Source organism: Nocardioides malaquae, from assembly GCF_015070385.1.
In the GTDB taxonomy this organism is placed as follows: Bacteria; Actinomycetota; Actinomycetes; order Propionibacteriales; family Nocardioidaceae; genus Nocardioides; species Nocardioides malaquae.
Map to the genome: position 1 here is coordinate 1 of NZ_JADCSA010000004.1, position 54,377 is coordinate 54,377.

59 protein-coding genes, 4 tRNA genes and 1 other RNA gene are annotated in these 54,377 nt (G+C 71.8%); 24 read left to right on the forward strand and 40 right to left on the reverse strand.

Going from position 1 to position 54,377, the window contains the following annotated elements:
- Positions 1-183 precede the first annotated feature (183 nt).
- The 3 genes from IEQ44_RS04990 to IEQ44_RS05000 all read right to left on the reverse strand — a co-directional run bounded on the left by IEQ44_RS04990 (position 184) and on the right by IEQ44_RS05000 (position 1,263).
- A complete protein-coding gene (locus IEQ44_RS04990; RefSeq protein WP_193637348.1) occupies positions 184-396 on the reverse strand; it encodes a PspC domain-containing protein in 213 nt (70 codons plus the stop codon).
- A gap of 136 nt (positions 397-532) precedes the next feature.
- Positions 533-901, reverse strand: coding sequence for a hypothetical protein (locus IEQ44_RS04995; RefSeq protein ID WP_193637349.1), 369 nt, complete (start codon positions 899-901; stop codon positions 533-535).
- Positions 898-1,263: a hypothetical protein gene (locus IEQ44_RS05000; RefSeq protein WP_193637350.1), complete on the reverse strand. Its 366-nt coding sequence runs from the start codon at positions 1,261-1,263 to the stop codon at positions 898-900. The genes IEQ44_RS04995 and IEQ44_RS05000 overlap by 4 nt, the downstream gene beginning before the upstream one ends.
- A gap of 115 nt (positions 1,264-1,378) precedes the next feature.
- Between IEQ44_RS05000 and IEQ44_RS05005 the strand changes: the two genes are divergently transcribed.
- Positions 1,379-1,897: a gamma carbonic anhydrase family protein gene (locus tag IEQ44_RS05005; RefSeq protein ID WP_193637351.1), complete on the forward strand. Its 519-nt coding sequence runs from the start codon at positions 1,379-1,381 to the stop codon at positions 1,895-1,897.
- A gap of 57 nt (positions 1,898-1,954) precedes the next feature.
- On the opposite strand, the gene IEQ44_RS17845 is transcribed toward IEQ44_RS05005, so the two are convergent.
- Together IEQ44_RS17845 and nhaA are read right to left on the reverse strand one after the other, a co-directional pair.
- Positions 1,955-3,052, reverse strand: coding sequence for a PP2C family protein-serine/threonine phosphatase (locus IEQ44_RS17845; protein WP_193637352.1), 1,098 nt, complete (start codon positions 3,050-3,052; stop codon positions 1,955-1,957).
- A gap of 106 nt (positions 3,053-3,158) precedes the next feature.
- Positions 3,159-4,550 (reverse strand): Na+/H+ antiporter NhaA, encoded by a 1,392-nt coding sequence (gene nhaA, locus IEQ44_RS05015; RefSeq protein WP_319804504.1) that lies wholly within the window; start codon positions 4,548-4,550, stop codon positions 3,159-3,161.
- Positions 4,551-4,693: 143 nt separating this feature from the next.
- On the opposite strand from nhaA, the gene IEQ44_RS05020 reads away from it, so the two are divergent.
- On the forward strand, positions 4,694-5,116 hold the full coding sequence (locus IEQ44_RS05020) for a phage holin family protein (protein WP_193637354.1): 423 nt from the start codon (positions 4,694-4,696) through the stop codon (positions 5,114-5,116).
- 16 nt (positions 5,117-5,132) lie between these two features.
- Here IEQ44_RS05020 and IEQ44_RS05025 read toward each other — a convergent pair whose 3' ends face one another.
- Genes IEQ44_RS05025 through nth form a run of 4 tightly spaced genes read right to left on the reverse strand, consistent with a single transcriptional unit; the run spans position 5,133 to position 8,336 of the window.
- Positions 5,133-6,311 carry a MarP family serine protease gene (locus tag IEQ44_RS05025; protein WP_193637355.1) on the reverse strand — a complete coding sequence of 393 codons (1,179 nt, stop codon included), beginning with the start codon at positions 6,309-6,311 and terminating at the stop codon, positions 5,133-5,135.
- Positions 6,308-7,054, reverse strand: coding sequence for an NUDIX hydrolase (locus tag IEQ44_RS05030; RefSeq protein WP_319804505.1), 747 nt, complete (start codon positions 7,052-7,054; stop codon positions 6,308-6,310). The genes IEQ44_RS05025 and IEQ44_RS05030 overlap by 4 nt, the downstream gene beginning before the upstream one ends.
- Positions 7,051-7,623 (reverse strand): TlpA family protein disulfide reductase, encoded by a 573-nt coding sequence (locus IEQ44_RS05035; RefSeq protein ID WP_193637356.1) that lies wholly within the window; start codon positions 7,621-7,623, stop codon positions 7,051-7,053. The genes IEQ44_RS05030 and IEQ44_RS05035 overlap by 4 nt, the downstream gene beginning before the upstream one ends.
- The gene (gene nth, locus IEQ44_RS05040) at positions 7,620-8,336 is read right to left on the reverse strand and encodes an endonuclease III (protein WP_193637357.1); all 717 of its coding nucleotides are present in this window, start codon (positions 8,334-8,336) and stop codon (positions 7,620-7,622) included. Before nth ends, IEQ44_RS05035 begins: the two co-directional genes overlap by 4 nt.
- A gap of 146 nt (positions 8,337-8,482) precedes the next feature.
- Between nth and IEQ44_RS05045 the strand changes: the two genes are divergently transcribed.
- The 4 genes from IEQ44_RS05045 to IEQ44_RS05060 all read left to right on the forward strand — a co-directional run bounded on the left by IEQ44_RS05045 (position 8,483) and on the right by IEQ44_RS05060 (position 13,522).
- Positions 8,483-9,160: a Crp/Fnr family transcriptional regulator gene (locus tag IEQ44_RS05045; RefSeq protein ID WP_319804506.1), complete on the forward strand. Its 678-nt coding sequence runs from the start codon at positions 8,483-8,485 to the stop codon at positions 9,158-9,160.
- 135 nt (positions 9,161-9,295) lie between these two features.
- Entirely contained in the window at positions 9,296-9,793 is a 498-nt protein-coding gene (locus IEQ44_RS05050) for a SigE family RNA polymerase sigma factor (RefSeq protein ID WP_193637359.1), read from the forward strand.
- Complete coding sequence (locus tag IEQ44_RS05055; RefSeq protein ID WP_193637360.1) at positions 9,790-12,597, forward strand: hypothetical protein; 2,808 nt, start codon at positions 9,790-9,792, stop codon at positions 12,595-12,597. Before IEQ44_RS05050 ends, IEQ44_RS05055 begins: the two co-directional genes overlap by 4 nt.
- A gap of 52 nt (positions 12,598-12,649) precedes the next feature.
- The gene (locus IEQ44_RS05060; protein ID WP_193637361.1) at positions 12,650-13,522 is read left to right on the forward strand and encodes a DUF3592 domain-containing protein; all 873 of its coding nucleotides are present in this window, start codon (positions 12,650-12,652) and stop codon (positions 13,520-13,522) included.
- Between the two features lie 60 nt (positions 13,523-13,582).
- Here IEQ44_RS05060 and scpC read toward each other — a convergent pair whose 3' ends face one another.
- Genes scpC through sp36 form a run of 5 tightly spaced genes read right to left on the reverse strand, consistent with a single transcriptional unit; the run spans position 13,583 to position 17,510 of the window.
- Positions 13,583-15,091, reverse strand: coding sequence for a succinyl-CoA:acetate CoA-transferase ScpC (gene scpC / locus IEQ44_RS05065; protein WP_319804522.1), 1,509 nt, complete (start codon positions 15,089-15,091; stop codon positions 13,583-13,585).
- A 46-nt stretch (positions 15,092-15,137) separates the two neighbouring features.
- Positions 15,138-15,989, reverse strand: a complete 852-nt coding sequence (locus IEQ44_RS05070) for an MBL fold metallo-hydrolase (protein WP_193637362.1) — start codon at positions 15,987-15,989, stop codon at positions 15,138-15,140.
- A 25-nt stretch (positions 15,990-16,014) separates the two neighbouring features.
- Positions 16,015-16,887: an NUDIX hydrolase gene (locus IEQ44_RS05075; RefSeq protein ID WP_193637363.1), complete on the reverse strand. Its 873-nt coding sequence runs from the start codon at positions 16,885-16,887 to the stop codon at positions 16,015-16,017.
- Complete coding sequence (locus IEQ44_RS05080; RefSeq protein WP_193637559.1) at positions 16,888-17,346, reverse strand: RidA family protein; 459 nt, start codon at positions 17,344-17,346, stop codon at positions 16,888-16,890. It abuts the gene before it with no gap.
- Positions 17,343-17,510, reverse strand: a complete 168-nt coding sequence (gene sp36, locus IEQ44_RS05085) for a Sp36 family protein (protein ID WP_193637364.1) — start codon at positions 17,508-17,510, stop codon at positions 17,343-17,345. Before sp36 ends, IEQ44_RS05080 begins: the two co-directional genes overlap by 4 nt.
- Positions 17,511-17,565: 55 nt before the next feature.
- Here sp36 and ybaK point away from each other — a divergent pair, with 55 nt between their 5' ends.
- The 3 genes from ybaK to IEQ44_RS05100 are packed head-to-tail and all read left to right on the forward strand — an operon-like array spanning position 17,566 to position 20,437.
- Positions 17,566-18,075, forward strand: coding sequence for a Cys-tRNA(Pro) deacylase (ybaK, locus tag IEQ44_RS05090; RefSeq protein WP_193637365.1), 510 nt, complete (start codon positions 17,566-17,568; stop codon positions 18,073-18,075).
- Positions 18,072-19,424 carry an MFS transporter gene (locus IEQ44_RS05095; protein ID WP_193637366.1) on the forward strand — a complete coding sequence of 451 codons (1,353 nt, stop codon included), beginning with the start codon at positions 18,072-18,074 and terminating at the stop codon, positions 19,422-19,424. Before ybaK ends, IEQ44_RS05095 begins: the two co-directional genes overlap by 4 nt.
- A gap of 26 nt (positions 19,425-19,450) precedes the next feature.
- Positions 19,451-20,437, forward strand: a complete 987-nt coding sequence (locus IEQ44_RS05100) for a hypothetical protein (protein ID WP_193637367.1) — start codon at positions 19,451-19,453, stop codon at positions 20,435-20,437.
- Positions 20,438-20,480: 43 nt separating this feature from the next.
- On the opposite strand, the gene IEQ44_RS05105 is transcribed toward IEQ44_RS05100, so the two are convergent.
- Entirely contained in the window at positions 20,481-21,539 is a 1,059-nt protein-coding gene (locus tag IEQ44_RS05105; RefSeq protein ID WP_319804507.1) for an LLM class flavin-dependent oxidoreductase, read from the reverse strand.
- A 112-nt stretch (positions 21,540-21,651) separates the two neighbouring features.
- Here IEQ44_RS05105 and IEQ44_RS05110 point away from each other — a divergent pair, with 112 nt between their 5' ends.
- Positions 21,652-22,218 (forward strand): GrpB family protein, encoded by a 567-nt coding sequence (locus IEQ44_RS05110; RefSeq protein WP_319804508.1) that lies wholly within the window; start codon positions 21,652-21,654, stop codon positions 22,216-22,218.
- A gap of 6 nt (positions 22,219-22,224) precedes the next feature.
- On the opposite strand, the gene IEQ44_RS05115 is transcribed toward IEQ44_RS05110, so the two are convergent.
- Genes IEQ44_RS05115 through IEQ44_RS05130 form a run of 4 tightly spaced genes read right to left on the reverse strand, consistent with a single transcriptional unit; the run spans position 22,225 to position 24,364 of the window.
- Positions 22,225-22,641: a type II toxin-antitoxin system VapC family toxin gene (locus IEQ44_RS05115; protein ID WP_193637369.1), complete on the reverse strand. Its 417-nt coding sequence runs from the start codon at positions 22,639-22,641 to the stop codon at positions 22,225-22,227.
- Positions 22,638-22,910 (reverse strand): ribbon-helix-helix protein, CopG family, encoded by a 273-nt coding sequence (locus IEQ44_RS05120; protein ID WP_193637370.1) that lies wholly within the window; start codon positions 22,908-22,910, stop codon positions 22,638-22,640. Before IEQ44_RS05120 ends, IEQ44_RS05115 begins: the two co-directional genes overlap by 4 nt.
- A gap of 40 nt (positions 22,911-22,950) precedes the next feature.
- Positions 22,951-23,586, reverse strand: a complete 636-nt coding sequence (locus IEQ44_RS05125) for a 3-oxoacid CoA-transferase subunit B (RefSeq protein ID WP_193637371.1) — start codon at positions 23,584-23,586, stop codon at positions 22,951-22,953.
- Between the two features lies 1 nt (position 23,587).
- Positions 23,588-24,364, reverse strand: a complete 777-nt coding sequence (locus tag IEQ44_RS05130) for a CoA transferase subunit A (RefSeq protein WP_193637372.1) — start codon at positions 24,362-24,364, stop codon at positions 23,588-23,590.
- A gap of 140 nt (positions 24,365-24,504) precedes the next feature.
- Here IEQ44_RS05130 and IEQ44_RS05135 point away from each other — a divergent pair, with 140 nt between their 5' ends.
- From IEQ44_RS05135 to bagB, 3 genes are read left to right on the forward strand one after another with little or no spacing between them, the layout of a single operon-like run.
- Positions 24,505-25,353, forward strand: a complete 849-nt coding sequence (locus IEQ44_RS05135) for an IclR family transcriptional regulator (protein ID WP_193637373.1) — start codon at positions 24,505-24,507, stop codon at positions 25,351-25,353.
- 9 nt (positions 25,354-25,362) lie between these two features.
- Positions 25,363-26,370 carry an ATPase BagA gene (bagA, locus tag IEQ44_RS05140; protein ID WP_438861840.1) on the forward strand — a complete coding sequence of 336 codons (1,008 nt, stop codon included), beginning with the start codon at positions 25,363-25,365 and terminating at the stop codon, positions 26,368-26,370.
- The gene (bagB, locus tag IEQ44_RS05145; protein WP_193637374.1) at positions 26,367-27,533 is read left to right on the forward strand and encodes an ArsA family ATPase; all 1,167 of its coding nucleotides are present in this window, start codon (positions 26,367-26,369) and stop codon (positions 27,531-27,533) included. The genes bagA and bagB overlap by 4 nt, the downstream gene beginning before the upstream one ends.
- A gap of 139 nt (positions 27,534-27,672) precedes the next feature.
- Here the strand turns inward: bagB and IEQ44_RS05150 are convergent, their stop codons facing one another.
- Complete coding sequence (locus tag IEQ44_RS05150; RefSeq protein ID WP_193637375.1) at positions 27,673-27,963, reverse strand: WhiB family transcriptional regulator; 291 nt, start codon at positions 27,961-27,963, stop codon at positions 27,673-27,675.
- A 293-nt stretch (positions 27,964-28,256) separates the two neighbouring features.
- Here IEQ44_RS05150 and IEQ44_RS05155 point away from each other — a divergent pair, with 293 nt between their 5' ends.
- Positions 28,257-30,638 (forward strand): transglycosylase domain-containing protein, encoded by a 2,382-nt coding sequence (locus tag IEQ44_RS05155; RefSeq protein ID WP_193637376.1) that lies wholly within the window; start codon positions 28,257-28,259, stop codon positions 30,636-30,638.
- Between the two features lie 29 nt (positions 30,639-30,667).
- Here IEQ44_RS05155 and IEQ44_RS05160 read toward each other — a convergent pair whose 3' ends face one another.
- Entirely contained in the window at positions 30,668-31,126 is a 459-nt protein-coding gene (locus IEQ44_RS05160) for a GatB/YqeY domain-containing protein (protein ID WP_193637377.1), read from the reverse strand.
- Positions 31,127-31,157: 31 nt separating this feature from the next.
- Here IEQ44_RS05160 and IEQ44_RS05165 point away from each other — a divergent pair, with 31 nt between their 5' ends.
- The gene (locus tag IEQ44_RS05165) at positions 31,158-32,087 is read left to right on the forward strand and encodes a metallophosphoesterase (protein WP_193637378.1); all 930 of its coding nucleotides are present in this window, start codon (positions 31,158-31,160) and stop codon (positions 32,085-32,087) included.
- Between the two features lie 123 nt (positions 32,088-32,210).
- Positions 32,211-32,284 (forward strand) — tRNA-Pro (locus IEQ44_RS05170).
- Positions 32,285-32,489: 205 nt separating this feature from the next.
- Here the strand turns inward: IEQ44_RS05170 and IEQ44_RS05175 are convergent.
- The 7 genes from IEQ44_RS05175 to ffs form a co-directional block, all read right to left on the reverse strand.
- Positions 32,490-33,524 (reverse strand): aspartate-semialdehyde dehydrogenase, encoded by a 1,035-nt coding sequence (locus IEQ44_RS05175; RefSeq protein WP_193637379.1) that lies wholly within the window; start codon positions 33,522-33,524, stop codon positions 32,490-32,492.
- A complete protein-coding gene (locus IEQ44_RS05180; RefSeq protein ID WP_193637380.1) occupies positions 33,521-34,795 on the reverse strand; it encodes an aspartate kinase in 1,275 nt (424 codons plus the stop codon). The genes IEQ44_RS05175 and IEQ44_RS05180 overlap by 4 nt, the downstream gene beginning before the upstream one ends.
- Before the next feature lie 59 nt (positions 34,796-34,854).
- Positions 34,855-35,484, reverse strand: a complete 630-nt coding sequence (locus IEQ44_RS05185) for a DUF5063 domain-containing protein (protein ID WP_193637381.1) — start codon at positions 35,482-35,484, stop codon at positions 34,855-34,857.
- Positions 35,468-36,076: a recombination mediator RecR gene (recR, locus tag IEQ44_RS05190; RefSeq protein ID WP_193637382.1), complete on the reverse strand. Its 609-nt coding sequence runs from the start codon at positions 36,074-36,076 to the stop codon at positions 35,468-35,470. The genes IEQ44_RS05185 and recR overlap by 17 nt, the downstream gene beginning before the upstream one ends.
- 6 nt (positions 36,077-36,082) lie before the next feature.
- A complete protein-coding gene (locus IEQ44_RS05195) occupies positions 36,083-36,445 on the reverse strand; it encodes a YbaB/EbfC family nucleoid-associated protein (RefSeq protein WP_193637383.1) in 363 nt (120 codons plus the stop codon).
- Between the two features lie 67 nt (positions 36,446-36,512).
- A complete protein-coding gene (locus tag IEQ44_RS05200) occupies positions 36,513-38,726 on the reverse strand; it encodes a DNA polymerase III subunit gamma and tau (protein ID WP_193637384.1) in 2,214 nt (737 codons plus the stop codon).
- Between the two features lie 96 nt (positions 38,727-38,822).
- An RNA gene (gene ffs / locus IEQ44_RS05205) (signal recognition particle sRNA small type) lies at positions 38,823-38,912 on the reverse strand.
- Positions 38,913-39,041: 129 nt separating this feature from the next.
- On the opposite strand from ffs, the gene IEQ44_RS05210 reads away from it, so the two are divergent.
- Positions 39,042-39,129, forward strand: a tRNA-Ser gene (locus tag IEQ44_RS05210).
- Between the two features lie 31 nt (positions 39,130-39,160).
- Here the strand turns inward: IEQ44_RS05210 and IEQ44_RS05215 are convergent.
- The 5 genes from IEQ44_RS05215 to IEQ44_RS17850 form a co-directional block, all read right to left on the reverse strand.
- Entirely contained in the window at positions 39,161-39,445 is a 285-nt protein-coding gene (locus IEQ44_RS05215) for a hypothetical protein (RefSeq protein ID WP_193637385.1), read from the reverse strand.
- The gene (locus IEQ44_RS05220; protein ID WP_193637386.1) at positions 39,409-40,710 is read right to left on the reverse strand and encodes an EsaB/YukD family protein; all 1,302 of its coding nucleotides are present in this window, start codon (positions 40,708-40,710) and stop codon (positions 39,409-39,411) included. Before IEQ44_RS05220 ends, IEQ44_RS05215 begins: the two co-directional genes overlap by 37 nt.
- Positions 40,707-40,997 carry a WXG100 family type VII secretion target gene (locus IEQ44_RS05225; protein ID WP_193637387.1) on the reverse strand — a complete coding sequence of 97 codons (291 nt, stop codon included), beginning with the start codon at positions 40,995-40,997 and terminating at the stop codon, positions 40,707-40,709. The genes IEQ44_RS05220 and IEQ44_RS05225 overlap by 4 nt, the downstream gene beginning before the upstream one ends.
- A 9-nt stretch (positions 40,998-41,006) precedes the next feature.
- Positions 41,007-41,333 (reverse strand): WXG100 family type VII secretion target, encoded by a 327-nt coding sequence (locus IEQ44_RS05230; RefSeq protein WP_193637388.1) that lies wholly within the window; start codon positions 41,331-41,333, stop codon positions 41,007-41,009.
- A 103-nt stretch (positions 41,334-41,436) separates the two neighbouring features.
- On the reverse strand, positions 41,437-41,565 hold the full coding sequence (locus IEQ44_RS17850) for a hypothetical protein (protein WP_319804509.1): 129 nt from the start codon (positions 41,563-41,565) through the stop codon (positions 41,437-41,439).
- Positions 41,566-41,592: 27 nt separating this feature from the next.
- On the opposite strand from IEQ44_RS17850, the gene eccCa reads away from it, so the two are divergent.
- Positions 41,593-45,480, forward strand: a complete 3,888-nt coding sequence (gene eccCa / locus IEQ44_RS05235) for a type VII secretion protein EccCa (RefSeq protein ID WP_193637389.1) — start codon at positions 41,593-41,595, stop codon at positions 45,478-45,480.
- Here the strand turns inward: eccCa and IEQ44_RS05240 are convergent.
- Positions 45,466-47,058, reverse strand: coding sequence for a helicase HerA-like domain-containing protein (locus tag IEQ44_RS05240; RefSeq protein WP_193637390.1), 1,593 nt, complete (start codon positions 47,056-47,058; stop codon positions 45,466-45,468). The two genes, eccCa and IEQ44_RS05240, sit on opposite strands and share 15 nt — an antisense overlap.
- A 66-nt stretch (positions 47,059-47,124) precedes the next feature.
- On the opposite strand from IEQ44_RS05240, the gene IEQ44_RS05245 reads away from it, so the two are divergent.
- A complete protein-coding gene (locus IEQ44_RS05245) occupies positions 47,125-47,436 on the forward strand; it encodes a type II toxin-antitoxin system VapB family antitoxin (RefSeq protein ID WP_193637391.1) in 312 nt (103 codons plus the stop codon).
- Entirely contained in the window at positions 47,436-47,960 is a 525-nt protein-coding gene (locus IEQ44_RS05250) for a LytR C-terminal domain-containing protein (protein ID WP_193637392.1), read from the forward strand. Before IEQ44_RS05245 ends, IEQ44_RS05250 begins: the two co-directional genes overlap by 1 nt.
- 37 nt (positions 47,961-47,997) lie before the next feature.
- Here the strand turns inward: IEQ44_RS05250 and IEQ44_RS05255 are convergent, their stop codons facing one another.
- From IEQ44_RS05255 to IEQ44_RS05265, 3 genes are read right to left on the reverse strand one after another with little or no spacing between them, the layout of a single operon-like run.
- Complete coding sequence (locus tag IEQ44_RS05255) at positions 47,998-49,362, reverse strand: vWA domain-containing protein (RefSeq protein ID WP_193637393.1); 1,365 nt, start codon at positions 49,360-49,362, stop codon at positions 47,998-48,000.
- 18 nt (positions 49,363-49,380) lie between these two features.
- A complete protein-coding gene (locus IEQ44_RS05260; RefSeq protein ID WP_193637394.1) occupies positions 49,381-50,241 on the reverse strand; it encodes a universal stress protein in 861 nt (286 codons plus the stop codon).
- A complete protein-coding gene (locus tag IEQ44_RS05265; protein WP_193637395.1) occupies positions 50,241-51,116 on the reverse strand; it encodes an AAA family ATPase in 876 nt (291 codons plus the stop codon). The genes IEQ44_RS05260 and IEQ44_RS05265 overlap by 1 nt, the downstream gene beginning before the upstream one ends.
- Before the next feature lie 102 nt (positions 51,117-51,218).
- Here IEQ44_RS05265 and IEQ44_RS05270 point away from each other — a divergent pair, with 102 nt between their 5' ends.
- Positions 51,219-51,536, forward strand: a complete 318-nt coding sequence (locus tag IEQ44_RS05270) for a hypothetical protein (protein WP_193637396.1) — start codon at positions 51,219-51,221, stop codon at positions 51,534-51,536.
- Between the two features lie 72 nt (positions 51,537-51,608).
- Here the strand turns inward: IEQ44_RS05270 and IEQ44_RS05275 are convergent.
- Both IEQ44_RS05275 and IEQ44_RS05280 read right to left on the reverse strand, forming a co-directional pair.
- Positions 51,609-51,696 (reverse strand) — tRNA-Ser (locus IEQ44_RS05275).
- Between the two features lie 91 nt (positions 51,697-51,787).
- On the reverse strand, positions 51,788-52,201 hold the full coding sequence (locus IEQ44_RS05280; protein WP_193637397.1) for a hypothetical protein: 414 nt from the start codon (positions 52,199-52,201) through the stop codon (positions 51,788-51,790).
- Positions 52,202-52,338: 137 nt separating this feature from the next.
- On the opposite strand from IEQ44_RS05280, the gene IEQ44_RS05285 reads away from it, so the two are divergent.
- From IEQ44_RS05285 to IEQ44_RS17600, 3 genes are all read left to right on the forward strand, one after another.
- Positions 52,339-52,788, forward strand: coding sequence for a hypothetical protein (locus IEQ44_RS05285; RefSeq protein ID WP_193637398.1), 450 nt, complete (start codon positions 52,339-52,341; stop codon positions 52,786-52,788).
- 44 nt (positions 52,789-52,832) lie between these two features.
- Positions 52,833-52,924: transfer RNA gene (locus IEQ44_RS05290), tRNA-Ser, on the forward strand.
- Between the two features lie 214 nt (positions 52,925-53,138).
- Complete coding sequence (locus IEQ44_RS17600; protein ID WP_264674436.1) at positions 53,139-53,261, forward strand: hypothetical protein; 123 nt, start codon at positions 53,139-53,141, stop codon at positions 53,259-53,261.
- Positions 53,262-53,309: 48 nt separating this feature from the next.
- Here the strand turns inward: IEQ44_RS17600 and IEQ44_RS05295 are convergent, their stop codons facing one another.
- Complete coding sequence (locus IEQ44_RS05295; protein ID WP_193637399.1) at positions 53,310-54,308, reverse strand: LuxR family transcriptional regulator; 999 nt, start codon at positions 54,306-54,308, stop codon at positions 53,310-53,312.
- Positions 54,309-54,377: the final 69 nt, after the last annotated feature.

A 54,377-nucleotide genomic window follows, 5' to 3' on the forward strand; every position in this document is an offset into this window, starting at 1 on the left:
CGCGAGGCCTTCATTAGGTCAGGTTGCTTGGTCGCTCCTGATCCTTGAAGGCCTCGTGCTCTATCCAGCCCTCGCCACGCCGTCGGTGACCGACGCCTCAACCACGCTCAACTGGGAAGAGCCTGAATCACCCCACCTGGCGACCATTTCGGTTGGTGCGTGACGGCCCCCGAGAGTCGAGCCTCAGTCGTCGTTGGGCATCAGGATCCAGAGCACGGGGTAGACGAGCAGCTGGCTGCCCGGCAGCACCATGAGCAGCAGCACGAAGAGCAGCCGGGCCATCCACGGACCGAGGCCGAAGCGGCGGCCGAGGCCGGCGCAGACGCCGGCGACGACGCGGTCCTGGCGGGGCCGGGAGAGGCCTCGGTGGGCGAAGCTGGAGCGGACGTCAGACATGGTTCCTCCGGTGAATCGGTTGTCCTTCCAGCCTGCCGGGTGCGTGGGTCGCGGACCATCGGGGCCGTCCCTGACCCTCCCCCGGGATCCACCTCAGCTGCCACCCCAGCAGAGCCCCGACCGCGGCTCCGGCGGCTCACCCCAGGGCCGCTCCCCCGAAGACGGCCAGGCATCCCAGGCCGACGGTGCCCGCACCGATCAGGATCCCCGCGGCCGCGACCCTCACCCGCTGCACCGAGCGACCCAGCACCAGCGCAACACCCAACGGCACCGCGCAGATCAGGCAGGAGACGACCACGTCGCGCACGGTGGTCGGGTGGTCGACCTGCTGCCCGAACTGCATGGGCGGCATCGCGAAGACGATCCCGAGCGCAGTCGACACCAGGCCCGCAAGGAAGCCGGCGCCCACGGCAACCAGCGTCGCGACCACCGCCCCGGCCGTGGCGAGGGCGTCGGGGCGTACACCGGGACGGCTGGACCCAACCTCCGGGGCGGCGTCGATCACTCGGCGGACTTCTCCTGCAGCAGGGCCAGCACCTCGCTGCGCAGGCGCCGCACCTCGGCGCGCAGGGTGGTGCCGACCTCAACGTGCTGCGCCTCGTCGATGCCCAGGGCGTACTGGGCGTAGGCGGCATGGCACGACTCCCGGAAGACCGCGTCCTCGTAGTCGGAGACCAGCCGCAGCATCGTGCCGGGCTCACCGGCGCTGTGGGTGGCGGGCGGGGCCCACCGCGCGACGCGGTCAGCCAGCTGCTCCTCCAGGTCGGCCTGGGCACCCCGGTGGCCCACGTGCTGTCCCCAGATCCACCCGAGCACGCCGCAGAGCAGGCAGAAGAAGACGACGAGCACGACGATGTCGGGGGCCATGAGGCGAGAGTAGAGCCGGCCGGCAGGGTCCGGCCCTACTTTCACGCGATCCTCACAGCCGCGAGCACCTCCCGACGCTCCCGACGACTCCCGGGTCCGCGCTAGCCTCACCCCCATGCAGATCGCACTCGGAGACCACGCCCCCACCGTCCACGAGACCGCCTGGGTCGCGCCCAACGCCACCCTCGTCGGGCAGGTCCACCTCGCCGAGGGGTCCTCGGTCTTCTACGGCGCGGTGCTGCGCGCCGACAACGAGCCGATCACCGTCGGGCCGCGCTCCAACGTGCAGGACAACTGCGTCTTCCACGTCGACCGGGGCAAGCCGCTCACCCTCGGTGAGGGCGTCTCGGTCGGCCACGGTGCCGTCATCCACGGCGCCACGGTCGGCAACCACGTGCTGGTCGGGATGAGCGCCACGATCATGAACGAGGCCGTCATCGGCGACGAGGTGCTGATCGCCGCGGGCGCCCTGGTCACCGAGGGCATGGAGGTGCCGCCGCGTACGTTGGTGGCCGGCGTCCCCGCGAAGGTGCGGCGCGAGCTCACCGACGAGGAGGTCGCCCGGCTGCACCGCAACGCAGAGATCTACGAGGCGCACCGCGACCTGCACCGCGAGGGCCACGTCGTCGAGTGACACCGGTCGAGTGACCCCTGTCGGGTGAACCCGGGACCCTGACTCAGGCCCGCGGCCTCAGAGCAGGGGCTGGGCGAGGGTGTGGCGACCGGCCGGGGCGGACTCGGCCTCCACCTCGTCGCCGGTGTGCTCCAGCATCATCACGGCGATGTCGTCGGTCAGCTCGCCACGCAGGCTGTGGGCCCGCACGCGCTGCAGGATGAGGTCGAGAGCGGCGTCGACCGACCGGCCCACCACCTGCGGCCCGAGGATGCGCAGGTCGAGGAACTCGCCGTCGCGGTCACGCGCCTCGCTCACGCCGTCGGTGTAGACGAGCAGGCGGTCGCCGGGCTCCCAGGTGAACTCGTGCTGGCTGTAGCGCCAACCGAGCCCGAGTGGGAGGTCGGCGTCGGTCTCGATGAACTCGCTCGTGCCGTCCGGGTGGATGAGCAGCGGCGGCGGGTGGCCGGCGTTGATCATGCGCGGTCGACCCGTCTCGGTGCTGTCGATCAGCACCGCCGTCACGAACTCCTCCTCGTCGAAGAAGGAGGCGAGGTAGGCGTTCATCTCCTCAGCCACGTCCACGAGGTTCGGCTGGAGCGCCGCCGCCTGCCGGAAGGCCCGGATCACCCGGGCGGCTTGCTCGACGGCCTGGATGCCCTTGCCCCTGACGTCACCGAGGAGGAAGCGGGTGTGGGTGGCTGAGTTGTAGCAGTCGTAGAGGTCGCCGCCCATGACGGTGTCGACCGCCGCGGACTGGTAGCGGACCGCGACATCGGTGCTGCGCACGTGCCGCGGCACGACCGGCAGCACGGCCCGCTGGGCCACGTCGGCCAGCACCGTGAGGCGGGTCAGCCGCAGCTCCTGCCGGGTGCGGACGGACGCGACCACGACGCTCGCCCCACTGATCAGCGCGACGTCGAGCACCCGGACGAGGTGCTGGGCGGTGCTGGCGTCGCCGTTCCACAAGCCGGAGACGACGGCCAACGCCACCGCCACCGCGGCCACGAGTCCGGTCTGCCGGGGGCCAAGGGCGACGCAGGCGGCGACGGGGCCCAGGGCGTACAGCGGGGACAGGGCGATCACGGCACCCGGGGTGAGCACGTCCATCACCACGAGGACGAGGAGCACGACGGCGGCCACGCCGCCCGCTGCTCTTCGATTCTTCTTGTCCACTCCTGTGCCCTTTCACTCCGACGAGTGATGCCAGCACCCGGATGTGTCACGAGTCTAACGCACGTTCGGTGAGAGGAACCATCCTCGAGTGACGCATCGTGCGAGGTCAGGACGCATTTTGCTCCACGTCGCTCGGCGTCCGCCCCCGCGTCGCGGCGAGCAGCAGCAGCACTCCGATGACCGCCGAGACGAGCGACGCCCCGATGATGCCGACCTTGGCGGCGTCGGTCAGCGCCGCGGCTCCCGGGAAGGAGAGTCCGGCGATGAAGATCGACACGGTGAACCCGATGCCGGCCACGGAGCCGAGGCCGACCAGCATCGGCCACGTCGTGCCCTCGGGCAGGCGTCCGGCGCCCGTCCTGACGGCCGCCCAGGTGAAGAGCACGATGCCGAGCGGCTTGCCGACGACCAGACCGACGATGATGCCGAGCCCCACCGGCGCGGTGACCGCCTCGGTGACGGCGTCACGCGTGAGCGGCACCCCCGCGTTGGCCAGCGCGAAGAGCGGCAGCACGACGAAGGACGACAACGGGTGCAGTCGGGCCTGCAACCACTCGACCATCGGCACCGACTCGCTGAGCAGGAACCGCAGTCGGCTGATCTCCTCGGGGTCCAGGCGCCGGTCGGCCAGTGCCTCCTGGGCGTACGCCCGGGCGACGCGCTCACGCACCAACGGCACCGCAGGCGTCAGGAGGCCGAGGGCCACCCCGGCGAGCGTGGCGTGCACCCCCGAGGCGAGCAGTGCCGTCCAGACGACGAGCCCGAGCCCGACGTAGACCCACCGCGACCAGACCCGGATGCGGCGCAGGGCGAAGACCAGGGCGACCCCCACGAGCGCCACGGTGAGCGCCACCAGGTCGAGCCGAGCGGTGTAGAAGACGGCGATGACGAGGATCGCGACGATGTCGTCGACCACAGCCAGGGTCAACAGGAAGAGTCGTGCCCCCGAGGGGATGCGACGCCCGAGCACGCCCAGGACGCCGACGGCAAAGGCGATGTCGGTGGCCATCGGGATGCCCCACCCGGCGGCGCCGTCGCCGCCGGCGTTGAGCAGGGCGTAGATCCCGGCTGGCACGAGGACGCCACCGAAGGCGGCGATCATCGGCAGGGCGGCGGCCTTCGGGTCTTTCAGGTCACCGTGCACCAGCTCGTGCTTGATCTCCATGCCGACGACGAAGAAGAAGATCGCCATCAGGGCGTCGTTGACCCAGTGGCCGAGGGTCTCGCGGATCTCCCACGGACCCAGGCTGATCGAGAAGTAGGTGTGCCAGAACTCGCCGTAGCTCTCGCCCCAGGGCGAGTTGACCCAGGCCAGGGCGATGACGGTGGCGACGAGCAGCATGATGGAGCCCGCGCTCTCGATGCGCAGGAAGTCCTGCACCGGCTTCGCGACGAGTCGTGCCAGCGGACGCTCGCTGCGGCTCCAGACCGGACCCTGGGTCCAGATCTCGTCGGTGGCACGGGGGTCACGCGGGGCGTCAGGGCCTGCAGGGCTCACGGGGGAAGTCTCCTCGGGGAAGGGGCAGTCGTCACCGCGACACCTCGTCATGGGTCGCGAGCCGACCAGACTTCCCGGCGCACCACCGACCACGCTACCAACAGCCCGTGCAGCCGCTCACCGGGGTTCTGTAGGGTGCGACCATGGCAAACGAACGGGCAACGGAGCGGGCGACCGCGCAGGTCAAGGACACCGAACCCACCATCGGGCGTCTGGTCAGCGACGCCAGCCGTGGCATCTCCACCCTGATCAACAAGGAGATCGCGCTCGCCAAGTCGGAGCTCAAGGTCTCCGTCAAGGCGGGTGGCACCGGGCTCGGGCTCTTCGCCGGTGCAGCCTTCATGGCCCTGATGTTCCTGATCCTGCTCTCGGTGACCATCGCCCACTTCATCCACTGGGGCGGCAGCGGGCTGGCCCTGCACTGGGCCTACCTGATCGTCACCGTCTTCTACCTGCTCGTCGCCGGGGTGCTCGGCCTCGTCGGCTACAAGAAGGTCAAGAAGGTGAAGGCGCCCGAGCGCGCCATCCACCAGGCGCAGGAGACCTCCGCGCTCCTCAAGCGCTGACCCCCTGACCGCGGGTTCAGCCCGCGCAGGTCCCCGTGTCGACCGCCGCGGTGGCGGTGGTGCCGATGGCGGCCGTCTCCGCCACCTGCGCCGCGGTGAGCGCGTAGCCCGTCTGGTCGTCGGTGACGGACGCGGCGAAGACCACGCCGACGACCTCTCCGTCGGTGTTGACCACGGGGCCACCTGAGTTGCCCGGTCGCACCAGGGCGCGCAGCGAGAGCACCTCGCGGATCACCGTGCCCTCACCGTAGATGTCGGGCGAGCGGAGCCGCTGCTGCTGACGCACCCGGCCCGACTGCACGTCGTAGGGCCCGTCCTGCGGGAAGCCGAGGACCGCCACCGCAGCGCGGGGCGGCACCTCCTCACGCACGAAGTCGAGGGTGGGCACACCCCGCGCCTCGACCGCCAGCACCGCCACGTCCAGGTCGGGGTCGTAGTGCACGACCCGCCCTCGCACGCGCTGCCCGTCCACCTCGACCTCCGGGGAGTCGACGCCCGCGACCACGTGGGCGTTGGTCATGACGCGGCCCGTGCCGTAGAGGAACCCGGTGCCCTCGACCCCGCGACCACAGTCGTTGGCCCCGACGATCTTGACGACACTCTGCTGGGCGGCCTGCACGTCGGCGTCCTCACGCACCTTCGGGTCGCCCTCGGGCACCGCGACGATGCGCTCAGGGGCGAACGGCTCCAGGTAGCGGGGGAAGAACGTCGTGCCGACGACGGTGTTGAAGGCGTGCAGGGCCTCGGTCGCGCGGTCGGGCAGGACCCGGTCGACCTGCGCGAGCACGGCGGAGGAGCGTACGACCGGGGTCACCGTCGAGAGGCGGGACCCGGAGATCGCCACGCCCAGCACCCAGGCGACCACCAGCACGGCAGCGGCGCTGAGTGCGGCGCCACCCACCGCGTCGACCGCACGCACCGGCTGCCAGGTGATCCGATCACGGATGCGGGCCCCGAGCCACTGCAGCAGCGCCTGGCCGATCGAGGCCGTGAGGATGACGATGAGCAGCGCGCCCAGCGAGACGCCGAGAGAGGGTTGGGCGTTGCCCAGCGCGACCGGGGCGAGCCAGACGCCGAAGAATCCGCCGACCAGCAGGCCGGCGGTCGCGAAGGCGCCGGTGACGAAGCCCTGCCAGTAGCCCGAGAGGGCGTAGATGCAGGCCACGACGACCAGCACCCAGTCGAGGACGTTCACTGACTCTGCTCCCGGAAGTTGGTGTTGGGGGCGAGGTCGGCCTGCCCGGGAGCATTACCCTGCAACATGATCGGCGGCAGGTCGCGGACCTTGGACTTGTCCCACGCCGTCGTCCACCCGATGTGGTCGAAGAGACGGGCGATGATCCCGGCGGTGAAGCCCCACAGGATCACTCCCTTGTCGGAGCCGATGCTGAACCCGGGGCCCACCCAGCCCGACGGGTGACGCACGTTGAAGCGGTGCTGCGGGTCGAGCAGCTCACTGATGCGTTCGTGGTGGATCTCGTGCACCTCGTCGGGGCTCGCGACGTGGACCATGCCGCGGTCGCGCCAGTAACCCAGCACCGGGGTGACTGCGTAGTTGGCCGGCGGCAGCCACAGCTCCGGCAGCTGGCCGAAGACCTCGATCTCGTCGCTGCGCAGCCCGATCTCCTCCCACGCCTCCCGCAGCGCGGCCTCCACCGGGGTCTCACCGGGGTCGATGCCGCCGCCGGGGAAGGAGACCTGCCCGGGCTGCGTACGCATGTGGTGGGCGCGCTCGGTCAGCAGCACCTCGGGCTCGCCGGTCTCGGACTCCGCGAAGAGCATCAGCACGGCGCCCCGTCGTGGCTCGCTGCCGGGCGGGGGCACGAACCGGGTCAGCTCGTCGGCGGTGATGGTGCGGGCGCCCTCGATGACGGGCTGGAGCCACGCGGGCAGGTCGCCGAAGTCGCGCTCGGCGAGCGCCTGACGATCGTCGCTCACGTGACCTCCACGTCGAGGTGCTCGGCGACCAGCTGCTCCAGGTCGTCGACGGACTCGACGACCTTGAACTCCCAGGCGACGACCTGGCCCTCCGCGTCCACGAAGAGCAGGAACGGCAACGACGGCACCCGAGGCATCGGCGCCTCCGCGATCTGCCCCTCGAAGTCGGTGTGGAGGGGATAGGTCACGCCGGTCTCCTCGGCGAGCGCCTTGGCCCCCTTGGGCCCGTCGACCTGGTTGTCCTGGAAGTCGACGCCGATCATCTGGACCTCGCTGCCGTGCTCCTGGTGGAACTCCTCCAGCAGCGGCATCTCCTTGCGGCACGGGGTGCACCAGGAGGCCCACAGGTTGATGACCGCGGGCCCCTCCAGCTCGGCCAGCTCGAGCTCAGGTCCACCGTCGAAGCTCGCGAGGGTCAGGTCGGGAAGGTCGACCGGCAAGGTCCGCGCCGGCGTCCCGCCGCCCTCGTCGCCGGTGCACCCGACCAGCGCCAGCAGCGCGCCGACGAGCAGCGCCGCGACGGACGTACGCCCTCGCGTGCGCGCCCCCGCCCTCACGCGGGCGCTCACGCCGGACCCTGGGTGCGCACGAGCTTCTCCGCCTCGACCGGGTCGGTCGGCCCCGCGCCGTAGGAGGGGCACCAGCGCGCCACCGGGCAGGCGCCGCAGGCGGGCTTCTTGGCGTGGCAGCGGCGGCGGCCGTGCCAGATGACGTGGTGCGACAGCATCGTCCAGTCCTTCTTGGGGAAGAGCGCACCGACGGCGTGCTCCACCTTGACCGGATCGGTCTCCTCGGTCCACCCGAAGCGGCGCACCAGTCGGCCGAAGTGGGTGTCGACGGTGATGCCGGGCACGTCGAAGGCGTTGCCGAGCACCACGTTGGCGGTCTTGCGGCCCACACCGGGCAGGGTCACCAGGTCGTCGAGCCGGCCGGGCACCTCGCCGTCGAACTTCTCGACGATCGCGGCACTCAGCTTGAGCAACGACGTGGTCTTCTGTCGGAAGAAGCCGAGCGGGCCGACCAGCTGCTCGAGGTGCTCGCGCGGCGCGGCGGCCATCGCGCGGGCGTCCGGGTAGGCGGCGAAGAGGGCCGGGCGAGCGGCATTGACGCGGCGGTCGGTGGTCTGCGCCGACAGCACCGTGACGACCAGCAGCTGGAAGGGGTCGTCGAAGTCCAGCTCGCAGTGGGCCTCGGGGTAGGTCTCGGCCAGCACCCGGTTGACCTTGCGCGCCCGGCGCACGAGCGACGTGTCGGGCGGAGCTACGGAGGACGGTGCAGGCACGGCGCCAGCCTACGAGAGGGGTCCGACAGGGCCGTTGCGCCACCTCTGCGGCCGCGCATTTCACCCCAATGTCGCCGTGTGAGGTATACCACTGGTTAGGATTGGCACGGCCCCGGGACCGGGACGCCGCAACGACTGGAGGATCCGTGGACAACGACGTGCTTCGACAGGCACCGCTGTTCAGCGCGCTGGACGACGAAGCCGCCACCGCCCTGAGCAACTCGATGGCTGAGACGAAGCTGCGCCGCGGCGACGTCCTCTTCCATGAGGGCGACTCCGGTGACCGTCTGTACATCGTGCTGGACGGCAAGGTGAAGCTCGGCCGCTCCGCCGCCGACGGCCGCGAGAACCTGCTCGCCGTGATGGGCCCCGGCCAGATGTTCGGCGAGCTGTCGCTCTTCGACCCCGGCCCGCGCTCGGCCACCGTCACCGCGGTCACCGACGCGACCTTCGCCTCCCTCTCCCACGAAGACCTGCTGCGCTGGCTCGACGGTCGCCCGACCGTGGCCCGGAGCCTGCTGACCCAGCTCGCCTCCCGCCTGCGCAAGTCGAACGACGTCGTTGCCGACCTGGTCTTCTCCGACGTGCCCGGCCGCGTCGCCAAGGCGCTGCTCGACCTCGCCGACCGCTTCGGCCGCTCTGCCGACGACGGGGTGCACGTGCACCACGACCTCACCCAGGAGGAGCTGGCCCAGCTGGTCGGCGCCTCCCGCGAGACGGTCAACAAGGCGCTGGCCGACTTCGCCTCGCGCGGCTGGATCCGCCTCGAGCCCCGCTCGGTCGTGATCATGGACATCGAGCGCCTGGGCAAGCGCGCGCGCTGACCCACCGGCATCCGTGAAGGGCGAGGAGAGATCCTCGCCCTTCACGCATTTCGGGACGCGGCGCCAGATGGTGGGCGGGCGGTGCCAACCTTCTCCACGACGACGAGCGTCTCTGCGGGGTGAAGGAGGTGGGAGGTGCTCACAGCTGACGAGGCGGGCTTCAACGAGTTCGTGGCCGCGCGGGGCCCGGCGTTCCAACGCGCCGCCTTCCTGCTGAGCGGCGACCACCACACCGCCCAGGACCTCGTGCAGCAGGCGCTGCTCGAGGCCGCCCGCCGGTGGGAGAAGATCCACACCTCCCCGGAGGCCTACGTGCGGCGCTCGATCTACACCGCCAACGTCTCGCGGTGGCGCCGTCAGAAGTTCGTCGAGCACGAGCTGACCTCCGACCGGGCCGACGTGGCCGGGCACGACCCCGACACGCGCATGACGCTGCTGCAGGCGCTGGAGCAGCTGACCTCCAAGCAGCGCGCCGTCGTGGTGCTGCGCTACTACGAGGACCTCACCGAGGTGCAGACGGCGCAGGCGCTCGGCGTCTCCGTCGGCACCGTGAAGTCCACCCACAGCCAGGCGTTGCGGCGGCTGCGCGAGCACGCGCCCCACCTGGCCGAGCTGATCGGGAGGACCCCGTGACCGACCACGACATGCTCGAGCGCGAGCTGCGCGCCGCCCTCCACGGACTTGCCGACGACCACGTGCCCCCGCCGCTGCCTCACGACCTGTGGGAGCGAGGGCGTACGCCCCGTCGACGCGCCTGGGACACCCTCACCGTCGCTGCCGCCGTGGTGCTGGTCGCGCTGCTGGCCTCCGTGGTGGTCCTGCAGCGTCCGGACCTGCTGCTGCGTCCGGCCGAGGCACCCGGCGACGGGGCCCTGCCCACCGAGGTGTGGGTGCCGGGCCCGATGGACGGAGTCGACCCACCCGACCTCGGCACGGTGGGCAGGGCGTCCTTCGCCGGCCTGCTGAGCGACGACACCGTGCTGCTCGTCGACGCGGTCGACGGCGAGCACCAGCTCCGCACCCTGCCCGACCTCTCGCCGCTCTCCTCGTGGAGCTCTCCGCTCGCCCTCTCCCCCGACGGCACCCAGCTGGCCTGGATCTACGCCCGCGACGAGGGCTCCCGTGACACCACCCAGGCAGGGGTGGCCGTGGCCGACCTCGTCAACGGGGGCTGGACGACGACCCCGCTGGTCTCCGACTCCGAGCTGCCGGTCCGGGTCGAGGCGCTGCAGTGGTCGTTCAACGGCCGCTGGCTGGCCTGGTCGGGCTCGGAGTTCGTGCCCGACGAGGGCGACACCTCGCGCCACCCGCTGGTGGGGATCCTCGGAGTCACGAGTGGCTCGGCCCGGATGTGGGAGATGCCGCGCAAGTGGTGGCCCGGCGTGCTCGGAGCCACCGACGAGGGTGAGCTGCTCGTCGCCGACGACGGAGCGCTGTGGCGTCTCGCGAGTGACGAAGCGACCGGGGTGCTCGACCTGGCCTCGGCCACACCCTTGTCGGACGTGGTCGACAACTCGGAGCAGTGGAACTCCCCCGTCTCTCCCGACGGATCGACCTTGTTGACGACGGCCTCGATGCGGGGCCGCGCCGCGGAGGCGTTGACCGCCGAGGTCGCCCTCGACGACCCAGACGCCGCACCGCGGGTGCGTTCGTGGAGGTGGGACGAGGATCAGGTGGGCGCCGTCCGCACGCTGGGCTGGACCCGCGACGGTGCCGTCCTCGTCCTGCCGACGATCGAAGAGGCGTCGATCCTGCGTTCGGGCACCGAGCTCGACTCATCGACCGTCCTCACCCGGATCCACCTCGACGGCCAGTTGCGCGCCCACTCCGTGGCGGCGGCCCTCGGCGACGCCGACCCGGTCGACTTCGCCCCGCCCGCCTGGGCCCCGGGCCGATCGCCCTGGCTCGTCGTCGGACTGCTGGCCGCGGCCGCCCTGGTGGCAGCCTGGCTCCTTCGGCGCCGGCTGCGCCCCACGCGGCCGGACCGTCGAGAGCTGCGGAGGTGGGCGGTCGCCCTGGCCCTCACCGCGGCCGGGGTCGCCGCCGTGGCCTCCGGGGTCCTGACCGACGTGCCCGTCGGTTGGGTGCTGGGCGGCGCGGTGGTGCTCGGCCTCGCCCTGTCGCCCCGCGACGGCGTCGACCAGACCCGCGCTGGGCTGCTGCGGGCCGTGGTGCTGACCGTCGTCCTCGCAGCAGCCACGGCGCCGCTGTGGCCCCGGCCCACACCGACCAGCGAGGAGGCGGTGCTGCCGCACCAGGCCCACCTGCCCGTCTCCGACGGCTACGACGAGTCCGAGGAGGAGTGGCCACGGGCCCTGGCCGACCCGCCCGGATCAGCCTCGGTGGCGCTGCTCTCGGAGTGGGGCAACCCGGCCGTCTTCGTCGACCCGCACGACGGCACCCACCATCGTCTGACGCTGCCCGGCCTGGACAGCGGTCCTCGCCAGGCGGACGCCACGCCGGTGCTCGACCCGACGGGCACCCGTCTGGCCTGGGCACGAACCGACGACCCGGTCGACGACTCCGGCGCCTTCGACGACGACGCCTGGAGCGGCATCGCCCTTCTCGACCTGGAGACCGGCGACCTGACGAAGGTGCCCCTCACCGGCCGGAACGGCAAGCCGGTGCACGTGGAGCGGCTCAGCTGGTCGCCCGACGCCAGCCACCTGGCGTGGTACGGCGACGAGGCAGCCCGCTGGAACGAGAACGGCGCGACCTGGGCGGGCAAGACCCGCACCGCCGGCGTCACCCGGCTCGACGGCCTGGCCAGCGCGGCCTGGCGCTTCGAGGACCTGCCCTCGCCCTGGTCGGTGGCCGTCGCCGTGGACGAAGCGGGGGTCGCGCGCCTGCTGTCCGGGCGCCGCATGTGGACCTACGGCCTCCCCACGCCCGACCGCGAGCCGACGGTGCGGACGGTCTCCGACCGGGCCCGGCGCTGGAGCAGCGCGGTCGTCTCGCCCGACAACACCTCATTGGTGGTGGGCGTCAACGGCGGCCAGGAGGTGCAGCCCGACGTCACGGGGCTGCGTACGCTCGACCTCACCGACCCCGAGTCACGCGTCGCCCTGCACCCCTGGGACGAGGCCGCACCGGGTGACCGGGTCGACGTGCTCGGCCACTCCCCCTCCGGGTTGCCCGTGATCGTGCACGGCAGCAACGACTTCTGGCAGAACTCACCTCCCGACACCGTGGTCCGGGTGCTCGACGGGCAGGGCAGCCGGCCGCTCACCCGGATCACGGGAGCGGACACGGACGACCTCCAGATCGCCGTCGCCACCGACCTGGCGGACCGGGAGCCGGTCGAGTTCGCCGCGCCCCGGCCAGGAATCGGTGACGGACGCAAGGTGCTCCTGGCGGTCGTGGGCGTCGCCTTCGTGGCCCAGCTCGTCGCCCTCGCCCGGACGGCGTGGACCCGCCGGCGGCGTCGCGCCGCCTGAGCGGATCGCGGATCGCACCCGCGCCCGGCCTGCCGCGTGGCACGATCACCACGTGGCCAAGTTCGTGGGACCCGAGCGCAAGATCCTGCGGCGTGCCCGCGAGATCGTCGCGGAGCACGACGCGCAGAGCCCACACGCCTCTGGGCTGGTCCGCGAAGCGGTCGGTCAACTGCTCGTCAGCGGGGCCCGGCCGGGCCTGTGGAGCCAAGTCCCGACGATGCTCTTCGGGCTGGTCTTCATCGGTTTCAGCACGCCTTTCGTCCTGATCTTCACCCCGGACGGCGACGCCACCACGACCGGCACCGTCCTCGAGGTGCATCGACATGTCGGAGACGACGGGGAGACCTGCTCGGTGACCACGGACTACGTCGTCGATGGTCAGACCTACCAGACCGGATCCGGGTTCAGCTCCTCAAGCTTCTGCTCCAAGGGCGTGGGCGCCACCGTGGAGGTGCGCTATGACTCGACCGACCCGCAGGACGCCGAAGTCGATCCGGGGTGGGTCATCTGGATGGTCTACCTCTTCCCGGCCGTCGGCGCCCTGATCTTCCTGCCATCCCTGGCCGGGCTCGTCATCGCCGCGGTCGCCGTCGCGGTGGGTCACGCGATGGTGCGCGACGGTCGGCGGGAGGGCGCCCTCCAGCCGGCGTCGTCCGCCGACGAACTCCTCGTGAAGCAGGTGACCGAGCAGTTCACCGCGGAGATCGCCACGCTGCGCGACACTGGCGGCTCTGACACTGGCGGCTCTGACACCGGGGACCTCGACGAGGCACCGGTCCCCTACTCCGAGGCACCCGTCGTCGCCCCCGACGAGATCGCGCCGGGGTGGTACCGCACCGCCGACGGCGCCTCCGAACGGTGGCACAACGGCGTCGAGTGGACGCCGCACGTCCGCCCGTACGCCCCCGCGACCCCGCCCTCGTAACGCGGTGTTGCTGCCCCGAAACCATCCTCCTGAGGGTCCTCTGGGGGCACCAACACCGCGTTACATGTGGCCGGTCTCCAGATAACGCTGGTGCCAGCTCAGCGCCTCGTCGAGCAGGTGCGGCGTGTGCAGCGCGCCGGGCCGGGCGGCCTCGGCGCGCTCGACGTAGTCGCGCAGGGCGTCGCGGTAGTCGGGGTGGGCGGCGTTGTCGATGATGGCGCGGGCCCGCTTGCGCGGCGACAGACCCCGCAGGTCGGCCAGTCCCTGCTCGGTGACGACGACCATGACGTCGTGCTCGGTGTGGTCGACGTGGCTGACCATCGGCACGATCGAGGAGATCGCCCCGCCCTTGGCGGTCGACGGGGAGACGAAGAAGTTGAGGTAGGCGTTGCGAGCGAAGTCGCCGGAGCCGCCGATGCCGTTCATGATGCTGGAGCCCATGACGTGGGTGGAGTTCACGTTGCCGTAGAGGTCGGCCTCGATCATCCCGTTCATGCAGATCAGTCCGAGACGGCGGATCAGCTCGGGGTGGTTGGAAATCTCCTCGCTGCGCAGGAGGATCTTGCCCTTGTAGGAGTCGATGTTGTCCATGAATCGCCGCACCCCGGCGTCGGACAGCCCAAACGACGTGGCCGAAGCAAACTCCAACGTGCCGTCGTCGAGAAGGTCGAGCATGCCGTCCTGCAGCACCTCGGTGAAGGAGGCGAGCCCCTTGAACGGACTCTGGCTCAGCCCCGCCAGCACCGCGTTGGCGACGTTGCCGACGCCCGACTGGATGGGCAGCAGGTTCTTCGGCATCCGCTCGGCGGCGACCTCGGCGTGCAGGAAGTCGACCAGGTGCTCGGCGATCCTGACCGAGGCCTCGTCGGGGGCGCTGAAGTCCGCGTTGCGGTCCGGCGCGTGGGTCTCTACGACCGCGACCACCTTGCGGGGGTCGACACGCAGGTACTGCTCGCCGATGCGCTGCGTGGGGTCCGTCAGCTGGATCGGCTGGCGGTAGGGCGGCAGCGCCGTTCCGTAGTAGACGTCGTGGAACCCCTCGAAGTCGCGCGGCTGCCAGTGGTTGACCTCGAGGATCACCTTGTCGGCCTGGTCGAGCCACGTCTTGTTGTTGCCGACCGAGGAGCTGGGCACCAGCAACCCGTCAGGCAGGATCGCCGTCACCTCCACCACAGCCACGTCGAGGTTGCCGTAGAAGCCGAACCACATGTGCTGGGCGGAGTGACTGAGGTGGACGTCGAGGTACTCGACCTCTCCAGCGTTGATCTCCCGGCGCAGGGTGGGGTCGGAGTTGTACGGCAGTCGGCGGGCGATGGCGCCGGCCTCGGCGAGCACGCCGTCGGCGTCCGGCGCGGTGGAGGCCCCGGTCCACAGGTCGATGCGGAAGTCCTCACCGCGCGCTTTCGCCTCCCGGACCCGGTGGGCCAGGGCGGCCGGCAGCGCCTTCGGGTAGCCGGCGCCGGTGAACCCACTCATCCCGACCCGGTCACCGGGGCGGATCAGGGTCGCCGCCTGGTCGGCGTCGACGACCTTGGACAACATCGTGGGACAGGCAATGCGCTCGTTCACCACGTGATCATCCCACCCGAGGGAGTCTGCGGAAACTTGCCGCGCGTCAGCCGTGCCCGGCCAGGTGCGCCAACTGCGCCCGCACCGACAACTCAGCTGCCCCCCACAGCACGGGGTCGACGTCGGCGTAGACCCGCTCGACGACAGTGCGTGGCGTGACGGTGGCGCCGCTGCCGGGCGCGAGGTCCAGCTCGGTCAGCGCCTCGGCCAGGCTCGTCCGCTCCGCCAGGTCGAGCACCGCCTGCTCGACCTGCGCGAGCCGTTCGCGGCGGTGCGCGATGTAGAAGTCGAGCGCTCCCAGCGCGTCGTCGATGACGGGTCCGTGGCCGGGCAGGATGCGGGTGGCCTCCTGCCGCTCGGCGAGTGCGTGGAGCCGGTCGAGGGAGTCGAGGTAGGCGCCGAGCTGTCCGTCGGGGTGGGCGACCACGGTCGTACCGCGCCCGAGCACCGTGTCGCCGGTCAGCACCACACCGTCGCCGGGCAGCAGGAAGGAGAGGGAGTCGGCGGTGTGGCCGGGCGTACCGACGACGTGCACCTCCAGCCCGTCGACCTCGACGACGTCACCATCGCCGAGGCCTTCCGACCCGAGCTGGTGGGCGGGGTCGAGCGCCCGCACGCCGCAGCCCACGCGTTCGGCGAACTCCTTGGCCGCCTCGGAGTGGTCGAGGTGGTGGTGCGTCAGCAGCACGACACCGACCTCACCGGCCACCTCGGCCACAGTGTCGAGGTGGCTGAGGATCGACGGCCCGGGGTCGACGACGACGCTGCGTCGCGCACCCGGCTCTCGCAGCACCCACGTGTTGGTGCCGTCGAGCGTCATGATGTTGGGGTTGGGCGCCAGGATGCAGCGCGCCCGCTCGCCGAAGGTGCCGCCCTGCCAGTCGACGTACGCCGTCATGTCGCCTCCCGCTCGCTTCTCGCCGTCACAACCCGTGGCGAGACAGCAACGTGCGCCAGTCGGGGTGGTCACTGAGGGTGAACTCGCCGTCCTCGGCCTCGACGACCTCGGGCATGAACATCTCCACGCGCCGCCCGGCCGCCTCGGCGAGCACGTCGTCGGGGGTGTCGAACTGGGCGACGTCGAGCAGGTTCTGGAAGGTCGGCGGCAACATGATGACGTCGCCGGCCAACGCCATGTCGGCTGCTGACCGGGCGGGGCGCCACTCGACCGCTGAGGACTCGCTCGAGATGTCGCGGGTGACCTGTCCTTCCGGCAGCGCGGCCACGAAGAACCACGTGCGGTAGCGGCGCGGCTCGAAGACCGGCGTCAGCCAAGCGCTGTACGCCCCGAGCAGGTCGCTGCGCAGCACCAGGCCGCGACGGAGCAGGAAGTCGTGGAAGCTGAGCTCGCGGGCCTCCAGCGCGACCCGGTCGACCTCCCAGTCGTCGCCGGTGGTGTCGGCAACCAGCGAGTGCGCGTCGGGGCCGGCCAGGAGCACACCGGACTCCTCGAAGGTCTCGCGCACGGCCGCGCAGACCAACGCCCGCGCCAAGGCCTCGTCGGTGCCGAGGCGCTCGGCCCACTCCGCCGGCGTCGGTCCGGCCCACGCCACCGCCGGGTCGGCGTCGTCGGGGTCGACCCCGCCGCCGGGGAAGACCCACATGCCGCCGGCGAACGCCATCGACTGCTGGCGACGCATCAGGTAGACGTCAGGCCCCAGGCCGGTGGCATCAGCAGGTGCATCGCGCAGCAGCACGACGCTCGCCGCGTTGCGCGGCTCCGCCGGGGTGGCCTCGCCGGAGTCGAAGGCGCGGCTCTGCTCGACCAGGTGGGGCGGCAGAGCGAAGCGCTCCACTCAGACCTCGACCATGATCTCGACCTCGACGGGCACGTCGAGCGGCAGCACCGGCACGCCCACCGCGGAGCGGGCGTGGATGCCCGCGTCGCCGAAGACCTGGCCGAGCAGCTCGGAGGCGCCGTTGGCGACCTGCGGCTGACCGGTGAAGTCGGGCGTGGAGGCCACGAAGACGACGACCTTGACCACGCGCTTCACCGCGGCGAGGTCGCCGACCTCGGCCTTGATAGCGGCCAGGGCGTTGAGGGTGCACTGCTGCGCGCACTCGACGCCGACCTCGGGGGTGACCGAGCCGCCGACCTTGCCGGTGGCGATCGGCGTGCCCTCGCGCACCGGGATCTGGCCGGAGGTGAGCACGAGGTTGCCGGTGCGCACGGCCGGCACGTAGGCCGCAACCGGCTTGGCGACCTCGGGGATCGCCAGACCGAGCTCGGCCAGACGCTCCTCGGGGTGCATCAGGCGTCCTCGGGACGCTTCAGGAAGGCGACCAGGCCACCCTGGGCGTTGGTGTGGATCGCGACGAGCTCCCACCCGTCGGCCCCGAAGTTGTTGAGCATGAGCGCCTCGTTGTGCAACGGGATCGGCGCGACCTGGTACTGCCACTTCGTCTTCGGCTGAGTCATGGGGCGACCCTATCCCCGCGACCCCCGTCGCGCGCCAGGGACCTATCGTGGTCCGGTGGCGAAGAAGCAGGCCAGGACGCAGGGGTCCGGCACCCCGGCGATCGAGGTCCTGACGGCTGCAGGAGTCGCGCACACCCTGCGCCCCTACACCCACGACCCGCGGGCCGTCTCCTACGGGCTGGAGGCGGCCGAGGCCCTGGGTGTGGCGCCCGCTCGAGTCTTCAAGACCCTCGTCGTCGACACCGCCACGGGCGGACGTCCGGCACTGGCCGTCGGTGTCGTGCCGGTCTCGCGCCAGCTCGACCTCAAGGCGGTCGCCGCGGCGCTCGGCGCCAAGCGAGCGGTGATGGCCGACCCGGCCGTCGCGTCGCGCTCCAGCGGCTACGTGGTCGGGGGCATCTCTCCACTCGGCCAACGCACCCCGCTGCCCACCGTCATCGACGTCTCGGCCCGCGACCACGCGACCGTCCTCGTCTCCGCCGGACGTCGTGGCCTGGACGTCGAGCTCGCCCCCACCGACCTCGCGGCACTCCTCGACGCCACGTGGGCGGAGATCTCCCGGTGACACCCCCGGCCCAGGAGCGCGAGAGCGTCCTCTCCCCCGCCTACCTGGCCACCACCCTGGGCACCTTCGCGGTGATTGTGCTGGTCGCCTTCGAGAACCTCGCGGTCACCACGATCATGCCGACGCTCACCGCTGAGCTCGACGGTCGCCACCTGTACGCCCTCGGCTTCGCCGCGCCGCTGGCGTCCGGGGTCGTCGGCATGGTCGCCGCCGGCATGGTGAGTGACCGACGCGGACCGGGGATGCCCCTGCTCGTCGCGCTGAGTGTCTTCGCGGCGGGACTCCTGCTCGCCGGCGTCGCCCCCTCCATGGAGGTCTTCGTGGCCGGCCGGGTGCTGCAGGGGCTCGGCGGCGGGGCGGCCACGGTGGTGCTCTACGTGGTGATCGGCCTCATCTACCCCTCTCGCCTGCAGGCCTCAGTCTTCGCCTCGTTGGCGGCAGCGTGGGTGCTGCCCTCCCTCTTCGGCCCGGCGGTGGCCGCGGTCATCGCGGAGGCGGTCGGCTGGCGGTGGGTCTTCCTCGGCACCGTGGCGCTGGTCGCCGTGGTGAGCCTGGCCCTGACCCGCCGCGCCCTCGGTCTGCCGCGACCGACCGAGCAGCCGGAACGCGCCGCGTACGGACCGCTCGTCTGGGCGGTCGTGGCCGCTGCTGCGGTGCTGGGAGTCCGTCTCGTGGGCGACCGCCTCGTGCTGGCGCTGGTCTGCGCGGTCGTGGTGTTGTACGCCCTCACCCACCTGGTCCCGAAGGGGTCGCTGCGGCTGGCCGAGGGGTTGCCGTCGGTGATCGCAACGCGTGGGTTCCTCGCCGGGTCGTTCTTCATGGCCGAGGGCTACGTGGTGCTGACGCTCGAGGAGAGGTGGGGCCTCACGCCCACCGTCGCCGGTCTCGCGCTGTCGGCCGTCGGTGTCGTCTGGGCGCTGGCGAGCTGGACTCAGGCGCGGGCGCGACGGCTGGCCCACACCCGGGCGATGACGACGGGGTCGGGGTTGATCGTGCTCGGACTCTCGCTGCTCACCGCCTGCATCTGGTGGGAGCTCAACCCGTGGATCGCGGGAGCCGTCTACGTGGTCGCCGGCGCGGGGATGGGGTTCGGCTATCCGCGCACCGGGGTGGCGATGCTCCAGGCCTCGAGTGACCGCGACCGTGGCTTCAACTCCGCGGCGCTCAACGCGGCGGACTCGATGGGCGGCGCGCTCTCCCTCGCCCTGGCCGGTCTGGTCTTCTCGACGGTCGAGAAAGCCGGCGGCGATCCCTTCACCGCGGTCTACACCTTCGCCAGCGTCATTGCCGTGGTCAGTGTCGTGTCCGCCGCACGGACGGCCGCGCACGGCACGCCCGAGGGCGTCTGAAGTCGCCGCCCATGAGGACTGTGCAGGTGAATAGCAGACCAGGCATCGTCAGGCTGGGGTTGCTGAGTTCACTCCTCGTCCTCAGTGCCTGTGGGGGTGTGACCACTCCGGACGCAGCCGATGACGACAAACGTCACCTCTTGGCCGCCGTGAGTGACGACGCCGCCACGGCCATGGCCAAGGTCCAGCGCGACTTCGACCGTTGGGCCGGTGACCCCACCACGCACCAAGCAGCTGCGGTGGTCCAGGCTCACTGGCTCAACGGCCCGCAGGACGAGTGCCTGGATCAGGCGAGCCTCCCCTTCGAAGCATGGCCAGGCTGGGAGGTGGCCATCGGTCCCGTCACAGTCCCGCTCTGGTACACCGACGCTGCCGTGCTCCCGCCCGTGCCACTCCTGTCCCACGAGCCGCGACTCAATGCACCGTCCGACCGCCTTGACGACCTGCAGCGCCGCGTCCCGCCCAAGGAGTACCGGAGGGCCATTGACGCCTGCTCGGAAGAAGGCGACGTCGGCTCGGAGAGCGAGCTGCGACAGTTCACCGCCCCGGCGGCTGCCACGCGCCTGACCAAAGCCTGGGAAGACGCCGTAAAGGACGGAGTCTCGGTCGCCGACACCGAAGACTCGATCACCGCGTGCGCCTCGAAGAAGGAACTCCCAGCGCCGCTTAACCTTCCGGCTGGCCCCAGTCTGGACACGTGGTTCACGACTGTCGACCAGCTGCGCCCGGATCCAGACGACATTCCGCTCGTCGAGGGGGAGGAGCCCAGCGACGCGTGGGCCGACTACACCGCAGCGGAGGCAGCTCTGCTCATTGCCGTCTGGGAGTGCCACGAAGACACGTTCGACCAGGCCATGGAGCAGTTGATCAAGATCTCGGACGAGTTTGCCCGCACCCATGCGGACGACATCGCTGAGGCCGCGGCGGCGTGGCAGCGGACACGAGAACGCGCCACGGAGCTGGGATGGTCGCCGGATCGACCGTTGGCGGGATTTCCCCTGAACAAGCTCTGAGGCGCTACGGCCTCTCGTCCGAGATCACGGATCACACCCTGGCTCAACCAGCCAACAGCCGCAGGGTCCTCTCCCGGGACGGGTAACGGTCGACCGGGTGGGCGGCCAGCGCGCCGCCGATCGGCTGCACCATCACCTCGTCGACACCGTGCTCCGCGGCGAACTCCGCGATACGGCGCCGGGCCGACTCGGGCTCGTCGACGATCCACCGTGACGCCATCGCGTCGGCCATGCGGTCCTGACCCTCGGGGAAGCCGATCTCCTCGGCCTCCTCGACGCTGCGCTGGGCCTCCAACGCGCCCCCGACACGCAGGGCGATCATCGCCTGCATGTGCGGGATGGCCAGCCGGTAGGCCTGCTCCTTCGTCTCCGCGACCGAGGCGTTGACGGTCAGGAAGGTCCGCGGCTCGGGGTGGGCCTCCGACGGCTGGTAGGTGTCGCGGTAGAGCTTGATCGCCTCCGCGGTGCCTTGGCCGAAGAAGTGGTGGGCGAAGACGTAGGGCAGGCCCTTCTGGGCCGCCAGCCGGGCGGAGTAGTCCGACGAGCCGAGCAGCCACATCCGGGCGACGCTGGTCGCGTGCGGGGTGGCGCGCAGCGGCTGGACGCGGGGCCCGTAGGACATCTCGACACCCTCAGGACGCATGAGCATGCCGATGTCGTCGACGTACTCGGCGAACCGGGCGACCGCCTCGTCGGCCGACTCCGCCGACTGGCCACGCAGGACGTAACGAGTCAGCGGGTCGGTGCCGGGTGCACGGCCGATGCCGAGGTCGATCCGGCCGGGGAAGGCCGCCTCCAGCAGGGCGAACTGCTCGGCGACCACCAGCGGGGCGTGGTTGGGCAGCATCACGCCGCCGGAGCCGACGCTGATCCGCTCGGTGGCGGAGGCCAGCATCGCGATGAGCACCGGGGGGTTGGTCGAGGCGACCGAGGTGGTGTTGTGGTGCTCAGCGACCCAGAAGCGGCGGTAGCCCAGCTCGTCAGCCGTCTTCACCAACGCGGTGGAGGCGCGCAGGGCCTCGCCGGTGGTCTGGCCGGAGCGGACCGGGATGAGGTCCAGGACGGAGAGAGCGGGCATGGCGGCAGCGCTGGGGGAGGTCACGCTGCCTCAACCCCCCGCGGCCCGCCGGGTATTCCGAGGGACATCGCATCACGGATGTGCGGACGGTGATGTGTGGACTGTCCGACAAGCCAGCCGCTCCTACGCTGGTGCGGTGACGGCCTTCCCGAGACGCCCCGACGTGAACGAGCTGGAGGTCTTCGGCGACCTCGAGACCGACAAGCTGTACCTCGCGGAGCCCGACCCGGAGTGGGCGCTGGGCTTCGCCACGCACGAGCGCCGCATCCGTCACGCGATCGGCTCGACCGCGATCGCCGTCCATCACGTGGGGTCGACCTCGGTTGCCGGCCTTGCCGCGAAGCCGATCATCGACATCCTCCTGGTCGTCCCCGACATCACCGCGGAGGAGGACTACCTCGCACCGCTCGTGGACGCCGGCTACGCGCTGCGGGTCCGCGAGCCCGGCCACCGGATGCTGCGCACGCCCGCACGCGACGTGCACCTGCACATGCACCAGCCAGACGCACCGGACACGACCGACCTCCTCCTCTTCCGCGACCGGCTGCGCAGTCATCCCCAGGAGCGCGAGCTCTACGAGTCGACCAAGCGCGAGCTGCTGGAGCGGGAGTGGACCCACATGCAGGCCTACGCGGACGCCAAGGACCAGGTCATCGCGGAGATCAAGGAACGAGCCCGGGCGCGGTCGCGTCCTCGCACCTGACGCCACTCACCACTGCAGCGCGTCCGGTGACAGCCGACGCAGACCCCGCACCACGTCGAGGTCCGAGTCGGTCGAGACGATCTCTCCGAACCCCGCTGCCAACGCGGTAGCCGCGTGGACGGCATCGCGCCCGCCGATCCCCGAACTCTCGACCAGGTCGACCATCGCGCTGACCACGGACGCGTCGAACGGATGGAGCACCAGGGCCTCGCGCACCGCGCGCGCCGCCGCCACCGCGCGAGGCCGGTCGTCGCGACGCAGCCGATGGAACAGGAACTCCTGCACGACCTCGACGCTGGCGTGCAACTCCACGCGGCCCTCCGCGGAGGCGGTGAGCAACGCTCGGCACGGCGCCCGCAGCGGGTGCGCCCCACCGACGGCGTACAGGAGCGGGGCGGTGTCGACGAAGAGACGGTGCGTCACGGGATCGACTCGAAGCGTGCGGCCTGCTCGGCCTCGTAGTCGGCCTTGACCTCCGACCAGTCGGGCTCAACGCCTTCGGGCGCGGTGTGGGCATCGAGCAGGCGCCGGGCCGCTGCCTGACGCAGCGTGACGTCGTCGGCGAACCGCACGTCGATGGCCTCACGGATGACGGCAGCAACGCTGCGTCCCGAGGCGCGGGCCTCCCGCTCGATGAGCGCATACCGCTGCTGATCGAGGAGCAACTGCAGGCGACGCTCCATGACGGACATGCACATACATTAGCATGTGCATGTCCGTCGACGACGAGCCTCAGAGCGCGGAGATGAGTTCCGGCTCGGTCTTCTCCCGGACCTCCTCCTCGGTCACGCCGGGCGCCAGCTCGACGAGCACCAACCCCTCGGGGGTCACGTCGATGACAGCGAGGTCGGTGATGATCCGCTCGATCACGCGCTTGCCGGTGTAGGGCAGCGAGCACTCCTCGACGATCTTGTAGGAGCCGTCGCGGGCGACATGCTCCATCAGCACGATGACGCGCTTGGCGCCGTGCACCAGGTCCATCGCGCCGCCCATGCCCTTGACCATCTTGCCGGGGATCATCCAGTTGGCGATGTCACCGTGCTTCGACACCTGCATGGCGCCGAGGATGGCGGCGTCGATCTTGCCGCCGCGGATCATCCCGAAACTGGTGGCGGAGTCGAAGAAGGAGGCGCCACGACGCACGGTCACGGTCTCCTTGCCGGCGTTGATGAGGTCAGGGTCCTCCTCGCCGTCGAGCGGGTACGCCCCCACGCCGAGGATGCCGTTCTCCGACTGCAGCACGAGCTCGACGTCGTCGGGCACGTAGTTGGGCACCAGGGTCGGCAGGCCGATGCCGAGGTTGACGTACTGACCGTCGCTCAGCTCGGCGGCGGCGCGGGCCGCCATCTCCTCACGGGTCCAGGCCATGTCAGTTCTCCTCCCCGGTGGAGCGCGGGGTGACGGTGCGCTTCTCGATCCGCTTCTCGACGGCCTGCTCGGGCGTCAGCGCGACGACGCGCTGGACGTACACCCCGGGGGTGTGGACCTCGTTGGGGTCGAGCTCGCCGGGCTCGACGAGGTGCTCGACCTCGGCGATCGTGAGCCGCCCGCACATCGCGGCGAGCGGGTTGAAGTTGCGGGCGGAGTCGCGGAAGACGAGGTTGCCGTGGCGGTCACCCTTCCAGGCGCGCACCAGGCCGAAGTCGGCGACGATCGCCTCCTCGAGCACGTACTCGCGGCCGTCGAAGACGCGGGTCTCCTTCGGCGGCGAGGCGACCGCGACGTTGCCGTCGGCGTCGTACTTCCACGGCAGGCCACCCTCGGCGATCTGCGTGCCGCCACCGGTGGCGGTGAAGAAGGCGGGGATGCCGGAGCCGCCGGCGCGCATCCGCTCGGCCAGGGTGCCCTGCGGGGTCAGCTCGACCTCGAGCTCGCCGGAGAGGTACTGGCGGGCGAACTCCTTGTTCTCCCCGACGTAGGACGACACCATCCGCCGGATCCGCTTCTCCATGAGCAGCTTGCCGAGGCCCCAGTCGTCGACGCCGCAGTTGTTGGAGACCGCCTCGATGTCGCCGACACCGGCCTCGAGGAGCGCGTCGATGAGCACCGACGGGATGCCGCAGAGCCCGAAGCCGCCGACCGCCAGGGTCGCACCGCTCGGGATGTCGGCGACCGCCTCGGCGGCGCTGGCCACCACCTTGTCCATGCGGGTTCCTTCCTCCGAGGGAGCCGGCCGGCTCCGTGCCCCCGATTGCAGTCGCTCCCGCAGCCGCCGTCAACGGGCGGCCACCCAGTTGACGCGGATCTCTCGCCACATGACCTCATGAACGGAGTAGCGTTCATTCAATGGACGCACCTCCGCCCGCCTCCGAGGCCCCCGGCGACGTCGTGGGTCGCGTCGCTGCCCTGCTGCGCGCCGTCGCCGCCCACGAGCCGTCGGGAGGGCGTACGTCCGACCTCGCGCGCGCCGTCGGACTCGCGCGCCCCACGGCGCACCGCCTGCTCTCGTCGCTGGCCGACGCCGGCCTCGTCGACCGCGACCCGGCCGACGGCCGCTGGCAGTTGGGCCCCGAGCTCTGGTTCATGGGCAGCGCAGCCCGGGCCCGCTACGACGTCACCGCCCTCGCCCAGCCCGTGGTGCGCCGCCTGGCCCAGGCGACCGGCGAGAGCGCCTTCCTGTCGGCCCGCCGCGGCGACGAGACGATCTGCCTGCTGCGCGAGGACGGCCCCTTCCCGATCCGCTCGCACGTGCTGCACGAAGGCATCCGCTTCCCCCTCGGCGTCGCGTCGGCGGGGCTGGCGATCCTCGCCTTCCTGCCCGACCCCGAGGTCGAGGCCTACCTGACCCGGGCGGACCTCGCCGCCAGCCACGGCCCCGCGCACAGCCACGAGGCCGTCCGCGAGCGGGTCGCCGTCGCCCGCTCCGACGGGTGGGCCCTCAACCCCGGCCTGATCGTCGAGGGCTCCTGGGGCATGGGTGCCGCCGTCTTCGACAGCCAGGGCGCACCCGCGTGGGCGCTGAGCCTGACCGGCATCGAGCACCGCTTCGCGCCCGCCCGGCAGAAGGAGCTGGGCGAGCTGCTGCTGCGGGAGGCCCACGCCCTCACCACGGCGCTCGGCCGGGAGGGATACCCGGGTCGCGCCCCCGGCAATCGTGAACCTTCACACCTACGGAAGGTCGTCGCGCGCCCCTAGGGTGGCTCCATGGACCAGATGCCTGATTTCTCCCGCGCGCGGCTGCACGTGGTCACGGGCAAGGGCGGCACCGGCAAGTCGACGGTCGCCGCCTCGCTCGCGCTCGCGCTGGCCTCAACCGGGCGCACCGTGCTGCTCTGCGAGGTCGAGGGCCGCCAGGGGATCGCGCGGATGTTCGACGTCGACCCGCTGCCCTACGCCGAGACCCGGATCGCCCGTGGCCTGGCCGACGAGTCCGGTCGTGCCGGCGAGGTGCACGCGCTGCACATCGACCCCGAGTCGGCGCTGCTGGAGTACCTGGCGATGTACTACCGCCTCGGCCGCGCCGGGCGCGCGCTGGAGAAGTTCGGCGTGGTCGAGTTCGCCACCACGATCGCGCCGGGCGTGCGCGACGTCCTGCTGACCGGCAAGGTCTACGAGGCCGTCGAGCGCAACTCGCGCCACAAGGGAGCGCAGGTCTACGACGCGGTCGTGCTCGACGCGCCCCCGACGGGTCGGATCACCCAGTTCCTCAACGTCAACGGCGAGCTGGCCGGGCTGGCGAAGGTGGGTCCGGTCCGCTCCCAGGCAGACACCGTGATGACGCTCTTCCGCTCGCCGCGCACCGTCGTGCACCTGGTGACGCTGCTCGAGGAGATGCCGGTGACCGAGACCGTCGACGGCATCGCCGAGCTGCGCGCCGCCGACCTGCGCGTGGGCGCGATCGTCTCCAACCTCGTCCGGCCCCAGGAGGTCGACGCCGACCTGCTCGCCGACGTCGCGAGCGAGCAGGGGCGTACGCACGTCGCCGCCGGGCTGGAGGCCGCCGGCCTGGAGCCCCACGACGTGCTGGTCGACGCGCTGGTGAGCCAGGGCCGCGACCACGCCGAACGCCTCGCCCTGCAAGAACGGCAGCGCGAGGTGGTCGCTGCGACCGGCGTGCCGAACGTCGACCTGCCGCAGCTCGTCGACGGCGTCGACCTGGGCGGGCTCTACGAGCTCGCCGCTGCACTCAAGGAACAGGGGTTGGCCCGATGAGCCGCACGCGCGTGGGCCCGCTGGCCACCACACCGCACACCGCACCGCACCTCGACATGGACGCCCTCGTCGACGACCGTTCGGTCGGCATCGTCGTCTGCTGTGGCTCCGGCGGCGTCGGCAAGACCACGACCGCCGCCAGCCTCGCGCTGCGCGCCGCCGAGCGTGGGCGCCGCGTCGTGGTGCTGACGATCGACCCGGCCCGGCGGCTGGCCCAGTCGATGGGCATCGAGCAGCTCGACAACACCCCGCGGCCGGTGCCCGGCGTGCAGGGCGAGGGTTCGCTCGACGCGATGATGCTGGACATGAAGCGCACCTTCGACGAGGTGGTGCTCTCCCAGGCGTCGCCGGAGAAGGCTGCCCAGATCCTCTCCAACCCCTTCTACGTGGCGCTGTCGAGCTCCTTCGCCGGCACGCAGGAATACATGGCGATGGAGAAGCTGGGCCAGATCCACCGCCAGGCCCGCAAGGACGACAGCTATGACCTGATCGTCGTGGACACCCCACCGTCGCGCTCGGCGCTCGACTTCCTCGACGCCCCGGAGCGGCTCTCGAGCTTCCTCGACGGGCGCTTCATCCGGATCCTGCTCGCCCCGGCCAAGGGGCCGGCGCGACTGATGTCGGCGGGCCTGGGCATGGTCACGGCCGCGCTCAACAAGGTGCTCGGCACGCAGGTGCTGCGTGACATGCAGATCTTCATCGCGGCCTTCGACACCCTCTTCGGGGGCTTCCGCGCCCGGGCCGAGAAGACCTACTCGTTGCTCCAGGCCGACGGCACGGCGTTCCTGGTGATCGCCGCGCCCGAGGAGGACGCCCTGCGCGAGGCCGCCTACTTCGTGGAGCGTCTGGAGGAGGACCGGATGCCGCTGGCCGGACTGGTGGTCAACCGCGCGGCCCCGGAGGACACCACCGACCTCACCGCCGACGAGGCGGGTGCTGCGGCGGACAGGCTCGGGCGTACGACCTCGCCCGCGGCGGCGCTGACCGCCGGGCTGCTGCGTCTGCACGCCCGCCGACTCCGGCTGCTCGAGCGCGAGGGCCGGTTGCGGCGGCGGTTCGCCGCGGCCCACCCCACCGTGCCGACCGTCGTGGTGCCGGCGCTGCCCACCGACGTGCACGACCTCGACGGCCTGCGCCGGGTCGGCGAGCTGCTGGGTCGCTGACCCGCCGCCGGCGCACCGGGCGGGCACTCGCCTCCGGACGCACGAACGCCCCCGGCCTTCTCGGGTTGGCCGGGAGCGTTCGAGTGCTGACAGGGGAAGCCGTGCGCGGCGTGCTGACCGCCGCTGCGGCAGACGTACGTCAGAGGGTGACGTGCGCGCCGCGGGTGTGCTCCTCGCGGGCGGACTCCAGGACGGTGCGCCAGCTGGCGCCCGGACGGCGACGGAGCAGCGCGCGACGCTCACGCTCGGTCATGCCGCCCCAGACGCCCCACTCGATCTGGTTGTCGAGCGCCTCGGCCAGGCACTCGGTGCGAACCACGCAACCGTTGCAGAGCTGCTTGGCCTTGTTCTGCTCCGCACCCCGGACGAACAGCTGGTCCGGTGATGCGTCCTTGCAAGCGGCCTTCGACGACCAGTCCTCAACCCACATGTCTGTCTCCCCAAAGATCATCAAAATGGTGGTGGACATCCCCAATGACTTCCACTCACCTTGGTGGTGCATGAACAAAGGTATGGACCAGCGCGCGTCAGGGACAGACACCTTTAGCCCACTTCGCATAGTCCGGTATGACTAGTCTTATGTGACTAGAAGCGGGTCGCTCGACCCGGACTGTGGGCCAGGTCACCCGTTCGGCGTCCCCAACGAGGGGTCCCGCACCCGTCCTCGTTCCGTGTGCGTTCGCGGGATCGGTGGTGTGGCCCCATTCCCGTACGCTGGAAGCCATGTCCACTCCTGCCTCCACGCCCGGCGAGCCGACCCGCAGGGCGAGCATTGTTCGCCACCTCGGCATCATGGTCGCCGTCTCCGCCGCGCTCGGCGTGCTGGTGGCCGGCCTCGCGCTCCCCTTCGCCGCCGTCGTGGGCGCCACGGCGACCGACGTCGCCGAGTCGATGGAGGAGCTGCCCGCCGACCTCGAGGCCACGCCGCTGGCCCAGAAGACCAACGTGCTGGCCGCCAACGGAGACCTGATCGCGTCGTTCTACGACGAGAACCGGGTGACGGTCGGGCTCGACCAGATCGCCAAGCCGATGGTGCAGGCGATCCTCGCGATCGAGGACTACCGCTTCTACCAGCACGGCGCGCTCGACCTGAAGGGCACGCTGCGCGCCCTGATCAGCAACCAGGCCGCCGACGGCGTCGTGCAGGGTGGTTCCTCGATCACCCAGCAGATGGTCAAGCTGACCCTGGTCGACCAGGCGAAGGACGACCAGGAGGCCAAGAACGCGGCGACCGACGACACGTACGCCCGCAAGCTGCGCGAGCTGCGCTACGCGATCGCCTTCGAGCAGAAGTACTCCAAGGACTGGATCCTCGAGCGCTACCTCAACATCGCCTACTTCGGTGACGGCGCCTACGGCGTCCAGGCCGCCGCCCGGCGCTACTTCAACAAGAACGCCTCCAAGCTCAACGTCAAGGAGGCCGCCCTCCTCGCCGGCCTGGTGAAGAACCCCGTGGGCTACGACCCCACCAACTTCCCCGACCGCGCCCGCTCGCGGCGCAACGTCGTGCTGCAGCGGATGGCGCAGCTCGACATCATCCCGCAGAAGCGCGCCGACAAGCTGAGCAACCGCAAGCTCGGGCTCGACCGCCAGCCGGCTGCCAACGGGTGCGTCAACTCCCCCGCCCCCTTCTTCTGTGACTACGTCTACCGCTACCTGGTCGAGGACAAGGCGCTGGGCAAGACCAAGGAGGAGCGTCGCGACCTGCTCCGCTCCGGCGGGCTGACGATCCGGACCACGATCGACCTCGACTTCCAGAAGGCCGCCGACGAGTCGGTGCGCCGTCGGGTCTTCCCCACCGACGAGGCCATCGGCGGGCTGGCCATGGTCGAGCCCCGCACCGGTGACGTGAAGGCGCTGGCGCAGTCGCGTCCGATGGGCCCCAACAAGAAGGCCGGTCAGACCTTCCTCAACTACGTGGTGCCCAAGAGCCTCGGCGACTCCAACGGTTTCCAGGGCGGCTCGACCTTCAAGGTCTTCGTGCTGGCGACCGCGCTCAACCAGGGCAAGGTCTCGATGACCCAGTCCATCAACTCCCCCAAGTCCATGACGTTGCAGGAGCGCGACTACGAGGACTGCGACGGGGACCCCTACGGCTACGGGTCGTTCCAGATGAACAACTCCACGACCTCGGGCGCCATGAACATGTACACCGGCACCCGGGACTCGGTGAACACCTACTTCCTCCAGCTCACGCAGTCGACCGGGCTGTGCGAGCCCTACGAGCTCGCACAGAAGATGGGCATCGAGCTCACCAACCCGGAGGGCAAGGAGCCCGGCGGCGGCATGCCCGAGCGGGTCCCCACCTTCGTGCTCGGCATCGCCGACACCAGCCCGCTGGAGGTCGCCGAGGCGTACGCGACCTTCGGCGGACGCGGCCTGCACTGCGCTTCCCGACCGGTCACCGCCATCGAGGATGCCGCCGGCAACGTGCTGAAGGAGTATCCGAAGGACTGCACGCAGGTGCTGCCCGGCGCGGTGGCCGACGCGGTCAACGACGTCCTGCGCGGCGTGCAGGAGCCCGGCGGCTTCGGCTACAGCCGCGGCCTGGCGCTGCCCCAGCAGTCGGCGGGCAAGACCGGTACGTCCCAGGACAACAAGGCCGTCTGGTTCGCCGGCTACACGCCCAACCTCGCCGCCGCGTCGATGATCGCCGGCGCCAACATCGAGGGCACCCCCGACACCCTCAACGGCAAGCTGGTCGGTGGCGTCTACATCTCGTCAGCCTCCGGGTCCGGCACCGCCGGACCGATGTGGGGTGACGCGATGAAGTTCGCCGCGACCAAGCTGCCGGACGCCGAGTTCCAGCGGCCCTCCGGCACGCAGATCCTCGGCGCGCTGGTGTCGGTGCCCACGGTCAGCGGCATGTCGATCGAGCGGGCCACCGAGGTGCTCGAGGACGCCGGCTTCTCGGTGAGCGTCGGCGGCACGGTCAACTCCAACGTCTCCCAGGGCCTCGTGGCCTGGTCGTCCCCCGGCGGTGGCGAGTCCCTGAGCAGCGGCGACACCGTGACGATCTACCCCTCGTCGGGCTACGTGCCCAAGCCGCCCAAGAAGAAGAAGGGCAAGAACCGCGGACGCGGAGGGGGCCGGGGCCGGGGCTGACCCGCCTCCCCCTCCACTCCCGCGCGACGTCACCCGAGCTGTCGGCGAACCTCGGCAGCCACGGCACCGCCGTCGGCGCGGCCCTTGACCTGGGGCGTGACCACACCCATGACCTTGCCCATCGCCTTCATCCCGTCAGCTGCCGCGCCGGTCTTCTCGATCGCAGCGGTGACGAGGGCGGAGATCTCCTCCTCGGTCAGCGGGGTCGGCAGGTAGTCGGCGATGACGGCGGCCTCCGCCTTCTCCTTCTCGGCCATCTCGGTGCGCCCCGCGTCGGCGAAGGCGGTCGCAGCCTCGCGGCGCTTCTTGGCCTCGCTCGTCAGCACGGTCATCACGTCGTCGTCGGAGAGCTCGCGCGCCTCCTTGCCCGCCACCTCGGCCGTGGTCACGGCAGTCAGCACCATGCGCAGGGTCGAGGAACGCACCTCGTCCCGCGCCTTGATGGCAGCGGTCAGGTCAGCACGGAGACGGTCCTTGAGAGCACTCATGCGCCCAGTGTGTCAGCCTGTGGGGGTGGCGATGAAACGGATTCTCTCCAGCACCCTCGGCCTCGGCGTGCTCAGCGGCGTCGGCCTGGCGACCTACGCCGCGTGGGAGGCCCGGCAGTACACGCTGCGTGAGGTCACCGTGCCGCTGCTGCCCGCCGGTCATGATCCGTTGCGGGTGCTCCACCTCTCCGACATCCACATGGCCCCCGACCAGCGTGCCAAGCAGGAGTGGCTGGAGAGCCTCGCCGACCTCGAGCCCGACCTCGTCATCAACACCGGCGACAACCTGGCCCACCGCAACGCCGTGCCCTGCGTCGTGGAGCCGTTGGCCGCCCTGCTGCGGCGCCCGGGGGCGTACGTCCTGGGCTCCAACGACTACTTCGCGCCCGGCTGGCGCAACCCGCTGGCCTACCTGCTGCCCGACGACGGCACTCGCCACGTGAGCACCCCGCAGCTGCCGTGGCCGGACCTCAAGGCCGCCTTCGACAGCGGTGGCTGGCTCGACCTCACCAACGGCTTCGGCGAGCTGACGGTGAAGGGCAGCCACATCGCCTTCGCCGGTGTCGACGACCCCCACCTGGGCTACGACGAGCTCGACCGCGTCGCCGGACCCGCGGACGCCTCGGCAGACGTACGCCTGGCGGTGGTGCACGCGCCCTACCTGCGGGTGCTCGACCAGTTCGCGGCCGACGGCTACGACGCGATCATTGCCGGTCACACGCACGGGGGGCAGGTCTGCCTGCCGACGCTCGACGGGCGCGGGCGGGCGCTGACCACCAACTGCGACCTGGAGCCGGAGCGCGCCAAGGGGCTGCACCGGCACCCCGCGGACTCGGCGCCGGGCGACCCGCGCTCCAGCTGGCTGCACGTCTCGGCGGGGTTGGGCACGAACCCGTACGTCCGGTTCCGGGTGGCCTGCCGGCCCGAGGCCACGCTGATGACCTTCGTGCCCACCTCGTGACTCCATCAGTGACTCCACCCGCGGTCGCACCCCGAGCGGATTCCCACTGACCCGATTTCGTCGGCCTCGGACGGCTCCGCTATGCTCGCTTCGTCCGTGAGCGCCTCGGTGCTCGTGGGTGTTCGGGCTGTGGCGCAGTTTGGTAGCGCGCCTCGTTCGGGACGAGGAGGCCGCAGGTTCAAATCCTGTCAGCCCGACAAATCGACAGAAGTTCCCGAGCTCCCCGGTGCCACTGGCCCCGGGGAGTTTCTGCGTCCAGGGGTGGCCGTCACCCCGGCCCCCGGCACGGCCCCGGCACGGCCCCGGCCCCGGCCATCCCCGCCTCCTGACACGACAACGCGGTGGGTTCGAGTCACTGGATGACTCGAACCCACCGCGTTGAGGTGTCAGTGGGGGTGAGGGTCAGGACTTGGCGACCAGCTCCGCGATCTGCACGGTGTTGAGGGCAGCGCCCTTGCGCAGGTTGTCGTTGCTGATGAAGAGCGCCAGCCCCCGGTTGCCGTCGACGCCCTCGTCCTGGCGGAGGCGACCCACGTAGGACGGGTCGTTGCCGGCGGCCTTGCGCGGCGTCGGGACCTCCTCGAGCGCGACGCCGGGAGCGTCGGCCAGGAGCTCGCGCGCTTTCTCGGGCGTCATCTCGCCGGCGAACTCGGCGTTGACGGCCAAGGAGTGACCGGTGAAGACCGGGACGCGCACGCAGATGCCGGAGACCTTGAGGTCGGGGATGCCGAGGATCTTGCGCGACTCGTTGCGGAGCTTCTGCTCCTCGTCGGTCTCGTTGAGCCCGTCGTCGACGATCGAGCCGGCCATCGGCAGCACGTTGTAGGCGATGGTCTCCACGTAGGGCCCGGAGTCGCCGAACGGCACCGCGTCACCGTCGTACGCGAGGGGCGTGGGGTCCTCGATGCTGGAGACGCCGTCGGCGAGCGCCGCCACGCCGGCGACGCCGGAGCCGGAGACCGCCTGGTAGGTCGAGACCACGAGCCGCTGGAGACCGGCGGCGTCGTGCAGCACCTTGAGCACCGGCATCGCGGCCATCGTGGTGCAGTTGGGGTTGGCGATGATGCCGCGGCCTGCCTCGACCACGGCGGCGAACGCCTCGGGGTTGACCTCGGAGACGACCAACGGGATCTCGGGGTCCTTGCGGAAGGCCGAGGAGTTGTCGACGACGATCACGCCGGCGTCGACGAACCGCTGCGCTTGGGCGCGCGACGTGGTGGCGCCGGCGGAGAAGAGCGCGATGTCGAGCCCGGTGGGGTCGGCGGTGGCGACGTCCTCGACGACGACGTCCTTGCCCTGGAACTGCAGCACCTTGCCGGCCGAGCGCGCCGAGGCGAAGAAGCGGACCTCGCTCGCGGGGAAGTTGCGCTCCTCGAGGATCTGACGCATGGCGACGCCCACCTGGCCGGTGGCGCCGACGATGCCGAGAGCGGTCATCGGCCGGTGCCTCCGTAGACCACGGCCTCGACCTCGTCGGCGTCCAGGCCGAATGCGGTGTGGGCGGCCTGCACGGCGGTGTCGACGTCGGCGGAGTCGACGATGACGGAGATGCGGATCTCCGAGGTGGAGATCATCTCGATGTTGACGCCCGCGCCGGCCAGGGCGGCGAAGAACTTCGAGGTGATGCCCGGGTGGGAGCGCATGCCCGCACCGATGAGGGAGACCTTGCCGATCTGGTCGTCGAAGAGCAGGCGCTCGTAGCCCACCTCGGACTCGACCTTGGCCAGGGCAGCCATCGCGGACTGGCCGTCCTCGCGGGGCAGGGTGAAGGAGATGTCCGTGCGCGCCGTGGCGGCGGCCGAGACGTTCTGCACCACCATGTCGATGTTGACGCCGGCGTCGGCGAGCGTCTGGAAGATGCGGGCGGCCTCACCGATCTTGTCGGGCACGCCGACGACGGTGATCTTGGCTTCGCTGCGGTCGTGGGCGACGCCGGAGATGATGGCCTGTTCCATGGCTTCCTCGTTCTCGCTGGGGGCGGGCAGGACCCACGTGCCCTCCTTGGTGGAGAAGGAGGAGCGCACGTGGATGGGCATGTTGTAGCGCCGGGCGTACTCGACGCAGCGCAGGTGGAGGATCTTGGCGCCGGAGGCGGCCATCTCCAGCATCTCCTCGTGGGAGATGCGGTCGAGCTTGCGGGCAGTGGGGACGATGCGGGGGTCGGCGGTGAAGACGCCGTCGACGTCGGAGTAGATCTCGCAGACCTCCGCACCGAGCGCGGCGGCGAGCGCCACGGCGGTGGTGTCGGAGGCACCGCGACCCAGCGTGGTGACGTCCTTGGTGTCCTCGGAGACGCCCTGGAAGCCGGCGACGATGGCGATCGCCCCGTCGGCGATGGCGTTCTCGATGCGGCCGGGGGTGATCTTCTGGATCTTGGCCTTGCCGTGCTCGCCGGTGGTGATCACGCCGGCCTGGGAGCCGGTGAACGACTGCGCCTTGTGCCCCAGCTGGGCGATGGCCATCGCGACCAGCGCCATGGAGATGCGCTCGCCGGCGGTCAGGAGCATGTCGAGCTCGCGCGGCGGCGGCAGCGGGCTGACCTGCTCGGCCAGGTCACGCAGCTCGTCGGTGGTGTCACCCATCGCGGAGACGACGACCACGACGTCGTGACCCTGCTTGCGGGTGTTGACGATGCGCTGGGCGACCCGTTTGATCCCGTCGGCGTCCGCGACGGAGGAGCCCCCGTACTTCTGCACGACAATGCCCACCGGAGTTACCACCTTGCCTGTAGCTGGAAGGCCGACGCGGCGCGTCGACCGGTGAGAGTCTAGTCGGCGGCCTCAGCGGGCTGGACGAGGATCTCATCGGCCGCGGCCACCGCGGCGGCGTCCACCGGGTCGTCGACGTCGAGGCGGGCGTGGTGCACCACCGACCACAGGGCGTTGAGCGCCGCACCGGCGAGGTTGCCCCACGAGGAGACGTACGAGAACTGCCACCACCACAACGCCTCGACCACGTCTCCGCGGCGCCAGTGGCGCAGGCCGTTCTCGAGGTCGGTGGCGATGGAGGCCACGTCGTCTGAGAGCAGGCTGGTGGCGACCTCGGGGTCGTAGGGGTCGAGCACGTAGGAGTAGGCGTTGACCGGGCCGAGCGCCTCGGCGAGGGCGCGACGCAGGTCGTCGACGTCGCTCTCCATGCCGACGTCCGGCTGGTGGTCGGCCTTCGGGCGGAAGTCGATCTGCGCGCCCAGGCGGGCCCCGGTGAGCGAGATCTGGGCCATCTCCAGCAGCAGGATCGGGATCGCCCGCCCGGTGTCGCCCTCGCGCGCCACGGCGTTGACGGCCACCAGGAACGACTCGACGTGGTCGGCGATCTGGGCCGCGAACTCCGCGAGGTCGGGGTCGAGGACCGTCGGCTCCGGTCGCGCGCCGGCGCCCACCTCAGGATCCACCGTCATCGGCCGACCGCCTTCCTGCGAATGCTCTGCCCAAGGTGACCTCGTCCGCATACTCCAGGTCACCGCCTACGGGCAGTCCACTCGCAAGTCGCGTGACGCGCAACCCCAGGGGCTTCAGCATGCGGGTCAGGTAGGTCGCCGTGGCCTCGCCCTCGAGGTTGGGGTCGGTGGCCAGGATGACCTCCTCGACCGTCCCGTCAGCCAGCCGCATCATCAGCTCGCGCACGTGCAGCTGCTCGGGCCCGATGCCGTCGATCGGAGAGATCGCGCCGCCGAGCACGTGGTAGCGGCCCTTGAACTCACGCGTTCGCTCGATGGCGACGACGTCCTTGTACTCCTCCACGCAGCACAGCACCGTGGGGTCACGCCGCGGGTCGCGGCAGATGCGGCACTGGGCGTCCTCGGAGACGTTGAAGCAGGTCGAGCAGAACTTCACCTTCTCCTTGACCTCGGTCAGCACGTCGGCCAACCGCTTCACGTCGACCGGGTCGGCCTGGAGCAGGTGGAAGGCGATGCGTTGCGCGCTCTTGGGTCCGACTCCGGGCAACCTGCCGAGCTCGTCGATCAGGTCCTGGACGACACCTTCGTACAAAGGGGCTCAGCCCAGACCCGGGAAGCCGCCACCGGCGGCACCGCCGGCGATCGGGCCGAGCACGGCCTGGGCCTCTGCGTCGGCCTTGGCCTTGGCGTCGCGGTAGGCCGCGACGAGGAGGTCGCCGAGGTCCTCGAGGTCCTCCGACGAGGAGCCGTCGAAGGTGCCGGGGGTGATCGTCACGCCGGCGAGGTCGCCGGACCCGGTGACCTCGACGCTCACACCGCCGGACGCGCCGGTGAACTTCTGCGACTGGAGTCGGGCCTGGGCCTCCTCCATCTGGCTCTGCAGCTGCTGAGCCTGGGCGAGCAGCGCGTTCATGTCGAAGCCGCCGGCGCCGCCGAGGCCTTCGAAGGGGTTCTGGCTCATGGTCTGTCCTCTGCTGGGTGGGTCGGGTAGTGCTGGCTGGTGGCGGTGCGGACGCGCCGCGGCGGGGTCAGTGCTCGATCTCCTCGATGACGCGCGCCCCGAGGGTGCGCTTGAGCAGCTCGGCGCTGTCCATCTCCTGCACCTCGGCGTCCGGGTCGTCGCGGCTCACCGCGGCGTCGGCGAGGGCGCGTACGTCCTCACCTGCGGGCGGACGCTCGCCCGTGCGGGTCTGCTGGATCGCCTGCCGCGCCGCCGCGACCGCCTGCGGGTCGACGGGAGCCGCTGGAGGCGTCGGGTCCGCGGGCACCGGGGGGCGCTGACCGGAAGGGCCCTCGTCCGGGGGTGGCGGGGGCTCGCGGTCGAAGTCGGGCGGCGGGGGCGGGTCGTACGCCTCCGGCGCCGGCGCTGCCGGCTTCACCGCAGGCGTGACGACGGTGTGCGCCGGTCCGCTGCCCCCGGGCTTGATGCCGGGGTCGACGACGGCCTCGACGTTCCAGGCCACCCCGATCACGTCGATGGCTGCCTCGCGGACCACCAGGTCGCTGCCGCCCTTGACGAACGACTCCCGGGCCCCGGGGTTGTTGAAGCCCAGGGTGAGGGTGGTCGCGTCGACCCCCGTCACCTGGGCGTTCTGGGTCAGCAGCATCCAGGCCAGGCGGCGGCGGCTGCGCACCGCGTCGACCACGTCGGGCCACAGGCGGCGCACGTCGGCCAAGGTCAATCCGCCGGCCGGCGCGCCCGGGGGATCCACCGGTGCCTGCCCGGGGTTCTGCCCGGCGGGCGGCTGGTCCCCGTGTCCGGTCTGCGGCGTCGCCGACGGGGTCGGGGCGTGCTCCTGGGCGGGGGCCTGGGGCCGCTCGGCCTGGGGCTGGGGTCGCTCGGCCTGGGGCTGCGGCTGGTCCGCGGCAGGCTGGGCCGGCGTCTGGGCGTGCGACCGGCCGGCTGGGGCCGCCTGGCCCTGGGTCGCTGAGGCTTGAGGCGATGGAGCCTGGGCCGGCGCGGTCTGGGGTGCAGCGGAGGACGCCGGGGGCGCCATGTGGGCCGCCGGCGGAGCTGCCGTGGGACGAGACGCGGGTGCCGTCGGTGCCGTGGGTGCCGCCGAGGGCACGGCGCCGATCTCGAAGCGCTTCTCCATGCGGTCGAGGCGTGCCTGGACACCCTCGGTGGCGTGGTCGGCACCCGGCAGCAGGACCCGGGCGCAGATCAGCTCGAGGAGCAACCGGGGCGAGATGGCGCCCTTCATGTCCATCAGCCCGGCAGCCACGAGGTCCGCCGCGCGGGAGAGGTCGGCGCCCCCGAAGCGCGCTGCCTGGGCGACCAGCCGCTCGCCCTGGTCCTGGGAGACGTCGATGAGACCGGTGGCGGGCGCGTCGGGCACGGCGGCGACGATGACCAGGTCGCGCAGGCGGCGCAGCAGGTCCTCGGCGAAACGTCGCGGGTCCTGACCGGACTCGATCACCCGGTCGACCACCCCGAAGACGGACTGGCCGTCGGAGGCGGCGAAGGCGTCGACGATGTCGTCGAGCAGCGTGTCGGGCGTGAAGCCCAGCAGGGCGACGGCCAGCTGGTGGGTCACGCCCTCGGGCCCGGCGCCACCGATCAGCTGGTCGAGCACGCTGAGGGTGTCGCGCGCGGAGCCGGCGCCGGCGCGCACGACGAGCGGCACGGCCGCCGCCTCGATCGCGATGCCCTCGCGGGCGCAGAGATCGGTCACGTGCTCCGACAGCATCCGCGGCGGGATGAGGCGGAAGGGGTAGTGGTGCGTGCGCGAGCGGATGGTCGCGATGACCTTCTCCGGCTCCGTGGTGGCGAAGATGAAGCGCAGGTGCGGCGGGGGTTCCTCGACGAGCTTGAGCAGGGCGTTGAAGCCCTGGTTGGAGACCATGTGGGCCTCGTCGATGATGTAGATCTTGTAGCGGTCGCGCACCGGCGCGAAGAACGCCTTCTCCCGCAGGTCACGGGCGTCGTCGACGCCACCGTGGGAGGCGGCGTCGATCTCGATCACGTCGATGGAGCCGCCACCACCCGTGGCGAGGTCGCGGCAGGAGTCGCACGCACCGCAGGGCTCGGCGGTCGGCGCCTGCACGCAGTTGAGCGTACGCGCGAGGATGCGCGCCGACGTCGTCTTGCCGCAGCCGCGTGGCCCGGAGAAGAGGTAGGCGTGGTTGACCCGGTCGTTCGCCAGGGCGTTGCGCAGCGGCTGGGTGACGTGGTCCTGGCCGATGACCTGGGAGAACGTCTCGGGCCGGTAGCGGCGGTAGAGAGCGAGCGGGGAGTCCACGTGTGAACCCTAACCACCCACGCCGACGATCACCCAGAGCAGCATCATCCAGGGCAGCGGCGGATGGACACCGCGGCGCACGGCGCACGGAGACGCAAAGGCCCCCCGTGCACCCGACAGAGCCCACCTGCCCTTGCTGCCTTCCGGCCCTGGGGGATTGAGTGAGATGCCGCCGCACGGGGGGTTGCCGGTGAGTCTAGGCCAGCGGGGGTCGGCGTCACAAAGTGAGGTCGACGCCGAGACGTGCGGGGCCGCACGCCGCCCTGTGCGGAGGCGATTACCTGCCTCCGGGCAGCTACGGGTAACCTCTCCGGCGGAGGTATCGCCTAGTGGCCTATGGCGCTCGCTTGGAAAGCGGGTTGGGTTAACGCCCTCGGGGGTTCGAATCCCCCTACCTCCGCCACGGGTCTCGACCCCGTGAACGCCGGCCCGAGTCACTCGGGCCGGCGTTCTGCGTCTGGAGCCGTTCCCTCGACCGGGGTCGACCTGTCGGTCGCCTGCCCGCGGACCACGTCCACGACCGGCGGGACCGCCCAGACCAGTCCGGTCAGCGCGAGTCCGGCCAGCACCTGGCCCACTGCGCTGGGCCGGCGGGCCCACGCGTAGGCAGGGCCGGTGCCGAAGACCGCGGCCCCCAGGTGGCGAGCGACCCACCGCTGCGCCGACACCTCCTCGGCGCCCGTCACCACGTCGGCCACCCGGGCGGACCGTCCGGCCACCACAACGCCGCGACGACGGCGAGCGGGAGGCAGACCACCATGAGCACCTCGAGGCCGTCCAGCGCCCACCGTGCCCATGGCGACTGCCCGAGCACGGGCCCCACGACGGCGCCGACGGCCACGCAGCCGACGGCGACCAGCGCCGCGGGCGTCCAGTCGGGCCGCAGGACCCCGGCGCAGAGCGCCAGTGTGAGCAGGCACGCGCCTCCCCCCGCGATCGAGGCCGACGTCAAAGCCCAGGAACGGTGGTGGCGCCCACGCAGCCACCGCAGCAGCACCACCAGCAGCACCGTCACCGCGTGAGCGGCGCCCGCCTCGACCGCGTACGGCACCACGCAGAGCAGCGTGGAGGTGCCGACGAGCGAGCTCGCGAGCACCATGCGGTGCGCCAGGGCGAGGTCTCCGTCCAGCCGGTCGACGTCGACCGGCGCGCTGTCGGACTGCCCCCGGGCGACGGTCAGCTCGACCACGGCTCCCGGGAGCGCCCCGGCCACCAGGACGGCGACCACGACCGCCACGAGCACCACCTGCCACGGTGGTACACCCAGACGGCCTGCGAGCAGGGTCCCGGCCGCCCAGACCGTCGCGACCAGCAGCGGGGTTGCGTGGACCACCCCTTCGGGGCCCGCCCTGACCGCCAGCACGGCGGAGACCACCGCCGCAGCGCCCAGCGGGACGTACGCACTCCAGAGAGTCGGTGCGACCAGGACGGAGGCGGCGGTTGCCGCGCCGGCCGCAGCCAACCAGGCCAGCGCCACGTGCCACCACCGTGGGTGGTGCTGGCGCCCGCTCGTCGAGGCGACGGCGAGGAGGATCGGGAGCCCCACGGCGACGAGCGCCCCACCGAGTCCGGGGCGCGGCGCCGCCGCCACGAGGGCCAGCGCGAGCACCACGGCACCACCTCCGACGGCGCGGGCCGCGTGCCCGGCGGCCTCGGTCCCCCACCCCGGCACGACGACCCTGGCCCGGGCGTGGGCCGCCAGGACCAGGTCGTCGTGCACCTGAGGTGGGCTGTGCTCGGCCTGGGTGGCGAGCGTGAGCACGTCGCCGTGGCGGACGCCCTGCCGCCGCAGGTCGCCGTCACGGTCCAGCCGGACACCCGCCGCCGTCACCAGGCACGGGACCTGGCCCGTCTCCTCCCCGCCGAGTCCTCGCGCCACCTCGGGCAAGAACTCCCACACCGGGCTCTGGGCGGGCAGGCAGACGTCGAGACGTCGGCCGTGGCCCACCACCTGGACCCGGAGCAGCGACGGCCCGCCGCTCAACTGAACCGGCGTGCGCCGCGCTGGTCGGCGGACCGGTAGGCCTGGTTGGCCTCGTCGACGACCACGGCGAACTCACGCAGGAGCATCACCATCTCGGCCATCGCCGCGTCCCACTGCCGCTGGGCGACCACGTAGCTCTCCTGGGCCGTGCCGCCCCAGCCGGACCGCAGCGGCGCCAGCTCACCCTCGAGCTGGTCGAGACGGCCCTCGATCCGGACGGCGGCGGCCACCAGATCCTGGCTCCCCCGCTCGAGGAGGGCGTGATCGACCCGAACACCCGTGAACATCGCGCCCCCTCAGCCGAGTCGGCTGACGAGCAGCCGGGAGACGTCGGCCTGGGCGGCGTCGGTGGCGCTGGTGTCGCGCCCCGTCTCGTCCAGGGCAGCGGCCAGGTTGTCCAGGGCGCCGACGACGCGCCGCTGCTTGTCCTGCCACGTGCGGTGGAGCTGGGCGAATGCTCGGGCTCCCTCGCCCGACCACGAGGCACCGAGCTCGGTGATCTCCGTCTCCAGCTTGCTGCTCAGGGAGAGCACGTCCACCCGGGCGCGCAGCACCGTCTCCGACGCCGCTGCCAGCACCCCCTCCTCCGCGACCAGTCCTCCTGCCGGGGCCATCTGGTTCATCGTGCACCTCCATTGTCTCGCTGTTGCGCCGGGACCCGCTGCCCCGACCACGTCCACCGTGGTGGGGCCGCGCCGCGGTCGCCACCCCGCCCGGCGCATCACGTCAGATCTGTGGAGAACGCCCCCGCAGGCCCGCCACCAGACGTCCACAGGCACCCCACGAGGGCCGCACTCCCCACCCCACGGCAGCGAGCACCCGCCCGGCCCGCGCCGCCGCCCTAACGTCGCCCACCAGTCGCACCGTCCGTCAGGAGGACCTGTGTCCCTCGCGTCCCCCGCCCCGCTCGCCCCCGACGCCGGCACTGCCGCCGGGGACCCGCAGCGCACCATCACGCTGCCTGCGCCCCCGGAGCTCCCGGCCGCCGACCAGGGCAGCGCGGTGCTCACCAGCACGCTGCCGATGCTCGCGGGACTCGGCTCGATGGTGATGATGGCGGGGATGAGCGGGGTCGGCCAGGGCCGCACCCTGGTGGCCGGCGGCTTCTTCCTGCTCTCCACGGCGATGGTGGTGGGCACGCAGGTGGCGCGTCAGCGGCGCCAGCACCGCCGCCGGGTCGACGAGACCCGCGCGGCCTTTCTGCGCGAGCTCGCTGCCGTGCGCGACCAGGTCGAGACGGCAGCGACCGAGCACCGCGCGCGGTTGCAGAAGACGCGTCCCACCCTCGAGACCTGGCTAGCCGCGGGGGCACGGGGTGATGGACCCGATGACCACCGGGTCCGCGTGGGCGTGGCCACCCTGCCCACCGGCCACTCGCTCGTCTGCCCTGCGCCAGCGGACCCGGAGCGCGCCGATCCCTTCGCCCTGCGGGCGGTGCGAGCCCTGGCGTCCCGGGGAGCCCTGGCCGACGACACCCCCTTGGTGCTCGACCTGACCGCGTGGGACGAGCTCGTCGTCACGACCGCCGCGACGACCGAGACATCGGCGGAAGCGGCCCGAGGGCTGGCCCGGCTGCTGGTCACCCAGGTCGCCGTCTCCCACTCTCCTGCCACCGCTCGCGTCGTCCTGGCCTGCGAGCCCGCACGGCTGCGCCACTGGGAGTGGCTCAAGTGGCTGCCGCACCACCGCAGCCTCACCGAGCGCGACGTCGGTGCGGGCCGTCGCCTGCTGGTGAGCGACGCCCCGTGGCCGCCCGACCTCGACGACACCCGCTCCACCCTGCTGGTGCTCGACGGGTCCGTCGCCGTGCCGAGGGCGCTGCTCGCGCGTGCTGGCACCACGGTGGTGCGCCTGTGGGAGGGCGAGCAGGCCGCCAGCCCCAACCCACGGCGCGCCGTCCTGGAGCTCGGCACCGGGGTCCCCAGCCTGCGCACCGTGGCCGGCGCCCTGCCCTGCACCTTCGACACCTGCTCGCCGACGCTGGCCGAGGTGGTCGCCCGCCGCCTGGAGGGCCGGGCCGACGTCGCCACCTGCCCGACCGGGGTTGCGCTGGACGACCTGCCCGCCATGGCCGGGATCGGCGACCTGGACGCCTGGCAGGCGGAGACCTGGTGGTCGACCCGGGAGCCGACCGACGCGCTACGGGTGCCGATCGGCACCGACGAGAGCGGCGAGGTGCTGCACCTCGACCTCAAGGAGTCGGCGCAGGGCGGCGACGGACCGCACGGGCTAGTCGTCGGTGCCACCGGGTCGGGCAAGTCCGAGCTGCTGCGCACCTTGGTCGTCTCCCTCGCCCTCCAGCACCCGCCCGAGGAGCTCGGCATGGTGCTGGTGGACTTCAAGGGCGGTGCGACGTTCGCCGGGCTGGGCGAGCTGCCTCACGTCGCGGCCGTGGTCACCAACCTGGGCGACGACCTGGCCCTCGTCGACCGGATGGCCGACACCCTCACCGGCGAGCTCGTACGCCGCCAGGAGCTGTTGCGGCGCAGCGGTCACGCGTCGCTGAACGAGCACCGCAACGCCCGACGGGCCGGCGCCGACCTGGAGCCCCTGCCCTCGCTCTTCGTGTGCATCGACGAGTTCTCCGAGCTGCTGACGGCCCGCCCGGAGTTCATCGACGTCTTCGTCGCCATCGGCCGGGTCGGACGCTCCCTCGGTGTCCACCTCCTGCTGGCCTCCCAACGGCTCGAGGAAGGACGGCTGAGGGGGCTCGAGACGCACTTGTCCTACCGGATCGGGCTCCGGACCTTCTCCGCCGCGGAGTCCCGGGCAGCGATCGGTCAGCCCGATGCGCACCTGCTGCCGCCCGTGCCGGGAGCGGGCTACCTGGCCACGTCCGGCCAGCCGCTCGTGCGGTTCACCGCCGCGTACGTCTCGGGCCCGCCGCCCCACCACGCCCGAGACACCGCCGTCGCGCCCCGTCCGCTGCCCTGGACCCTGCTGCCACTGCCCGACCGGCCCTCGCCGCGTCCCGCGCAGGCGCGCCACGAGGAGGTCGCCGGCGAGACCAGCACCGCCGACCTCGTCGTCGCCCGGAGCCGCCACGCGTCCCGCACTCGCTCGGTGTGGCTGCCACCCCTGGAGCGGCCAGCGACGGTGGGCGCCCTGCTCGCCGACGTCACCCACACGCCCGACCTGGGCCTGCACTCCCCCAGCTGGCGCGCTCGGTCCGGCCGGTTGCTCCCCCTCGGGCTGGTGGACCTGCCCCGAGAAGCACGCCGCGAGCTGTTCACCGTCGACCTCTCCGGCGCGACCGGCCACTGCGCCGTCGTGGGAGGTCCGCACAGCGGGCGGACCACCACGCTGCAGACGTTGGTGGCCGCGCTCGCGCTGACCGCCACCCCCGTCGAGGCGCAACTCCTCCTGCTCGACCACGGCGGGGGCGGGCTGGCACCCCTGGCCGTCCTGCCCCACGTCGTCGCGAGCGCCACGCGTGGCGAACCGCTCTTCGGCCACGTGGTGGAGGAGGTCGTCAGCCTCGTCGACCGCAGGGAGGCACTCTTCCGAGAGCACGGCATCGACTCCTTCGAGGCCTACGCGACCCGACGTCGGACCGGTGCCGTCGACGACGGCTACGGGGAGGTGTACCTGGTCGTCGACGGCTGGGGTGGGCTGCGCAGCAGTGACCACGAGACCGAGGCCGTCCTCCACCAGCTGGCCGAACGCGCCCTGCCGCTGGGGGTGCACCTGGTGGTCGCCACCCAGCGGTGGAGCGACCTGCGGCCCTCGCTGCGGGACCAGTTTGGCTCGTCGGTGGAGCTGCGGCTCGGCGACCCACTGGAGTCGACCCACGACCGACGCCGTGCCGCAGCGGTGCCCCGTCGCGCCGGCCACGGCCTGGCCCCCGGTGGCCACGCCCTGCTGACCGCGCTGCCGGCCCTGGCTCCGACCTCCGACAGTGCGCCACCACCCGACTCGGTCGCCGACCTGGTCGCCGCCGTCGACCGTGGGTGGCACGGCCCACGTCCCGCGCCCCTGGCCCATCTGCCCGAGCAGGTGGACCTGGCCCAGCTGCGCCGCGACACCGGCACTCCCCCCGAGCTCCTGCTCGGTCACGACGGCCGGGGGTGCGTGGCTCTCGACAGCCCCAGCCACCTGGTGGTCCGGGGCGCCCCGGGCTCGGGACGGACCACGGTGCTGCGCTCCCACCTGCAGGAGCTGCAGCGGCTGCACCCCGCTGCCGCACTGCAGGTCGTCCTCGTAGACCCACGCGGCGGGCTGCACGGCGAGGTCGCCGAGGACCAGCTGCTGCACCACCTCGTCAGCCGCTCCCAGATGCAGGCCCGGTTGGAGGAGCTCGCGTCCTACCTGCGCGGCCGACTGCCGGGCCCCGAAGTCACCGCTGACGAGCTCAGGAGTCGCACCTGGTGGCAGGGCGCGGAGGTCGTCGTGGTCGTCGACGACCACGACGTGGCGGTGGCGGGCGGATGGCAGGAGTGCGGGCTCCACCAGTTGGCCCCACTCCTGCCACGCGCCGACGAGGTGGGCCTCCACGTCGTCGTCGCCCAGCGCAGCGCGACCGGCTTCGGAGGTCGCGCCAGCGACCCCCTCATGCAGGCCCTCGTCGACCTCGAGGTGCCCGTCCTGGAGCTCGGGGAGGGCGCCTCGGCCGGGGCACCCGGGTCGGGCGGCGGCAGGTCCGCCCAACGCCGTACGGGCGCCCCGGTGGGTCGGGGCGTGCTGACGCGGCGCGGCCTGCCACCGGTCAGGCTGCAGGTGGCCCGCGCCGAGGCGCCGTCGGTTGCGCGCCGACGCTCAGCGGCGACCTGACCTGAACATGCCTCGGGCGATCTCGCGGGCGGCGGTGCGCATGAAGTCCTTGAAGACCGGGGAGCCCACGACCTGGTCGACGAGACCTTCGGACTTCTTCGTCGTCCTCTCCCGGGAGGTCGGTTTCTTGCCCCGGGGCGGCTTCGCGGCCTTCTCCGCGCCAGCATCCGTCGAGGCCGGGCCGGCGTCATCCGCCGCCTTGCGGGCGCCCTCCTCCAGCTTCGCCGACAGCATCTCGTGGGCCGACTCGCGGTCGATCGCCGTGGCGTACTTGGCGTGCCGTGGGCTCGACTCGACGGTCGCCTGCATCGCAGCGGGGTCGGCGGGTCCCATCCGCGACCCGGGCGCCCGCAGGCGGGTCCAGGCCACCGGGGTGGGGGCACCGCGCTCGCTCATCACCGTCACGACCGCCTCCCCGATGCCCAGGCCGGTGATCACCCGGCCCAGGTCGTCGTAGTCGGAGTGCGGGTAGGTGTTGACCGTCGCCTTCAGCGCCTTGGCGTCGTTGGGTGTGTGGGCGCGCAACTGGTGCTGGATGCGGCTGCCGAGCTGGCCCAGGACCTCGTCGGGCACGTCGGTGGGGCTCTGGGTGACGAAGAAGACCCCGACGCCCTTCGAGCGGATCAGCCGCACCGTCTGGGCGATCTGCTCCAGGAACCCCTTGGAGGCGTCCTTGAAGAGCAGGTGGGCCTCGTCGAAGAAGAAGACCAGCTTGGGCTTGTCGAGGTCGCCCACCTCGGGCAGGTCGTGGAAGAGGTCGGCCAGCAGCCACATGAGGAAGGTCGAGAAGAGCTGGGGTCGGCTGGCCAGGGTGGGCAGCTCCACCAGGCTCACCAGGCCCCGCCCGTCGGGAAGCACCTGCAGGAGGTCGGCCGCCTCGAACTCGGGCTCGCCGAAGAAGACGTCGGCCCCGGCCGCCTCGAAGGCGATGAGCTCGCGCAGGATCACCCCGGCGGTCGCGCTCGAGAGCCCGCCGAGGGACTTGAGGTCGGCCTTGCCCTCGTCACTGACGAGGTGGGCCACGACGGCGCGCAGGTCGGCCAGGTCGAGCAGGGGCAGGCCGTGGAGGTCGGCGTAGTGGAAGACCAGACCGAGGCTGGACTCCTGGGTGGCGTTGAGGTCGAGCACCTTCGAGAGCAGCATCGGACCGAAGGCGCTCATCGTGACCCGCAGCGGGATGCCGGTGCCCTCACCACCGAGCGCGTAGTACTCCACGGGGCTGGCGGTCGGGCTCCACTGCTGCCCGATCCCCGCGGTGCGGGCCAGCAGCTTCTCGCTGGCCTCGGCCTCCACGCTGATACCGGAGAGGTCGCCCTTGACGTCGGCGGCCACCACCGGCACCCCGTGGGCGGAGAGCTGCTCGGCCAGCAGCTGCAGCGTGACGGTCTTGCCGGTGCCGGTGGCCCCGGCCACGAGACCGTGCCGGTTGACCATCGCGAGCGGGATCCGCACCCCTTCGTGCGTGACGGTGTCGGCGTCGACCACCAGCCCGCCGATCTCCAGCGCGGGGCCCTCGAAGACGTACCCGCGCCTCACGGCGTCGACGACGGGATGCTCCTCAGCGGCTGCGTGGCTCATGACCGCACCCTAGCCAGCGCCGGGATCGTCACGGCAGGGACACGTGCCGTCGTTATAGTCACCCGGGTGATCTTCAAGCGCGTGGGCGACGGCCGGCCCTATCCCGGGCACGGGCTGACGTCGCGCGCGTGGGCGGCGATCCCTCCGAGCCAGGTGCGACTCGACCAGCTGGTGACCACGAAGGACACGCTCCAGCTGGTGGCGCTGCTCGACGAGGACTCCACCTTCTACGGCGACCTCTTCGCCCACGTCGTGCAGTGGCGCGGCGAGCTCTACCTCGAGGACGGCCTGCACCGGGCGTTGCGTGCGGCTCTGCAGCAGCGCAACGTGCTGCACGCGCGCATCCACACGGTCGACGACGGGGCGGTCGGCTCCTGATGGACCAGAAGTCGAAGTCGCGCCTGACCCTGGCCTCCCTCGTGGCGCTGCTGGTCGTCGCCGCCGTGGTCGGGTGGCAGGCCATGACCGCACCCTTCCCCGTCGCCGAGGACCTCCCGCCCTGCGTGGACACCTCGATCGCGAAGGGGCAGGAGGTCTTCCCCGACCAGGTGACGGTGAGCGTCTTCAACGCCAGCCGGCGCAACGGCCTGGCCTCGCGCACCATGAACGGCCTCACCAGCCGGGGCTTCGTCTCGGCCCGCACCGGCAACGCCCCCGACACGCGGGTGCGCGGCGTCCAGATCTGGTCGCAGAACGCGAAGAACCCCGCGGTCGCCCTGGTCCGCTCCCAGTTCCGCCGGGCGAAGGTCACCGCCGGTCCGGCGCTCGGCCCCGGCGTCGTGGTCGTCGTCGGCGACGGCAACGTCGCGATGAAGCGTCCGAAGAAGTCGCCCACGTCCTACGTCTCGACCACGCCCGCGACGATCTGCAGCCCGCCCGGTTCCACCGACCTCACCGACTGACCTCGGGCCGGGCGCCAGTGCGTCAGGTCGCCGGGCCTCAGACCAGGTCGTGCACGAACTCCGAGAGCTGGGAGAGGTTGCGGCACTCGGTCATCGGCACCACCTGTCCGTAGACGGGCGCCGCGGAGTCGCCGGTGCCCCAGTGGCGCCGGTGCTCGGGGTTCAGCCAGACGGCGCGCCGCGAGCGCTCCACCATCGCGGCGAGCGCCTCCTCGTTGAGGTTGCGGTAGTTGGAGCGCGCGTCCCCCAGCACCATCAGCGTCGACTTGGGGCCCAACGCGTCGGCGTACTGCTGCTCGAAACGCCCGAACGCCTCGCCGTAGTTGGTGCGTCCGAAGCGGGCGGCGTGCGCGCTGCGGCGGGCCAGCTCGGCGAAGACGGCGGCCGGGTCGGCGCCGGGGTCGAAGACGTCGGTGACCTCGTGCACGTCGTCGACGAAGGCGAAGGCCCGTACCTTCGTGAACTGCTCGCGCAGCGCGAAGACGAGCATCAGCGTGAACTGCGCGAAGTTGGCCACCGAGCCGGAGACGTCACAGAGCACGACGAGCTCGTTGCGGTGCGGGCGCCTGGGTCGGTGGTGGGTCTCCAGCGGCACGCCGCCGGTCGCGAGGGAGGCGCGCACCGTACGCCGGAAGTCGAGCGCCCCGCGTCGGCGCGCGTGCTGCTCCTTGGTGAGCCGGGTCGCGAGCTTGCGCGCCAGCGGCAGCAGCTCGCGGCGCAGGCGGTCGAGGTCCTCGCGGCGCGCCGAGGTGAACTCGAGCTGGTCGATGCTCGGGCGCACGGTGGTGCGGGCCAGCTCGACGAGGTCGCGCTCGGCGGCCAGGCGGCGCAGCGCATCGGCCTCCACCTGGGCCCGGAAGGTCGCCACGCGCCGTTCCGCCTCCCCCCGGGCCTCCTCGGGCTCCATGCCCTGACGGGTCAACGCCTCGACGAGGCGGGCGACCAGCTCGTCGGGATCCACGCGACGCAGGGTGGTGTAGGGCGACCAGCCGGTCTGCCCGGGCGCGCGTCCGGGCATGCGTCCGAACCGGGCGACGGCCTCGGCGGCGAGCTCGGGGTGCTCCTGGGGCGGCTCGGCCGCCATCTCCTCGGCCAGCCGCTCGCGGAAGTCCTGCAGCTGCGGCGCGGAGTCTCGTACGCCCGACTCGTCGTCGAGCGCCCGCGCCGCGACGCCCTCGCCGACCATGCGCGGGAACCACAGGTCGAAGACGGCGTCGAAGGTCACCCGCTGCCCGGTCCGCTTGACCAGGGTGGCCGCGTAGGCCGTACGGACCGTCTCGCGCTCCGACCACCCCAACGCCCCGAGCGCCTCGACCGCGTCGAGGCCCTCGGCCAGCGAGACGGGCAACCCCGCCTCACGCAGGGCCTCGACGAAGCCGAGGTGACGCTCCAGGAGGGACATGGGTGGGTCGGTGTCGGCTCAGGAGGCGGGCACGACCGCGACGGGCACCTCGGAGTGGTGCAGCACGCCGCGCGCCACCGACCCCAGGGTGAAGCCGCTCAGCCGGTCCTTGGCGTCGCGCCCGAGCACGAGCAGCTGGGCCGACTCGGCCTCCTCGAGCAGGTGGTGCACCGGCTGTCCGACGATCTGCACCAGCTCGACGTCGACACCGGGGAACTCCTCGGCCAACCCGTCGAGCCGCTTCTTGAACTCGGTGGCCACCTCGCCACGCCAGTCGTCGAAGGCCTGCACGAAGACGGCCGTCTCGGCGACCAGCGCCGGGTGCGGCTCCCAGACCTGCACGGCCCTGAGCGGTACGCCCCGGGTGCGGGCGGCCTCGAAGGCGAAGCGCAGGCCGGCGGCGTGGTCCTTGTCGACGTCGACGCCGACGACCACCGGCGCGTCGGCGTGGGCGGAGGCGTCCCAGCCCACCGGCACGACCACCACGGGCGTGTGGGCACGGCCCGCCACGGCGATGGAGGTGGAGCCCATCACCAGGCGACCGATGGCGCCACGGCCACGCTTGCCGACGACAAGCAGGTCGCGCTCCTCCGCGACCTCCTGCAGCACGGCGACGGGGTGGCCGGTCTCGATCACGGCGCGCACGCGCTCGGCCGGGAGGGTCGCGCGGGCGTGGTCGGCAGCCTCCTTGGCGACCGGCTTGAGGTAGTCGCTCGGCGGCGTCTCGGGCACGTAGCCCCCGATCACCTGGTAGGGCTCGGCGACGGTGGTGACCACGAGGTCGGCGCCGGTGGTGGCGGCGTGGTCGACGGCCCAGTCGAGCGCGCCGCGGTTGGCCTCGGAACCGTCGACGGCGACGGCCACGGTCTGCACAGTCATCATTTCCTCCTGCGTGAGATGAGTTCGTGCGCGGCCTTCTTCTGGTCGGACACGTGTTTGAGGACCACCCCGAGCGTGGCCACGGCGACCTCCTCGTCGAGGTCGTCGATCTCCAGGGCGACGAGGGTCCGCGCCCAGTCGATCGACTCGGCGATCGACGGAGTCTTCTTGAGGTCGAGCTCGCGCAGCTGGGCGACGACCTCCACGACCTGGCGGGCGACCGCCTCGTCGATCTCGGGCACCTGCCCCACCACGATGGCGCGCTCCCGCTCCAGGTCGGGGTGGTCGAGGTGCAGGTAGAGGCAGCGACGCTTCAGTGCCTCGGAGAGCTCGCGGCTGGCGTTGGAGGTGAGCACCACGTAGGGACGCCGGGTCGCGGCGATCGTGCCGAGCTCGGGGATGGTGACCTGGAAGTCGCTGAGCACCTCCAGCAGGAGCCCCTCGACCTCGACGTCGGTCTTGTCGACCTCGTCGATGAGCAGCACCGTGGGCGCGTCGCGCCGGATCGCGCTGAGCAGGGGTCGGGTGAGCAGGAACTCGTCGGTGAAGATGTCGTCGTGGGTGCTGGACCAGTCCTGCGAGCCGCCGGCGGCCTGGATGCGCAGGAGCTGCTTCTTGTAGTTCCACTCGTAGAGCGCGCGCGCCTCGTCGAGGCCCTCGTAGCACTGCAGGCGTACGAGCTCGGCTCCCCGTGCCCGGGCCACCGCCTTGGCGAGCTCGGTCTTGCCGACACCGGCCGGCCCCTCCAGCAGCAGGGGCTTCTCCAGCGCACCGGCCAGGAAGGCGGTGGTCGCAGTGGCGGAGTCGGCCAAGTAGCCGCTCTCCCGCAGGGCGGAGGAGGCGTCGTCGGGGGAGGTGAACCAGTCCGTCCGCATGCCCCCAATCTAGGGCGCCGACGGCCCACGCGGGCACCACACCCGGGAGAGGTGGGTCACGCCGCCGGGCTAGGCTCGCGACACCAGCGACGAAGGAGCACCATGAGCCAAGAAGAGCACGACCACGACGAGGCGGTCCTGAGCATCGCCGCCCAGATGATCGCCGACGAGACGGCCGCGCACGTCGCCACCGTCTCCCACGGCTCGCCGGGCCTGCACCTCGAGCTCATCGACCTGAGCAACGGGCTGCCCGCCGACGACGAGGACGACTGGGACTTCGACCTGCCCGCCGACCTCGGCCTCAAGATCCTGCTCGGTGGCGTCGACCCCGAGGTGGCGGTACAGCTGCTGCGCGCGGCTGCCGACTACCTCGAGGAGGCCATCGAGGAGGGCGGCGCCGAGGACGACGACGAGGACTGATCGTCCTGCACCACGACGCCCCCGTAGGTCACCGACCTGCGGGGGCGTCGTCGTCCGGCTCATCCCGGACGCTGGCAGAGGGGGCGGGATTCGAACCCGCGGTAGGTCTCCCTACGACCGCTTTCAAGGCGGTTCCGATAGGCCACTCCGGCACCCCTCCGTGTGCGCACGGCGCACCGGAGCATCTTAGGCACACTCGGCGCCGCAGGTGCGCGGGTCAGGGCTCGGGACGGGGTGGGGACGCGGGCGGATCACTCCGACCCGCCCACCTCGAGCTCCACCTCGTCCCAGGCCACGTCGTTGACGCGCTGCAGGTGCCGACGCAGGCAGGCGGCCAGACGGCGTACGTCGTAGGCGACCCGGTCGACGTCGTCGGTGCCGATCACCCGGTGACGGGTGAGGGTGATCCGGTCGAGCAGGCTGTTGCGCTCGCGCAGGAGGCTGGAGCGGCGGGCCTGCAACCAGTCGTCGGGGCCCTGCGACTCCTCCACCAGGAGCGTACGCGTGCGGTCGAGGCGGTCGAGCAGCTCGCGGCGCCACACCTTCGGCGGGCGTCCGGAGAGACCCTCGAGGCCGGCGACCAGGTCGTCGACCGCGTCCGGGCGCCGATGCCCGTCGTGGGGCTGCTCGGGTGCAGTCCCACCGGTCGTCGAGCTGGTGCTCATGGCGCCTCCGCGGGGGGACCCGGGTCTCAGCCCGGCTCCTCAGTGTGCGCCTGAAGGGGCTGCCTGACAAGGAGTTGACGTCCCCTGAGGTCGGAGCGGGTTTGGTGGTCCGTACGGCGGTTGTGTTCAATCGGGTCGTGGTGACCGACTATCGCTTCTCTCCCGCCGTGACCGCCCGCCTGCTGGGCGTGACCATGCTCTTCATGGCCGCCCTCGTCGCCGCGGCGACCCTCGGGGTGGCCGTCGCCAACTGGCACGGCGCGGTGCTGCTCGTGCCGGCGCTGGTCGTCATCGTCGTCGTGGTGGGCCTGATGGCCTGGTCCAACGGTTGGGTCGTGCGCCTGACCGAGGACGGCTACCGCGTGCGCCGGATCCGTGGCGCGGGCGTCACCGCAGCCCGCTGGAAGGACGTCGAGGACGCGGTGACCACCGAGGTCCTGGGGTCGCGGTGCGTGGTGCTGCGCCTGCGCGACGGTCGGACCACCACCATCCCCGTCGACTCCCTGCACGCCGACCGTGAGCAGTTCGCGCGCACCGTGGGCGAGCACCTCACCCGCGGCCACGGAATCCGGCCGCTGGGGGGCTGATTGGCCGGGCGGGTCGACCGCCTTGTAGCCTGTGAGCGCTGTCTGGAGGCGTCGCCTAGTCCGGTCTATGGCGCCCGCCTGCTAAGCGGGTTGAGGGTCACACCTCTCGCGGGTTCAAATCCCGCCGCCTCCGCCAGTCGAGACCCCGTCCGAGCCCCGCTCGGGCGGGGTCCACACAGTTCTGGGGGACGGACCCCTGGACGAGATTCGGTCGCAGTCAGGCCCAGGCGCGTGACTTCATCTTCCTGCACTGCATGAACATGCAGACCTGTTCTTGGTGACGCACCCGGTTCCCCCACCAACAATGTGGATGGACAACCACTCCCCCTACCCCGAGAAGGTGGAATCCCATGAAGATCGTTCGCATCGTCACCGTGGCCGCTCTGGCCGGCATCCTCAGCCTCACCGCAGCGGTCGCACCCGCCCAGGCCAAGCTCGACACCAGCTGGGGCTACGTGAGCGGCAAGCGCTGACCGCGCTCCGACACCCCCAGCGGTGAGCGGTCGCCGGGCGCGAGGACCTCAGCCCTCCTCGTCCCCGTCGACCTCCTCACCCGAGACGCCGAGGCGGCCCATCTCATAACCGAGCTGGAACCTGGTCTCGGCGTCGAACTCTGACTTGAGGTCCGCGACGTAGGCAGCGTACGTGCGCGGGCTGACGCCCAACCTCTTCGCGCTCGCCGGGTCGGCGTGGCCCGCGATGAGCATGCGGATCGTCATGGCGCGCTGCTCGGCCGCGATCTCGCGGCTGCGGGTGTTCTCCCGCGTCTCGAGCGGGCGGCCCCGTTCCCAGGTGCGCTCGAACATGTCAACCAGGTAGGCCACGATCGACGGTTCCCGCACGGCCAGCGCCACCGCCAGGCTGTCGTGGCCGGGGATGACGGCCACCCGCCGGTCGACCACGATCAGGCGGTTGAAGAACTCGTCGAGGGTGCGCACCTCGGCTCCGCGTGCCCGCACCGCGGCCACGTACTTGTAGGTGACGCGGCTGCGGCGCGCCGAGTGCTGGTAGAGCGTACGCATCTTCACGCCGCGCTCGAGGGCGGCGATGTCGCGGGCGGTCGCCGCCGCCAGGGTCGCGGCGTTGCGGCCGGTCTGCGGCTGGGCGGTGAGCAGCTCGGACTCGGCGTCGGCCACCAGCGCGGCGATGAACGGACTGATCGCCTCACCCCGCACCTCCGTGAAGGCGCCGCTGGCGGGCGCGGGCGCCTTGCGCCAGGCATGCCCGAGGCCGGTGAAGGCCTGCGACCACTGCGCGGACTCACTGATCAGGTGGGCGCCCTGCTGCCCGAGGGGGGTCACCACCATCGACGAGACGGTGCTCGGGTCGACGGGGGTGTAGCGGCCGTCGTCCTCGACGAGGAGGCCCAAGGTGACCAGCAGGTCGAACGCTGCTCGCGTACGCGGGTCGTCCCAGCGCGCGTCCGCGACGGAGAGGTGGCCCGCGGCGACGACCGACTCGTACAGCGGCGTCGCGACCTGCTCGAAGAGCTCGCGCTCCTCAGGGCCGTAGTGCGTCACCGGTCGATTCCCTTCAGACTGGACGGTGTGCACATGGTTGCACAATCGCCGCGCAACACCAGTAGAACG

Bases quoted from the DNA above. Each gene is read 5' to 3' on its own strand.
- IEQ44_RS04990 (WP_193637348.1), bottom strand. From the start codon at position 396: ATGTCTGACGTCCGCTCCAGCTTCGCCCACCGAGGCCTCTCCCGGCCC.
- IEQ44_RS05165 (WP_193637378.1), top strand. From the start codon at position 31,158: ATGAAACGGATTCTCTCCAGCACCCTCGGCCTCGGCGTGCTCAGCGGC.
- IEQ44_RS05250 (WP_193637392.1), top strand. From the start codon at position 47,436: ATGGACCAGAAGTCGAAGTCGCGCCTGACCCTGGCCTCCCTCGTGGCG.
- IEQ44_RS05260 (WP_193637394.1), bottom strand. From the start codon at position 50,241: ATGACTGTGCAGACCGTGGCCGTCGCCGTCGACGGTTCCGAGGCCAAC.
- IEQ44_RS05130 (WP_193637372.1), bottom strand. From the start codon at position 24,364: ATGGACAAGGTGGTGGCCAGCGCCGCCGAGGCGGTCGCCGACATCCCG.
- IEQ44_RS05265 (WP_193637395.1), bottom strand. From the start codon at position 51,116: ATGCGGACGGACTGGTTCACCTCCCCCGACGACGCCTCCTCCGCCCTG.
- IEQ44_RS05120 (WP_193637370.1), bottom strand. From the start codon at position 22,910: ATGTCCGTCATGGAGCGTCGCCTGCAGTTGCTCCTCGATCAGCAGCGG.
- bagB (WP_193637374.1), top strand. From the start codon at position 26,367: ATGAGCCGCACGCGCGTGGGCCCGCTGGCCACCACACCGCACACCGCA.
- IEQ44_RS05150 (WP_193637375.1), bottom strand. From the start codon at position 27,963: ATGTGGGTTGAGGACTGGTCGTCGAAGGCCGCTTGCAAGGACGCATCA.
- sp36 (WP_193637364.1), bottom strand. From the start codon at position 17,510: ATGACTCAGCCGAAGACGAAGTGGCAGTACCAGGTCGCGCCGATCCCG.
- IEQ44_RS05185 (WP_193637381.1), bottom strand. From the start codon at position 35,484: ATGACGGTGGATCCTGAGGTGGGCGCCGGCGCGCGACCGGAGCCGACG.
- IEQ44_RS05160 (WP_193637377.1), bottom strand. From the start codon at position 31,126: ATGAGTGCTCTCAAGGACCGTCTCCGTGCTGACCTGACCGCTGCCATC.
- IEQ44_RS05000 (WP_193637350.1), bottom strand. From the start codon at position 1,263: ATGGCCCCCGACATCGTCGTGCTCGTCGTCTTCTTCTGCCTGCTCTGC.
- IEQ44_RS05135 (WP_193637373.1), top strand. From the start codon at position 24,505: ATGGACGCACCTCCGCCCGCCTCCGAGGCCCCCGGCGACGTCGTGGGT.
- IEQ44_RS05195 (WP_193637383.1), bottom strand. From the start codon at position 36,445: ATGAGCCAGAACCCCTTCGAAGGCCTCGGCGGCGCCGGCGGCTTCGAC.
- IEQ44_RS05125 (WP_193637371.1), bottom strand. From the start codon at position 23,586: ATGGCCTGGACCCGTGAGGAGATGGCGGCCCGCGCCGCCGCCGAGCTG.
- IEQ44_RS05020 (WP_193637354.1), top strand. From the start codon at position 4,694: ATGGCAAACGAACGGGCAACGGAGCGGGCGACCGCGCAGGTCAAGGAC.
- IEQ44_RS05230 (WP_193637388.1), bottom strand. From the start codon at position 41,333: ATGAACCAGATGGCCCCGGCAGGAGGACTGGTCGCGGAGGAGGGGGTG.
- IEQ44_RS17600 (WP_264674436.1), top strand. From the start codon at position 53,139: ATGAAGATCGTTCGCATCGTCACCGTGGCCGCTCTGGCCGGCATCCTC.
- IEQ44_RS05225 (WP_193637387.1), bottom strand. From the start codon at position 40,997: ATGTTCACGGGTGTTCGGGTCGATCACGCCCTCCTCGAGCGGGGGAGC.
- IEQ44_RS05155 (WP_193637376.1), top strand. From the start codon at position 28,257: ATGTCCACTCCTGCCTCCACGCCCGGCGAGCCGACCCGCAGGGCGAGC.
- IEQ44_RS05240 (WP_193637390.1), bottom strand. From the start codon at position 47,058: ATGAGCCACGCAGCCGCTGAGGAGCATCCCGTCGTCGACGCCGTGAGG.
- IEQ44_RS05005 (WP_193637351.1), top strand. From the start codon at position 1,379: ATGCAGATCGCACTCGGAGACCACGCCCCCACCGTCCACGAGACCGCC.
- IEQ44_RS05070 (WP_193637362.1), bottom strand. From the start codon at position 15,989: ATGACGGCGTACGTCGACTGGCAGGGCGGCACCTTCGGCGAGCGGGCG.
- IEQ44_RS05255 (WP_193637393.1), bottom strand. From the start codon at position 49,362: ATGTCCCTCCTGGAGCGTCACCTCGGCTTCGTCGAGGCCCTGCGTGAG.
- bagA (WP_438861840.1), top strand. From the start codon at position 25,363: ATGGACCAGATGCCTGATTTCTCCCGCGCGCGGCTGCACGTGGTCACG.
- IEQ44_RS05280 (WP_193637397.1), bottom strand. From the start codon at position 52,201: ATGAGCACCAGCTCGACGACCGGTGGGACTGCACCCGAGCAGCCCCAC.
- IEQ44_RS05175 (WP_193637379.1), bottom strand. From the start codon at position 33,524: ATGACCGCTCTCGGCATCGTCGGCGCCACCGGCCAGGTGGGCGTCGCC.
- IEQ44_RS05270 (WP_193637396.1), top strand. From the start codon at position 51,219: ATGAGCCAAGAAGAGCACGACCACGACGAGGCGGTCCTGAGCATCGCC.